Raw genomic sequence first — 57,671 nt, forward strand, 5'->3', positions numbered from 1 at the left:
CGACCTCGTCTGGGCGCTGCTCCGTGACAACCGCCGCTTCACCACCGAGGCACCGGCCCCCGCAGCCAACGCGGCTTGACACGGTCATTGAAACTCCTCGGGGACGCCTCGCACGCCGCTGCGGGCCTCGGGGACACCGGCTGTCGCGGCCTCCGACGCGGACGGCCCCGCCGGGTGTGCATCGGGGGTGCGGAACCGTCGAGGGTCGACCGCGGCACCGAGCTCGTCCAGCTCCCCCAGCTGCAGGGTCTCCCGAACCCGGGTCCGTTGGAGCTTCCCCGTCGTGGTGTAGGGCAACGCGGTCGCTCGGTACCACCGGGTGGGCACCTTGAACCCGGCGAGTTCGGCCGCGGCCGCCTCGGCGAGACGGTGGACCGCCTGGGCGCCGACCCCCTCGGCCAAGACGACCACGGCTCCCACGACCTCGCCGAACCGGGGGTCCGGGATCCCGACCACCGCGGCGTCGAGCACGCCGTCGAGACGCCGGAGGACGGCTTCGACCTCCGTGGGCGAGACGTTCTCTCCGCCGCGAATGATGATTTCCTTGAGGCGCCCGGTGATCGTCACCGTGCCGTCCGGGGCCATCGACGCGAGGTCCCCCGTGCGGACCCACCCCTCAGGCGATCTGGTCGTCGCCGTGGACGAGGGATCGTCATGGTACTCGAGGAACGACTGGTAGCCGCGGACGAGCAGCTCGCCCGGCCGACCGAGGGGCGCGATCTCCCGAGTGGTGGGATCGACGATCTTGACCTCGAGGTGCGGCAACGGCCTGCCCACCGTGTGGGCCTTGTCGTGGTCGGACTGACCGGGGCGGACGATCGTGGCGACCGAGGCGAGTTCGGTCTGGCCGTACAGGTTGAGCATCTGGCCTCCGAACGCCTTCTCCGCCTCACGGACCAGCCCGGATGGCACGGACGCCGCGCCGCCCATCAGGGCGGTCAGGCGCGGCAGCGGGCGGCGGGTGTCGCGGGCGAAGTCGAGGAGCGAGCGGACGATCGCCGGGGTCTGGAACAGGACGGTCGCGGACTCCTGCTCGATGGCGTCGAGCACCAGTTCCGGATGGAAGCGCCGGATCAGCACCTGGGTGCCGGCGATGCTGAGCGGGCCGAGCGTGCAGGTCACCAGACCGGCGACGTGGAACATCGGCATGGGCGACGCACAGACGGCCCCGGTGGGGACGCCTGCGGCCCGCATCGTGAACCGCGCGTTGTTCACCAGCGAGTACTGGGAGAGGAGCACGCCCTTGGGGCGCCCGGTGGTACCGGACGTGTACTGCAGGAGCGCGGGCCGGTGCGGGTCGGTCTCGGGGAGCGGCGGTCGCGGGTCGTGCGAGCGCAGCAGGCCCGCCCACTCGTCGAGCCCGACGACGTGGCGCAGGGCGGGACAGTGCTCCGCCACGTTCTCGACCACCGGGGTGGGGCCACGGTCGGCCTCAACCCGCTCGTGGATCACCACCGAGGCCCCGGAGTGGGCCACGACGTGCTGCAGTTCCGCATCCCGGGACGCCGGGTTGACCGCGACGAGGACGAGGCCCGCGAGCATGGCCCCGTAGGCCACGATCGGCCACTCCGCCCAGTTCGAGGCGACGATCGCCACCGACTCGCCGGGTCTCGCCAGCGTGCGCAGGGCGTGTGCGGCGCGTCGCGCCTCCGTCTCGAGCTCGGAATAGGTCAGGCGTCGCCGATCGCCCGACCGCGACGTCGCCACGATGGCGGGCGCGTCGGGGTGTGCGGCGGCCGTCCTGGCGAGCAGCGCGCCGACGGTCAGCTCGCAGAGCTCGGGGGACGTGTCGGCCGGGCAGTACGAGTCCGTGCCGCTGATCCGGGTGCTACTCACGGTGCCGCCTCCGCTCGCGGTGCGCTGCGCCCCGCCGCGTCAGCTCCACGGAGCCTCACCTCCGCCGAGGAGGAGTCGTCCGACGCTCGCCGCGAGGTCGGCCTCGTCGCCATACTCCCCCTGCATCGACAGCGCGGAGAGGAACCAGCGGTGGACGTCGTGCTCGCGGGTGAACGCGATCCCGCCGTGCACCTGCAGGGCGCCCTCGCCGACGGACCGTGCGGTCCGGGCCGCGGCGGCCTTGGCGACGGCCGCCTCGAGCGGCAGACGCTCGGGCCTCGCGGTCACGGCCTCCACGGTGTCCGCACAGAGCGCTTCGAGGGCGAGGACGTCCGCGGCCATGTCGGCGAGGAGGTGTTGCACCGCCTGGAAGGAACCGATCGGCTTGCCGAACTGGCGGCGTTCCTTCGCGTACGCGACCGCCGCGTCGAGCAGGTGTCGGGACGCGCCGGCGAGGCGGCAGGCCAGCATCAGCCGCCACGTGTCGCGGATGCGGTTCACGAGGCCGGTCGCGGCCGGCACGAGGACCGAGAGCTCGGACACGTCGTCGAAATGTAGTGTGGCGTAGCGCGCCGCGACGTCGAGTCCCTCCTGCCGGTCCACCGTGACGCCGGGTGCGGTGGCCGGGACCAGGACCAGGGCGAGCTCGCTGCCGCGCTGCGCGACGACAACGAACCGGTCTGCATCGCCGCCGTCCCGGACCAGCCGGACCGTCCCGCGCAGCGAACCCTCGTCGAGGACGGGGGCCCGGTCGTCGGCGTGGTTCGCCGCGGCGACGTCGGCGAAGGCGATCCGCGCCCTGACGTTCGACGGGTCGGTCACGATCTTGCGTGCGGTGTCCTCGGCGGCGTTCGCGATCAACGGCAGGACGACGGTGTGCGGCAGCACCGGACCGGGCACGAGGAACCGACCGGCGACGGTGAGCACCGCGCCGAGCACGTCGACGTCGAGCCCCAGCCCGCCGTGCGGTTCGGCCAGCAGGACCTCGCCCCACCCCGCGGCGACCACGGTGGTCCACACCTGGTCGCTCGATCCATGATGGACGACCGCGTCACGGACGTCCGGCTTGCGCAGCAGCGCACCGAGGGTCTCGGCCGTGGACTCGGCCATCGCCTCGGCGGAGATCGTGTCGGGCATGGCGTCCCTACCCCCTCGGCAGGCCGAGCAGGCGCTCGGCGATGATCGTTCGTTGGATCTGGGCGGAACCGCCGTATACCGAGCCGGCCCGTCCGTAGAGATAGGCCTTGGCGGCGTCGAGCGGGTCCGTCCCGTCCGCCGACGTCCGGGCCAGCCGGTACGCCCCCTGGACGTCGAGTGCCGTCCCGGTGAGGTGCTGCTCGGTGCGCGCGAGCAGCAGCTTGTCGACGGAGTCCAGGGGCGAGGGCACGTCGCCGGTGGTGAGTCGGTGCGCGGTCGTGCTGGACAGCGCCCGGAACCCCCGCAGCTCCACGAACAGCCTGCCGAGGACCTCGTTCGTCCGCTCGGACCGGTCGGGGCGGGCCCGTACCGCGTCAAGCAGGCCGGTGAAGGTCACCTCGTTCTCGAGCCTCCGGCGGATCGCGTATCCCGCCCGCTCCCAGCCCAGGGTGTCCATCGCCATCTTCCACCCGGCGTTCAGCCCGCCGAGCACGTTCGCGAGCGGGACGCGGACCTCGTCGAAGAACAGCTCGTTGAACTCGGCGTCCCCGTTGATGAGGGTGATCGGGCGGACGGTCACTCCGGGAGAACGCATGTCGACCAGCACGTAGCTGATGCCGCGGTGGCGGGGGGCGTCCGGGTCGGTGCGGACCAGCAGCGCGCACCAGTCGGCGTTCGTCGCCCAGCTCGTCCAGACCTTCTGGCCCGTGACGACGAGCGTGTCGCCGTCGACGACGCCCGCGGTGCGCAGCGACGCGAGGTCGGAACCCGCGTCCGGCTCGGAGAATCCCTGGCACCAGACCTCGTCGCCCGCCAGCAGCGGGGGCACGAAGCGCTTCCGCTGGGTCGCGGTCCCGTACTTGAGGATCGTGGGGCCGACGACCTCCAGGCCGATCGAACCGACGGGCTGCGGCGCGCGTGCGCGGACCAGCTCCGCGGCGAAGGCCAGCTGGTGGGCCGCGGTCAGACCTCGGCCGCCGACCTCGACCGGCCACTGAATGCCGACGTACCCGGCCCGGTAGAGCGTCCGGTGCCAGTCGCGCAGCACCGGGCTCCGGAGCTCGTACTCCTCGGGGACCTCGGGGATGGCGGCGGAGGCGAACCACGACCTGGCCTCCTCCTGGAAGGTCTCGACGTCGACGTCCGCTCCCTCCGCGGCCGGGCCTCGGGTCGTCACGTCGAGACCTCCGAGGGGTAGCGGGGGGCGCGCTGCTCGTAGGTGGCGCGGACCGCCTCCTTCGAGTCGGGATGCCCGCAGATCTCTCCCGTCAGACCTTGCTCGAAGGCGTAGCCGGGTTGCAGGTCCATCGTCTCGATGCTGTTCAGCGACCGCTTTGCCATGCGCAGGATCGGGCCGCTGTGCCTGCTGATCGAGCGGGCCTGCTCCTGGGCGAGGTCGCCGACCTTCTCGGCGGGCGCCGTGGCGACGACGGCGCCGAGCTCGGCCATCCTCGCCCCGCTGAGCGGTTCCGCCGTGAGATACATCCACCGCACCCAGGGCTCCGGGACGAGCCGCGAGAGGTGCTTGGCACCCCCCATGATGCCAACGCCGACCTCGGGGGTGCCGAAGCGGGCGTCGTCGGCCGCGACGACGAAGTCGCAGGACGCCGCGATGGCGAGGCCGGTGCCGAAGGCGGCGCCGGTGACCGCGGCGACGACCGGGACGGGGCAGTCCTGGATGGCGAAGAACGCCGCCCGCACCTCGGCCATCCGCTCCGCCGAGTTGTCGGGGGTGAGGGTAGCGAACTCGGTCAGGTCGTTGCCGGCGCAGAAGTGCCTGCCTGAGCCGGCCAGGATCACCACCTTCACCTGCTCGCCCGCCGCCTCCTCCAGGAGGTCGAGGTGGCTGAACAGGTACTCGAGTTCCCGGTACATCTTCTGGTTGACGGCGTTGACGGGAGGGCGGGCGAGCAGGACGGTGGCGATGGTGTCCGTCACCTGCCAGCGCAGATGGGTCAGGTCGCGCAAGGTGGGCTCCATGGTGCGGTGGGTGTGGTCGCCGAACGGGGTGCGGGTCAGGACTCGAGCAGGTGGTGATCCCGTGCCCACGCCGCGAACAGCGCCGAGCTCGTGCTCAGGTGCTCCCGGCTCCCGTCCCCGGTGAAGTAGTGGTTCGCGCCCGTGATCGTGTGCAGCTGCTTGCGGTCGTGCCGTACGGCACGGAAGAAGTCGTGCGGGTGGCTGTTCGGGCACGCGTCGTCGGCGCTGTTGACCACCACGAGAACGGGGACGCTGATCCGGTCGGCGCTGTCGACCGCGTCGACCTGGGCCCGCGACAGGGACCACTGCGAGAGCCAGCCACGCAGGGTCGTGAAGCGGGCGAGCCCGGCGGGTCCGTTGTTCGCCAGCCGCGGGTCCCCGAGGTAGGACCAGCCGGGCTTGCGGTCGTTGGGGTCGACGGCCGGATCGAGCCAGCGCGGGTCGGCCATCGTGCCGTGCACCACGAAGCACTCCTCCTCGTCGCCCCGGCCGAGCCGCTCCAGCTCCGCGAGGCGGTCGACGACGCGGGCGGTGATGCGCTCGTTCCGCTCCCGCTGGGCCTGGCGGTACCGGGCCAGGAACTCCGCCGAGTACGGCGGCCGGTGCCGGGCGTCCGTGGAGTAGAGGTCGAGCTCGGGGTCACGTCGCGTCGGGTTGTCCTCGTCGACGATCGAGGCGTCGAGGAAGTCGGTCAGCAGGCGGTGTCTGCTGCGATGTGCTGCCATCAACACGAGGCCGTCCCCCGGGACGAGCTCGGTGTCCGCCAGCGCGCTGTACTCGCCCGCCGCCGTCGCGGTGATGGTCCGCTTCTCCGCCTCGGCCTGGTACCCCGCCAACAGGGCGCCGCCGCCGCTCCACCCGGCTAGGACGACGCGCCGGTAGCCCAGGCGCTCCTTCGCGTCCCGGACGCAGGCGGCCAGGTCGAGCAGCACGTTCTCCATCTGTAGGGCCGCGTCGCCCATGGAGTACCGGCTGGCGCAGGCGATCACGTGGTGGCCGGCGCGCGCGAGGGAGGAGAAGGCCGGCAGGTAGCCCGGCGAGCCGACGGGGTGCATCCCCACGATCACCGTCGAGGAGTCCTCCTCGGGGCGGAGGAGCTGCGCGTGCCGGACGACGTGGTCGTCGATGGATCCGTAGACGTCCTTGCGCGCGGAGCGCTCCCGGTTGACGACGAGGTAGGGGATGCGGCGGTAGGGCTGGCTGTTCTCGGGGTTCCGTGGCGGGCTGGCGCTCATGTGGCTTCGTCCTTCGACGGCGTGATCCGGAGGGGGAGGGAGCTGAGGTCAGTGGCCGGTGACGCCCGCCGCCTGCGCGACGGCCGGGTCGAGCTTCAGCGGGCGACGCGCTTCGATCATGATCACCTGCCAGTTCAGCCGGTCGTGCTGGTCCCACTCGCGGCGTGCCTTGTCCCGGGCCCGCTGCGGGAAGCCGTGGTGGATCCCCTGCGGGTCGTGGGTGATCTCGCCCCGCCGCAGCGGGCGCCCCAGCGAGTCGCCGCCGTGGATGAACGCGATCTCGTCGTAGTCCGCGTTCCGGTGGTACCACGGGATGCGTTCGGTGCCCTGGACCGACTCGAAGGGACGGGGCAGCAGGTTGATGATGTTGATGCCGTCGGCGACGAGGAACACGTGCATCGACGGCGGCAGGTGCAGGCTGTCCGACATGATGACGTTCCAGTCACGGATGTTGAACGCGAACGGGAAGTAGTCGCCCTTCCAGCCGTCGACGTCGAACGGATGGTTCTCCAGCAGCAGCGTGGAGTACTCGCCGTCGTACTTCACCCGGAGCTCGACCGGGTCTCCGTCGGACTCCACCGGCTGCGGGTCCGGGACGCGGACGACGTCCGGGTCGAACGGGGCGTGCCTGCCCAGTCCGACATAGACCGGGGCGCGCTGCTCGCCGACGGTCTCGATGCCCAGCAGGACGCTCGTGTCCGAGGTCAGGACCCAGCGGTGGGTGACCGCCTTCGGGATCACCACGTAGTCGCCGGGCTCGAAGTCGAGCGGGCCGAACTCGGTCTCCACCCGCCCGGTGCCCTCGTGCACGAACCAGCACTCGTCGCCGTCCACGTTCCTGCGCAGGAAGGGCATCGTCATGGATCGGCGGGAGAGCCAGATGGTCACGTCGTCGTTGTAGTAGAGGCGCTGCGCCTCGCCGCGCGCGTCCGCGAGGTCCGTCGGCTCCAGCTCGAAGGCGTTCACCCTCGTCGAGCGGAACCGGCCGGTCGCGCGGAAGACGGTCGGGTCGCTGCGGCGGTAGAGCACCGCCTCGCGCCCGTCGAACCCCTCCCGCGTCAGCTCGTCGTCCCGCAGCTCACCGATGTCGCGGTGCGCCTGCCGGCTGGTCCGGCCCTTGCTGTGCTGGATGAGACTCCGCATCGTTCTCCTCGATGATGATGGTCACCGCTCTCGGCGGCTCAATCGGCGTCGGTCGGGACGAAGCTGCTCCACGGTCGCCCGGCGGACTCCCCGCCGTCGGCCACGAAGTCGGCCCCGGTGCAGAAGCCGGAGTCGTCACCGGCCAGGAACGCGACGAGTCCGGACAGCTCGGTCGGCGCGGCGGCCCGGCCGAGGGGTATGTGGTCGACCCGGTAGGTGCGACCGCGCGTCATCGGCGTGCGGATCAGGCCGGGGTGCACGGCGTTGACCCGGATCCCGAAGCCGCCCAGCTCGAGAGCCAGCGAACGGGTGAGGCCGGTCAGCCCGTGCTTGCTGGCGGTGTAGGCCACGGACCGGTACCAGCCGTGCAGCCCGGCGATGGACCCCACGTTGATGATCGAGCCACGCCGGCGGGCCTTCATCGACGGCACGACTGCCTGGACGCCGCTGAGGGCTCCGAGAACGTTGACCTCGAGTACCCGACGGAAGTCGTCGAGCGCGACGTCCTCGACGTCGCCGCCGGAACCGATCGCGATGCCGGCGTTGTTGACAAGCACGTCCACCGGGCCGAACGCGGACTCGGCCGTCCGCACCGCGAAGGCCCATCCCGAGGCGTCCGACACGTCGAGCCGGACCGCCCGCACCCGCTCCCCGTGGCGAGCCGTCTCGCGGGCGAGGGCGTCCTCGTCGACGTCGGCGGCGACGACCCCGGCCCCGTCCGCGACCAACCTGTCGACGTGGGCCTTGCCCATGCCGCTCGCGGCGCCGGTGACGAGCGCGACCCTGCCCTCGAGCCGGCGCGATCCCTCATGCATCGATGAACTCCTCGGTCGTGGAAGGGGCGCGGAACCCGCGGGCGTCGCCCAGGGCACGTCCGGCGTCCGTGCCCTCCACGAAGGCGGTCATGGCCGCTCGCGGAGCCGATGCGTCGCCGACCACGCTGACCTCGACGCTGTGTCGCCTACGGGCCGGCTCGGCGAGACCGTCCTCGGCGACGCGGTCAGCGACCACGACGACGAGGTCGCACGGCACGCGGTCCGAGCGTCCGGTCACGGCGTCCGTGACCGTGGCGACACCGTCCCGGACGCTCTGGACCGAGGTGCGCTCCCGCACCGCCGCACCCCCCGCCAGCAGGCGCGTCAGATGGTCGGCCGCGTGCGTCACGCCCAGGTAGGCGCCAACGACGGGCTGGGGGGTCGCCACGAGCACCTCGTGACCGGCACCGATGAGCTGCTCGGCCACCACCGCGCCCTCGTCGTTGCCCAGCAGGTCCACGACGACGACCCGGGCGACGCCGAACGCCGCGGCGGCGTCCACCGCGTCCTCGCTCGCAACGCAGGACACCGTGTCGTCCGTCGGGAAGGGGGGTGGGGCCGGCCGGGACCCGGTCGCGAGCACGATCGCGTCGAACCCCCCATCCGCAAGGAGGCCGGCATCGGCGGTGGTGCCGAGTCGCAACCTGACGCCGAGCCGTCGTGCCTCGCGCGACAGATGGTCCACGGCCTCCACGAGTTCCACGGCCGGGCTGACGCCGGTGATCGCCGCGAGCCTCCCGCCGGTGCGCTCCGCCCGCTCCACGATGTCGACGGCGTGGCCACACCGTCGAGCCTCGACCGCCGCCGCGAGGCCCGCGGGTCCGGCGCCGATCACGAGGACGCGCTTCCGCGGTGCGGGTCCGGGCCCGCGGAGCCGGTACTCACGACCGACGTCCGGATTGTGGAAGCACATGGCGTAGGTGTTCGCCGAGATCCGGTCGATGCAGTGGTTCGCGCCGACACAGTGGCGAACCTCGTCACCCCGGCCGGTGCGGACCTTCGGCAGCACGTCCGGGTCGGCGATGTGGGCGCGCGTCATACCGACGAGATCGCACCGACCCCTCCGCAGGTGGTCCTCGGCCTCCGCCGTAGTGACGATCCGCCCCACCCCGAGCACCGGGACCGCGCCGGCCAGGCGCTCACGGAGCGCGGCGACGCCGTCCATGAAGTCGCCGTGCGGCCGGCGGTAGCTCCCGACCGAGCGCGGATAGTGGAGGAAGCTCGATCCTTCGCTGGGATTGACGAGGTCGATGTTCCCGGTGTCGATCAGGCTGGCCGCCAACTCCCGCAGGTGTTCGTCGGACAGTCCGCCCGCCTCGGGCGGACGGAGCTCCCGCGTGGGGAACCGGGCACTGAGGATCGCCCGCAGACCGAGCACGGCGCGCAGCCGGCCCGTGAGGGCTCGCCAGAACGCGAGCGGCTCGCCCCAGTCGTCCGTGCGCTGGTTCGTCCGCGGCGAGATCGACTGGTGGAGGAGGTACCCGTGGCCGCCGTGCAGCTCCAGTCCGTCGAAGCCGCACTCCAAGACCAGTTCGGCGGTCAGCGCCCAGCCCTCGAGGAGGCGTTCGATCTCGACGGCGGTCATCGCGTGGCCCACCTCGGGCCCGGTGTCGGAGCGGACCGCGCTGAAGCCCCACATCGGGCCGCCGTCCCACGGAACCGTCGCATCGCCGCCGGCGCTACCGGTGATGCCCTTGTGAATCGTCTGGACCAGCGCCACTGCGCCGGTGGCGTGGATGATGTCAGCTGCGCGACAGAGCCGGTCCCGCAGATAGCGGAGCGGGAACTCTCCTCGGGGACCGACCGGCGGGACCGGGATCGCCTGGGTCATGGCAAGTCCGACCCGGCCGGAGACCAGTCGCGACAGGTACCCGAGGTACTGCCCTCCGTCCTGGGCGGGCGAGTACGCGTTCACGTCGAACCTGTGCGCCGTCAGCACGACGCGGTTCTGCAGGATGTGCCCTGCGACCGGGAGGGGTTCGAACAGCAGGGAGTCCGGCGACCCGTCGCCGGCTGCGTCCCGCGCGGTCACGTCGACACCTCGACCGGGTCGGCGCCCGCCGTCTCCGGTCGTCGGTCGCCGGTCGCAACCCGGGCGCGCGCGGCGGCGTCGCCCGCGGCGAGGTAGCCGAAGCACGTCGCCAGGGCGAGCGAGGTTCCCGCGCTCCAGTAGGCCTCGCCGGTCGGTGATGCCGCACAGTTCCCGGCGGCGTACAGGCCGGGGATTGGGGCGCCGTCCCGGTCGAGGACGCGGGCCCGCTGGTCGGTCAGCAGGCCCCCCTTGGTGTCAAAGGCGGCAGGGGTCAGTAGCGTCGCGTGGAGCGGACCCTCGACCTCGAGCGGGCGCATGGTGGGGTTGGGCCCCGAGCCGGGGCCCATACGCTGCGCCATGAAGCGCTGGTAGGACGTCTCCCCGCGGTGGAAGTCCTCGTCCACACCCGCGTCGGCGAAGCCGTTGTAGCGCGCGACGGTGCTCGCGAGGTTCTCGGCCCAGTCCGCGTCGAGGCGGGCTCCGGGGAGGTGCTCCCGCAGGTCGTCGAGTCGACGGGCCACGGCGCGGGCCAGCTCGTGCACGTCGGCGCCGTCCACCACCCAGTAGGGCTCGACCTCGGGTGGCGGGAACGGGTTGCCCAGCCGGGAACCGCCGTGTTCTCGGGCCTGGCGATCGTCCCAGACCAGGATCATGGGCAACGCGGTGTAGCGGGCCGACCGCCAGTCGTAGGTGAAGAAGGAGCGGGTGAAGTCGTTGTACGGTGCCTTCTCGTCGAGTACGCGGTGCCCGCGGAGATCGGTGACCAGGAAGCCGTCGCCGGGAAGATAGAAGCTCGCGCACACCGACTCCGGTTCCGTCAGCGTCCGCTCGAAGACGATCGGGGCGGCCCAGACCATGTCCATTGCCTCGAAGGCCGCGCCCAGCCGGCGGCCGTGCCGCACGAAGTCACCGGTGTTCGTCTCGACGGCGCAGCCGGGACCGTAGGGTCTACCGACCATCTCCCGCAGTAGGTCGGGATTGCGCGAGAAGCCGCCGGTGGCGAAGACGACGCCGCCTCGCACGCGGACGGTGTGCGCTCCCGCGGGCCCGGTGAGGACCGCACCCGTAACCGCACCCTCCTCGATGACCAGATCGTCGACCGCGTGCTCGAGCAGGACCTCCACCCCGAGGGTCCGGGCGGTTCGCTCGAGATCGCCGGTGGTCGCGGCACCGCCGGTGGGCAGGCCGTGGCCCGGCCGGGGGAACACGGTGCGGCCCCGCGGGGCGGCGTCCTCGGGCAGGTCCGCGAAGTAGTCGAGGAAGTCGATCTCGGGAACGATGTCGATCGCACCGATGTCGACCAGCCGGTCGATCGCGGCGGCGGCGTTGTCGTAGAAGGCCTCGGCCTGACGGTGCTCCCAGGCGGCGAGCCCGAGTGTCGGATGAGCGGCGTCGTAGTTCCGCGGTCGCGCGAGCCGCGCCATGTACTGGAGGGCACGGTCTCGGGGGTCGGCGATGCCCGCTGCGCGCATGAACCGGTTGGCCGGGACCCACATCGCCCCCGAACTCTTCGCCGCGGTCCCGCCGAGTCGGTCCCGCGCCTCGACCACCACGGTCCGCGCGCCCTCGGCCGCAGCGATCACCGCAGCCACGAGACCCGCCTGCCCTCCCCCTACCACCATCACGTCCACGTCGCTGGACTGCGTTCGCACGCGCGCCTCCTTTGGCCGGGCGAGCCCAGAGGGCCTCGCAGAGCTGGGACGGGCGCCGTCGGGCCCACGCCGCAGGCGGGGTGGACCGACCGGTCCGCGATCGCGATCGCGATCGTGCCGCGCGGATCGTGCCGCACCGTCCGACCGGATGTGGTCGGCACTCCGTCTCTGCCGAGGATGCTAGGGAGGCCCGGCGAAGTTCGTCAAGGACTTGAAAAACTCACCTGCATCATCGTCAAGCTCTTGACGCTGTCGATCGGTGGGACTTACCGTCGGGTCCCACCGGCAGGATGCACCGGGCCGACGACGCCCGACCGACTGGCGGTCACAGCCGTCGCTGCAACCCGGCTCACCTCACCGGGCGCGACTCGTCCGTCTGCGGTGGAGAGCACGGGACCGATCGTCCCGAGGGACGGATGAGACGTCTGCACCCACCGCCGGCGCGGACCGCCCGCCGCCGTCCTCGTGAGGGTGGTGAGGCAGTTGGTGCGGGGCGGTTCCGAGGCCCGGCGGGGCCGACCAAGGACCACGCGGCCGTCCGGCCGCAGGTGAAGAAGGGAGCGACTCATGGGAGAGCACTCCGACAGGGAGCCCGACGAGGTCAGGGGGCCGGACAGCGCCCTGAATCCCGGTCGGCCCCGGCTCGCGGGAAAGGTCGTCGTGGTCACCGGAGCGGGCTCGGGTCAGGGGGCGGCGGAGGCACGCGCGCTCGCCGCGGAGGGCGCGCAGGTGATCGGCACCGACATCAAGCCGGTCGAGGGCTCGGACGGCGTGGAAGGGCTCGAGGCGGACGTCTCGTCCGCCGACGACTGGCGGCGGGTCGCCGCCCACGTCGAGAAGAGGTTCGGTCGCCTCGACGGTCTGATCAACAACGGCGCCGTCGGCAGCCGGAGCCTCTTGGCGGACGTCGGGCCTGCCGAGTGGAACCAGGTCCTCGCGGTGAACTTGACCGGACCGATGCTCGCCATCACCACCCTCCTCCCGCTCATGCCGGCCGGAGCCTCGATCGTCAACGTGTGCTCGACCGCGTCCTTGGTGCCTCATTTCAAGGCCGCCTACACAGTGAGCAAATGGGGCCTACGCGGGCTCTCGCACCTCGCCGCGATGGAGCTCGGGGCACGCGGCATCCGCGTCAACGCCGTGCATCCCGGCTTCGTCGAGACGCCGATCATCGACAAACTCGGCCGGGACTTCGCCGACGGACACCGCTCCATCACTCCACTGAACCGACTCGGCAAGCCACTGGACCTCGCCGGGTTGATGATCTTCCTGATGTCCGACGAGTCGGCCTACGTCAACGGTGCCGACCTCGTCGTCGACGGAGGCTTCTCGCGCACCGCCGCCGGCTTCCACCAGGCCATGATCGCCGCCGGGGGGAACCGGTGAACCGCATGGCCGGGCACGTCGCGGTGATCACCGGCGCGGCCAACGGGATGGGAGCGGCCGAGGCGCGGCTGTTCGTCGAGGAGGGCGCAGCGGTCGTGCTGGGCGACGTCGACGAGGCGCGCGGGCAGGCGCTCGCCGAGGAGCTCGGAGCCTCGGCGGTCTTCGTCCGGCTGGACGTGACGTCTCCCGCGGACTGGGCGGCGGCGCTACGTGCGGGAGGCGAGCGGTTCGGCAAGATCGACGTACTGGTCAACAACGCCGGGGCCTTCGACGCGAGTCCGTTGGAGGAGAGCACCGCGGAGGTGTTCGACCGGCTCGTCGCGGTGAACCAGTACGGCGTGTACGTCGGCATGCAGGCCGTCGTGCCCGCGATGAAGGAGGCGGGCGGCGGGTCGATCGTCAACATCTCGTCGTCGGCGGGACTGCGGGGCGGACCCGCCCAGTTCCACTACCGCGGCACGAAGTGGGCGGTTCGCGGCATGACCAAGGGGGCGGCGTACGACCTCGCGCACTACGGCATCCGCGTGAACTCGATCCACCCTGGGCCGATCGCCACGGAGATGCTGCTGTCGGGGAACACTCCCGAGGTGAACGAGACCCTGGTCAGACGGACGCCACTACGGCGGCTCGGCCGCCCCGAGGAGGTGGCGCAGGCTGTGCTCTTCCTCGCCTCGGACGAGGCCGGCTACGTGACAGGCGCCGAACTCGCGGTCGACGGCGGCATCTCGGCCTGAGGCCGGGCTCGTAGAGTTCGCGGGGGAACCGGCGCGGACAGCGCCTCCTGCCATATGAGGGACGAGGACCATGACAGATCGCGAGAGCCGGCGGTGGACCTCGGTCCGGGAGTACCGGTCCCTCCTGCGCGAGCAGCACGAGAAGCAGCGTCTCCTGGACTCGGACTCGATCGACCGGTCCGAGCTGATCTTCAACCTGACCAGGCTCATCAACCGGCTCGGGCAGGACTTCGAGGCCCTCCATCGTTCGAGCAAGTGGACCTGGGCCGGCTTCCGGATCATGAACGTGCTCTGGGTGGCCGGCCCGGTGGAGCTGCGAGACATCGCCCGCCTCTCCGGTGCCTCGCGCGCCACGATTTGGAGTGGACTCCAGACCCTCGAACGCGACGGTCTCGTGACGCGTAGTCGTGATACCCACGACCGCCGCCTGGTGATCGTGTCCCTGACCGAGGCCGGCCGGTCCGCACTCGCCGAGGGCATCCAGCTCCAGGCGGCCCGCGAGGAGCAATGGCTCTCCCTCCTGTCCGCGGAGGAGCTGGACACACTGCGCGCGCTGCTCGAGCAGATCGCCGACCGCGAGATGGACGAACCCTCGTCCGGCCGCTGAGCCCGTGGGCCCGGCCGTGCGCGACGACCGGGCCCCGCCCGGCCCGCTCGACAGACTCCCGACCTTCCACGACGGAGACGGATCTCATGCCTCACACGGAACTGAAACGCGTCGTCGAACGACTGTACGCCACGCTCGACAGCGCGGACCGGCCGTCGGTCGGGAGGTTCTTCCATCCCGACGTCGAGGTTCGGTTCGGGAACTCGGCGGCCGCTCACGGCCCTCAGGCGCTCCTGAGGATCGGAGGTCGGCTGCGCCGTTTCGCCACCGAGCTCGTGCACGATCTCCGCCAGGTGTTCGTGGACGTCGAGGCCCGGACGGCGATCGCCGAGATCGACATGACCTACCGGCAAGCGTCCGGAGATCTCCGCGTACCGGCGACCTCGGTGTTCCGGTTCGATGACGATCTCCTGATCACGCACTACCACGTCTACATCGACGTATCGGCGCTCGGAGTCGACACCGCCACCTGGTGAGGGCGACCTCAGCTTCTCGCGAGCATCAGCACGGCAGCCCCGGTCCCGTCTCGACACAGTGGAGTGTTCATGTCCGAGGAGAATCTCGACGCGAGGAAGGAACTGGCGGTCGAGGACCTGCTTCCCGGCCGCCTGGACCGGTTGCCCATCCTGACCAGGGAACAACGGAACTGGGTGGCGATCCTCGGTGCGTTCTACGTCTTCGACACCGTTGACCTCTCTCTGGCGGCCTACACCTCCGCCGCGTGGCGGCTGCATTGGGGTACCACCGTCGGACAGATCGGCCTCATCACCTCCGCCACCTTCGTGGGAATGATCGTCGGCGGAATGGTGGGCGGCCGACTCTCCGACCGATACGGCCGCAGACCACTCATTCTCGGCGGAGTTGTGGTGATGTCCGCGGCGAGCCTGGCGACTGCGTTCGCGCAGAACTTCGAGACTGTGGCGCTCCTCCGCATCGTGACCGGGATCGGACTCCAGGCCATGGCGGGGAACGTACTGGTCTATGCCAGTGAGACACTGCCGGCGGCCTTCCGCGGCCGATACTCGGCGATCATCGTCGCCCTCGGCTTCCTCGCCGTTCCGGTCGCGGCAGTTCTGTCCACCGTCATCGTGCCGCTGTCCGACGATTCGTGGCGCTGGATGTATGCGATCGGCGCGCTCGGCGCTGTGGTCGCACTGACCGTCGGCCGACGGCTGCCGGAGTCCGTCAGATGGCTCGTCGCGAACGGGCGCATCGAGGAGGCGGACCGGATCGTCACGCGACTGGAGGCGGAGTGTGTTCGCCGTACCGGTGGCGCGCTGCAGGCACCGATCCCCTCGACAGCGGTTCGGCCGATGTCCCTGCGTGAGGTCCTGACCCGACGCTTCCTGGGGCGACTGCTCATCGCCGCCGCCGGGGCGATCGGCGTGATCCTCATCCAGTACGGCTTCTCCTCGTGGATCCCCGTGCTGCTGGTCGAGCGCGGCTACACCCAGACGCAGGCGCTGACCTACTCGACGGCTCTGGCCGTCGCGGGTGCGATCGGCGCCTTCTCGACGTATCTCTACATCGACCGCTGGCAGCGGAAGTACGTCATCGCCGTGATCGCGTTGCTCACCGCATGCTCGGTGCTCGTCTTCGGTTTTACCGGGTCGATGCCGTTGTTCTTCGCCATCGGACTGCTCGGGATGGCGTGCGTCAATGCCGTCATGTCCGTTATGTACGCCTACCTGCCCGAGCTGTTCCCGACCGGCGTGCGGGGCGTCGGAGTGGGATCCGCCCATGGTGCCGGACGAATCGCCGGCATCGTCGGCTCGTTGATCGTCCCGGCGATCTACGCGGGTTACGGCTTCTCGGCCGTCTACGTCTACGTCGCCGTCATCAGTGTGCTCCTTGCGGGCGTCATCGGTGTCTTCGGGGCTCGAACGACGAAGGAGGGCATCGACTGACCACGAGACGGCGGAGGCGCCCGCGGTCCGACCACGGCGGGCGCCGGCCGTGACCGACCGCGAGGTGGCGGCCGGCAGCGCCCACCTCCCGAGGCGGTCGTAGCTCGCCAGAGGCGACCATTGACGAGCGGCCTGCACCGGCTTAAGTTGGCGCCAACATATTCTCCAGACGGGTCCATCGGTGCGGTCCGCCTACGGCTGCGCGGGCGCGCCCCGGACCCGACGACCCGGAGGCGCCCGTGCTTCGTCCTGCACGACCCGTCCCCCTGCCCCTCGACCGGCTCGCCGAGCGAGTCCACGATGACCCTGACTCGGTGGTGCTCCAGGACCTGCCGACAGCCGACGGCGGCGCGTCCCGATCGTGGACCGCGGCCGAGACGCAGGCCGAGACCCGCCGTCGGGCGGGCGCGTTCGCGAGCATCGGCGTCGGACCCGGCACACCGGTCGCAACGATGCCGTCGACCTCTGCGGACAGCGTCCTCACCTGGTTCGGTCTGGCCTCCCTCGGCGCTTACGAGATCCCGGTCAGCCCCGAGCTCACCCGGGACCTGTTGGTCACGGCCCTGTCGAACGCGGGCGCCGAGGCGTTGGTGGTGGAACAGGCCGGCCTGTCGCGGGCCCTCGACCTGGCCGCCGCGCTCCCCCTCCTACGCACTGTCATCGTGTCCGGCGACGGTCCGCTGCCGCCCGACTCCCGGGTGCGCAGGCTCTCCGACCTCGCCGGCCCGGAACTCGACCGGCCGCTCCCGAACGCCGGGGACGTCGCGTGCGGAATGCTCACCTCCGGCACCACCGGACCGCCGAAGTGTCTGCTGGTGCCGTGGGGCCAGCTCCGACAGATGTTCGCCGCCGGCCTCGGCATCGAACGGGACTCGCCGGACGAGGTCATGTTCGTCTTCACCCCGTTCAACCACCTCATCGCTCGCGGACTCGTCTACCGGGCCCTGCTGTTCGACGGCGGGCGTGCAGTACTACGTCCTCGGTTCTCCCGGTCCATGTGGTGGTCCGACATCAAGGCGGCGGGCTGCACCGAGGCCATCATGCCCGCCGCAGCGGCCTACTGGTTGCTCGCCGCCGACCCCGGTCCCGCCGACGCCGACAACCCGCTCCGCCGGGTCGTGATCACCCCGTTGATCGACGAGGCCCGCGAGTTCGCCGACCGTTTCGGCGTCCAGGTCTCCGTGGCCTTCTCGGCCACCGAGTGCGGCATGGCGGTGGCCTCCGACGGGCTGCCCCCCGACCTGCGCTCGTGCGGCCGGGCCGTGCCCGGCACCGAGCTCCGGATCCTGGACGTGGTCACGGGCGCCCCGGTGCCCGACGGGGCGATCGGCCAGCTGCACGTCCGCAACGCTCCGACGGCGATGTGCGTCGGCAGGCTCGGGGGGCCGCCGGTGCCTCGCGACCCGGACGGCTGGGTCGCGACCGGTGACCTGTTCCACAGAGACACCGAGGGCTGGTACTTCTTCGACGGTCGCATGCACGACGTGATCCGCAGGCGCGGGGAGAACATCTCGCCGCACCCGATCGAGAACGCCGCGACCGCGCAGCCGGACATATTGCTCGCGGCCGCGGTGGCGGTGCCGTCCGCCTTCGGCGAGGACGACATCAAGCTCTATGTGCAGCCCACCCCGTCGGCCCAGCTGGACCTCGACGACTTGGCGGGTCGGCTCGAGGACGCCCTCCCCCGCTTCATGGTTCCGCGCTACCTGGAGGCCCGGGCCGAGCTGCCGATGACCCCGACCGGCAAAATCCGCCGGGCCGAGCTGCGGGCCGAACCCACCGTCACGGACTCGACGGTGGACCGAGACCGCAGGCTCAGCCCTCCGCGAGGTGCCGGCTGAGGAACGCGCCGATCCGGCCGACGGCGTCGCGGGCCTCGGGCAGGAACGGCCAGAACAGCGGCCAGACATGGATCATCCCGGGATACGTGGCGAGCTCGGCCCGCCCGCCTGCCGCCGCGACCCGCTCGGTCAGGTCCACGGCCTCGTCGTGCATCGCCTCGATGTCTCCGGTGAGCACGAGCAGCGGCGGCAGGTCGTGCGGCGAGCCCCAGTGCGGGGAGGCGTACGGGGTCTCCCGGGGGTCCCGCCCGTTCAGGTAGAGCCCGCCGTTGCCGAGGATGCCCTCCCGGCGGACCACCGGATCGCGCTCCCGGTTGCGCTCCACCGAGTCGGTGGAGGCCGTGAGGTCCAGTTCGGGCGAGACCAGGACCGCACATGCCGGCTGCGGGCGCTCCTCGTCCCGCAGGGCGAGCAGGAGACCCGCGGCCAGCCCGCCGCCCGCCGAGTCGCCCACCAGGCCCGTGCGGGACGCCCCCCGCTCCGCGACGACCGCCTCGTGGACGGCCCTGGCGTCGTCGAGGGCGGCGGGATAGGGGTGCTCGGGTGCGAGGCGGTAGTCGGGGACCACCACCTCGACCCCCGCCGCGGCGGACACCGCTGCGGCGAACCCGCGATAGCCCGCAGCCGAGCCCATCACGTACCCGCCGCCGTGCAGCAGCACGGCGGCGGCACTCGGGGCGACTCCGGCGGCGGTGACGCGCAGGCAGTGCACTCCGCCGAGCCTCGTGGACTCGACGGCGGTCCCCTCCGGCGCCGGCAGAGCCGCCAGCATCCGGTCGTAGCCCCGTCGCTTGTCCTCGATGGCGGGATCGACGACCTGCACCATTCCGGCGAACATCGCCACCGCGCGGTCGAGCGCCGCCGGGTCCGCCGTCACGACGGGTCGAAGGTGTTGAAGTAGCCCGCCGTCAGCCCGCCGTCGACCGGCAGGACGGCACCGGAGACGTAGGCCGCGGCGTCCGAGATCAGGAAGAGCGCGGCGCCACCCTGGTCCTCGCCCCGCGCCAGCCGCCGCAGGGGGATCTTGTTGCGGTAGTTGCGATCCAGCGACGCCTCGTCGTGGACCGACCGCAGCAACGGCGTGTCGACCACACCCGGGGCGACGACGTTGGCCCGGACGCCGCGGGGCCCCCACTCGATCGCCAGGGACTTCACCAGGCCGGCGACGCCGTGCTTGGACGCGGCGTAGTGGCTGCGGTCCACGTGTCCTCCAAGGGAGTCCGTGGAGCCGATGGCGACGAAGCAGCCCGTCCCCCGCTCCAGCATCACGGCCCCGGTCGCCGCGGCGGTGTTGAACACGCCGATCAGGTTGACGTCGACGGTCTCGGCGAACTCCCGGCTGGTCAGCTCGGTCGCCGGCTTGGGCCGCGAGATGCCGGCCGCGGCGACCACGCCGTGGATCGAGCCGAGCTCCTGTTCCACCCGCGCGACGACGTCCGCGACGTCCTTGTCCTCGCGGACGTCGACCGAGTACCCGGCAACGGTGCCGCCGGCGGCCCGCACCTCCTCGACCGTCTCCGACACCGCGTCCGCGTTCAGGTCGAGCACGGCGACGTGTGCACCGGCCGCGGCGGCGAGGCCGACCGTCGCCCGGCCGATACCCGAGGCGCCGCCCGTCACGAGCACGGTCCGCCCGCTGAGCCCGAAATCCACCATCATCGTCCTTCCGTACTTCTTCGTCAGAGGCCGAGGTACGACGCCTCGAGCGCCTGCTGGTCCTCGTCCTTGGACATGTCGAGCGACCGGACGAACTCGCCGTCGTCCATGAGGATCACCTCGTCGCAGAGGCCGGTGAGGAGCTCGCCGTTCTGTTCCATGAGGATCAGGGTGACCTCGTAGTCCTGGACGATTCCGCGCAGCGACTCGGTCAGGTTGTCGACGGCGATCGGCGAGAGGCCGAGCGACGGCTCGTCGAGGATGATCAGCGCAGGTTCCTGGATGATCGCCCGGCCGATCGCGAGGAGCTGCTGCTCGCCGCCGCTCATCGAGGCCGCGGGACGGTCCCGCTTCTCGCGCAGGATCGGGAAACGCTCCTCGATCCGGGAGAGTCGCTCCCCCCGCTTGCCTGCGGCGAAGGCCGCGACCTCCAAGTTCTCCCGGACGCTGAGCTGGCCGAAGACCAGCCGCCCCTCCGGCACCAGGGAGATCCCCGACCGCACCCGCTCGCGCGAACCCTGCCCGGTGATGTCGACGCCGTCGAGCGTGACGGTGCCCGCTGTCGCTTTGATCGCGCCCGAGAGGGTCTGGGCGAGGCAGGTCTTCCCGGCGCCGTTGCGACCGATGAACCCGACGGCGCCGGTCGACGCGGTGAACTCCGCGCCGAGGACGACGTCCACTCCCTGACGGTAACCGCTGCGCAGGCCGCTGACCTCCAGCTTCACGGCGCCACCTCCACGTCGAACTTCGCGGCGGACCGGCCCAGGTAGGCCACCCGAACCTCCTCGTTGGCCAGGACCTGGGCGGAGGTGCCGCTGGTGAGGACCTTGCCGAAGTTGAGCGCCTGCATGCGCTCGCAGACGGCGGCGACGAGCCGGACGTCGTGCTCGACGAGGCAGACCGCGAGCTGCGGGTGCTCGCGTCGGACCGTGCCCAACGCCTCCACCAGCTCGGCCCGCTCCTCGCGGCTCAGCCCCGCGGCGGGTTCGTCGAGCAGCAGGACGAGCGGGTCCGCCAACACCGCGCGGGCCAGCTCGGCCATCTTGCGCACACCGTAGGGCACGGCGGCGGGCAACTGGCTCGCGAACTCCGCGCAGTGAAAGCGCTCCAGCATCGCGAGGGCGTCCTCGTCCACGGCGGCGTTGCCCGTCCGGACCCGGCGCCGACGCGCGAGGTCCGCTCCGAGCAGGACGTTCTCCTGGATGGTGAGGGTCTCGGCGAGCTGCGGGTGCTGGAAGGTCCGCACCAGACCGCGCTTGGCGACGGCCTGCGGACCGACCTTGGTGATGTCGACCCCGTCCAGCCGGACGGTCCCGGACGTGGCGAGGTAGATGCCGCTCAGGACGTTGAGCAGCGTCGTCTTCCCGGAGCCGTTCGGCCCGATCAGCCCGGTCCACTGTCCGGGGGCCATCGTGATGGACACCTGGTCGAGGGCCCGAACGCCGCCGAAGCGCATGTCCACCGCGGCGGCGTCGAGCACGGGTTCGGGGATCGGGTCGATCGTCGACTCGGTCATGTGGTCTTCCTCCGCAGCGCACCCCACAGGCGCAGTCCGGTCCGTTCGCCGAACTCGGCGATGCCCTTGCCCCCCGCGAGGAGCGCCAGCACGATGATCACGCCGAAGAGCACGGAGGAGGCGGTGGCGGGGACGATCTTCTGCAGCCACAGCGGGAGCCCGCCGACCACGATGCCCCCGATCCATGCCCCCGTGGCGCTCCGAGTGCCGCCGATCAGGCCACCGACGAACACCAGGATCGAGATCATGATCGGCCACTGTGTGGAGCTCACGTAACCGACCGACAGCGAGTAGAGCGCGCCCGCGAGCCCGCCGAGCCCAGCGGCCCAGGTCCAGACGGCGACCTTGACCAGGCGGATGTTCGTCCCGAACACCGAGGCGGCGAACTCCGCCTCGCCGACTGCGATCGCGATCCGGCCGGGCCGGCGGTGCAGCAGCCAGAGGTGCGCCAGCCCCACGACCACCATGACCAGCACGGTCAGGATGAGCATGCCGGGCCGTGAGCCGCTGATGCGCATGCCCACCAGGGTGGCGTCGAGCGAGACCTGCTTGCCCTGGTCGCCACCGGTGAGCGGGCCCAGGTAGTTGGCCAGGTCCAGGATGGAGAAGGCGAGGGTGAACGTCACCAACGCCGTCGCGAGCCCGGTCAGGCGGGTGGTGGGGAACGCGAAGACCATCCCGATGATCGCGGCGACCAGCATCGCGGCGAGCATTGCGAGCAGGACGTTCCAGCCGGCGTCCAGCGCCAGCACGGCCGTGTACGCGCCGATGGCGAGGAACGCGCCGCCGCTGAGGTTGATCTCCTGAAGTGTGGCCGCAATGGCGTTGTTGCCCAGGATGACGATGGCGTAGACCGTCGAGAAGACCAGGCCGTAGCGGGTGTTCGCCGAGCCGGTCAGCCCGACGACGAGGACGAGGACCGCGAACGACAGCAAGGTCGCGTGACGCAGGCCCAGCAGGTTGCCCCGGCCGGTCGACACCGACACCATCCGGCGCAGCGCCGCGTCGACCTGGCCGAGCGGGGTGGCCGCGCGGTCGGCGGTGGGAACGGACATCTCAGACCCTCTCGAGCCGGCGTCTGCCCAGCAGGCCGGCGGGACGGAAGAGCAGGACCACGAGCACGAGTGCGTACATCGCGAAGGTCACCAGCGAGGGCTCGGCGTACGCGGCGACCAGGTTGGTGGCCACACCGATCACGATCCCCGCGATCAGCGCGCCCAAAATGGACTCGAACCCGCCGAGCACGACCGTCGCGAAGCCGAAGACGAGGAAGGCGTTCACCGTCGTCGGGCTGAGGCCGTAGATCGGAGCCACGAACAGGCCCGTGGCCCCCGCGAGACCGCCGGCGATGACCCAGCTCAGGTACTTGAGACGCTTGCCGGACAGCCCGACGTGACCGGCGGCCTGCTCGTTGTCGTTCACCGCACGCATCGCGACGCCGGTGCGCGAGCGGGAGAAGAACAGCCCGATGGCGAGGAAGAGGAGGATCGACACGACCGCGGAGATCACGTCGGCCGTGGTCAGGGTCACCGGGCCGAGGGCCAGCGCCGGCCCCGTGCCCGCGGAGGGGAAGCCGCGCGCCTCCGTGTTGAGGGCGAGGGCCTCGATGCCCTGGATCGTCAGCCCCACCCCGACGGTCGCGAGGGCCGCCGGCAGCCGCCCGTACCGCTCGATGGGCACCACGATGAAGCGGCCGATCAGCCCGCCGAACACCGCGCCCAGGACGACGACGAGCAGCGCGGTGAGCCAGTACGGCAGGCCAGCGGTGTAGCAGAAGAGTCCGATGTAGAGCGAGGCGCTGGCGATGTCGCCCTGGGCGAAGCTCACGTAGCCGGAGGTGCGATAGATGACGACCAGGGCCGCGCCGACCAGGGCGTACACCAGTCCCAGCGTGATCCCCAGGATCACGCCCGTCAGGAGGATGTCCACTGCAAACCTCTCGTGGATCAGGGAGTGTGGTGGGTGGCCGGGCCCCTCTGCCCGGCCACCCACGGTCTCCGGATCAGACGCCCGCCACGAAGGGGTTCGGCTTGTAGCCGTCGACCTCGACGTACTGGCCCCCGGGGGCCAGCTTCGTGATGGCCGACCCGTTCGGACCCGTGCGGTCGGTAGCGGTCCAGTGGAGGTCCTTCAGGTACGGCGTGTTGATCAGGACGTCGTCGGCGGCCGCGTTGACCTGCTCCGCGGTCGGAACCTCACCGTTGTTGTCCTGTACGGCCTTCTGCAGGACCGCGGCGACGGCGTCGGCGTTGACCCAACCGATCATGACGTTGCTGTCGTGGATGTCGCCCTTCTGCGCCTCCACGTACTTGCGGAAGTCCGCGGCCTCGGGGCTGTCCGGCAGGATGAACGAGGTGGCGAAGAAGATCCGGTCGGCCAGCGTGTCCCCCATGATCTGCGGGAGCGACGGGGTGGCACCCGCGAACGTCGCGCCGTAGACGGGCTTGTAGCCGATCCGCTCGGCGGAGTTGAAGATCTTCGCCATGACCGACGGCACGTGGTTGATCATGACGAAGTCCGCATCGGACTCCTTGAGCTGCGCAGCCTGTGCATCGGCGTTCGTCGCCGACGCGCTGTACTCGACCTCTGCGACCGGCGCGAGGCCGAGTGCCTTGAGCTGTCGCTCGGCGCCCTCCTTGACCGGCAGACCGACGGCATCGGGGGTGTAGGCGATGGCAATCCTGGTCTTGCCGAGCGTCTTGACGGCGTAGTCGACCACACGGCCGGTCATCTCGTCGTAGCCCGGCTTGTCGAGCCGGAACGTCGTGGCGTCGCCCTGGATCAGGGCACTCGAGGCGCCGCCGGGGAGCGAGAGCACGTTGTTCTGCGCGAGGTAGGACTGGATCGCCGCACCGTCCGCCGACCCGTTGCCGATCGACGCGACCACTCCCTCGCCCTCCACGAGGGTTCGCATCGCCGCGGGGGCCTTGGCCGGATCGAGCGCGTCGTCCGCGGTCACCAGCTGGACCTGGTGGCCACCGATGCCACCCGCCTCGTTGATCTGCGCGAACCGCGCCTTCGCGCCGACCTCGAGGGCCGGCCCGCTGTTGCTGCCGTTCGCAGTGTAGGAGAGCATCGCGCCGACCTTGATCGGGTCACCCGAACCGCCCGTGCCGGACCCGGAGTCGCCGCCACCGCAGGCGGCGACGAGCAGCGATGCGGCGACGGCGACCGCCCCGAGGGCGGAAGCGCGACGAACGCGCGACCGAAGGTTCATGATCTCTCTTCTCTGAGTGTCGGACCAACGGCGCGACCGGAGAACGGATTATTCGACCGCCCGGTCGGTTGCCTCGCAACGCTAGGACCCGGATCACATGGAGTCAACAGCCATTCAGCCACGGACTGATCACGGACACCCCTCCGAGATGGCCGACTCCGCAGTGCAGCATGGTGAACACGGTGTGTATCCAACCGACTAGACGGTCGACAGACGACACAGACCCCGGTTCCCGCAGGCCGGCCGGGGACCCGGAGTCTCGTCGTCACTCGCCGGTATTCAGCCGACGGACGCGGCCTCCGGAAGGTCGTCGTCCAGCCCCGCGGACCGGGCGACCGCCTGCTGCGCACGCTTGGTGAAGACGGTCGCGAAGAGCGCGACGAGGCCGGCGCCACAGAGGATGCAGGCGAACGGCAACACGGTGCGGTAGCCCTCGCCCGCGATCGCCAGGGCGACGATCGGCAGGACGCCCCCGCCCACGAGCGCGGCGCCCGCGTAGGCGATGCCGATGCCGAGGTAGCGCAGCCGGACCGGCAGCGCCGAGGCCACGAAAGCCGCTGCCGGGCCGGAGACCAGGGCGTAACCGGGCGTGGCGAGCAGCATCCCCACGAACAACAGCACCGTGGAGCCCGACTGCAGCAACCAGATCACCGGGAAGGCCGCAACCGCTGTCCACACGGCCCCGATCCGGATGATCAGCTCGGGGCGGTACCGCGTGCCGAGCCAGCCGCCGTAGAGGCTGATGGGGATCGCGACGAGGCTGAGCATGACGAGCGCGATCTGGTAGGCGGTGACACTGATCCCAGGCAGGCCGCCCGCGTTGACCAACGGCAGCATCCCCGTCGACAGCGAGTAGGTGATGGATACGGTCGGTACGGTCATCACGATCCCGGCGAGCACCAGGACCGCGCGCTTCAGCACGGAGAGCCCGTCGACCGAGGAGTCCTTCGCCAGCTCCGGGGCGCTGTCCGCCGCGGCCTTCGCCTCGACGAACTCCGCCGACTCGTCGATCCGACGCGCGACGTAGGCGACCACGATCAACAGCACGCTGGCGATGAAGGGCACGCGCCAGCCCCACTCTCGGAACGTCTCCATCCCCATCGCCGAGGTGACCACCAGGACGACGATCGTCGCGAGCGCGACGCCCCCCATGGAGCCGACGCTCGCGAAGGTCCCGTAGAAGAAGCGCCGCTTGGGCGGCGCGTTCTCCATGGCCACCAGGGTGGCGCCGCCGAACTCACCACCCAGCGAGATCCCCTGGATCAGGCGCAGCACGACGAGCAGGACCGGAGCCCACACACCGATGGTCGCCGCCGTCGGGATGACCCCGATCGCGACCGTCGCGACGCCCGTGCCCAGGATGGACACCCGCAGTGCGAGGAGCCGGCTGTACTTGTCGCCGAACCATCCGAAGATGATCGCGCCGAGCGGACGCCCCACATAGGCGATGGCGGCGGCACCGAGCGCCGCGAGCGTGCCGATCCAGGGCGCGATGTCGGGAAAGAAGGCGTGGTTGAACACCAGTGACGCCACGAGCGCGGTCAGGATGATGTCGTAGGTCTCGACGACCGTCCCCGCGGCCGAGGCGGTCAGCAGCCGTGCCAGCGACGGCTGCCTGCGCCCGTGCGCAGCTGGCGGTTCGGTGGGTGTCGCATGCGTCATTGCACTGTCTCCTGGTCTGTCGGAAGGGTCGGCTTGGGGCGGACCCGTGTCAGAGGCCGAGCCGGGCCGCGAGGGTGTCCCGGTGGTGAGCAGGCCCACCGAACAGGTGCTTCGAGGACTGGGCGCGCTTGAAGTACAGCTGCACGTCGCACTCCCACGTGTAGCCGATGCCGCCGTGGATCTGCATCGCGTCCCCTGCGCACTGCAGGAACGCGTCCGAGCACCACGCCTTGGTCAGGCTTGCTGCGGCGCCCGCCTCCGCGGTCTCCTCGTCCAGCGCGCGAGAGGCGAACATGACCGCGGAGCGCGACGACTCGACCGCCAGGTACATGTCCGCGCAGAGGTGCTTGATCGCCTGAAAGCGACCGATGGGCTCACCGAACTGGTGCCTGACCTTCGCGTACTCCACGGCGAGCTCGAGACAGCGCGCCGCCCCGCCGAGCTGCTCCGCCCCGAGGGCGACGGCGGCGCGGTCCAGCACCGCGGCCAGGACCCGGTCGCCGTCCCCCGGGGTGCCCGCACACTCGGCGGCCGCACCCCGCAGCTCCACCCGCGAGAATCTCCGCGTCTGGTCGAGTGCGGAGAGATCCGCCACGGACAGTCCGGGCGATCCGGCGGGTAGCACGAAGAGGCCACGACCCTGCTCGGTGTCCGCGAGGACGAGGAGCACGTCCGCGACGGTCGCGTCCGGAACGTGGGTGCAGGAACCGTCGAGCACCCACCCCCCCTCCCGTTCGCGGGCGACGACGCCGGTCGGTCCACCGACCCGCCACTCGCCGTCGACGCCGGCCGCCGCCAGTGTGGCGACGGTCTCCCCGGCGGCGATGCCCGGCAGCAGCTTCTCCTGGGCCGCCCGGTCGCCTGCGGCGAGCAGTGCGGCCGCGCCGAGCACGACGCTGGCGAGGTAGGGGCCGCCGTACAGCTCGCGTCCCAGCTCCTCGAGCACCACCGCCTGCTCGGTCAGCCCGAACCCCACCCCGCCGAACTCCTCGGGGATGCCCAAGCCCGTCACGCCGAGCTCGTCGGCGAGCCGGAGCCAGACGGCCCTGTCGAACTCCTCGCCCTCGGCATGGGCCCGGGCACGCGTCACGCTCGCCGCAGAGGTGAGGAAGCGTCGCAACGCACGGCGCAGATCCTCGTGCTCGGGGGCGGCGAGCAGGGGTGCTCTCGTGTCGATCGGCACGTCGCTCCTCTACCGGGGCAGACCGAGCACGCGCTCGGCGATGATGTTGCGCTGGATCTGGGACGTGCCCGCGTAGATCGTGGCCGCGCGGGCGGCGAGGAAGGAGTCCTGGATCGGGGTGGTCGGGTAGCCGTCGCCCGCCGGCCGCAGCATGCCCGCGGCCCCGTCGAGGTCGAGGTCCTCGGTGCTGACCCACCGGTGGTACTCGCTCCAGAACAGCTTGGTCGACGAGACCATGTCAGCGGTGCCCTCCTCGTCCGCCAGCAGCCGCTTGGCGAACATCCGCATGATCGCGACGTGGGACCAGGCCCGTGCCAGCGTCTGCCGGACCACCGGGTCGGAGTTCCGTCCCGACTCCCGGACGCGGTCGGCCATCCGCCCGAACTCGTGCAGGAAGTCCAGGGACAGGGTGGGCAGGTTGAAGTCGCGCTCCAGACCGAGCGTGGTCATGGCGACGCTCCAGCCCTCCCCCAGACCACCGATCACGTTGCTCAACGGGGTGCGGGCGCCGCTGATGAACTCCTCGGCGAAGTCGTAGGCACCGCTCATCTGACGGATCGGGCGGACGTCGAAGCCGTTGTGCGGCCCGAACTCCGCCACCGCGAAGGTGAGACCGCGGTGCTTCGCCGCGGCCGGGTCGGTCCGGCAGAGCAGGAAGATCATGTTCGCGTCGACCGCGCCGGAGGTCCAGATCTTCTGCCCGGTGACCACCAGCTCGTCACCGTCGACGGCCCCTCGGGTCTGCAGCCCCGCGAGGTCGGAGCCGTACTCCGGCTCCGAGAATCCCTGGCAGTAGCGGTGTTGCCCACTGATGATCGGCGGCAGCAGGCGCGCCTGCTGCTCCGCCGTGCCACGGGCGACGATCGTCGGGCCGACCAGGAACTCCCCCATCCCGCGGTCGATGCGGGGCACCCCGGCGGCGTGCAGCTCCTCTTCGAAGATCGCCTTCTGGACGCGGTTCCATCCCCGACCGCCTGCCGCGACGGGCCAGAGCGGGCACACGAACCCGCCCTCCACACACCGGCGCTCCCACTCGACGTGCGCCGGATGCCGCTTCGCCTCGACGATCTGTTCGACCCGGTACCCGGGGATCTCTCGGGTCCGCCAGTCGAAGACGCCCGTGAGCTCGGGCGGGGCGTTCTCGGTGATCCATTCGCGGACGCTGCCGCGGAACTCCTCCGCCGCGTCGTCGCCGTACTGCATCGTGTCGGTCACCCCGTCCTCCGGATCTCGGACCAGTACGGATCGCGCAGCTTGCGCTTGAACAGCTTCCCGGTCTCCTCACGGGGGAGCCGGTCGTGGAAGGTCACGTGCCGCGGTACCTTGTAGTCCGAGATGCGGCCGCGCAGGTACTCGCGAACCGCGTCGGCCGTGAGTCCGGACCCCGGCACAGCCTGGACGGCCACCATCACGGACTCGCCGAAGACGTCGTCCGGGACGCCGAAGACGGCGCAGTCGACCACCTGGTCGAATCCCAGCAACGCCGCCTCGATCTCGGCCGGGTAGATGTTCACCCCACCGGAGACGACCATGTCCCGGCTGCGGTCGGTCAGGTAGAGGAAGCCGTCGTCGTCCACATACCCCATGTCGCCCAGGGTGATCAGGTCACCGCGCGCGATCGCCTGTCGTTGGTCGTCCAGGCCCAGGTAGGTGAACTCCCCGTAGGCGGGGTTGCGGGCGTAGATCTCGCCCACCTGACCCGCCGGGACGGCCTCGCCGTCGGCACCGACGATCTCGAAGCGCAGCCCGGGCAGGGCGCGTCCCACCGTTCCCGGGTGCGCCAGCCACTCCGCGGAGTCGCAGAAGAACGCACAGCCCATCTCCGTGCCGCCGTAGAGCTCGTTGATGATCGGGCCCCACCAGTCGATCATGGCTCGCTTGACGTCCGGCGGGCACGGCCCGCCGGTGTGGGTGACCCACCGCAGCGAGCTGACGTCGTAGCGGTTGCGGACCTCCTCGGGCAGCCGCAGCATCCGGACGAACATGGTGGGCACTATCACGATATCGGTGATCCGGTGGCGCTCGATCGCCGCGAGCACGGCCTCGGGGTCGAATCTGCTCTGCAGGACGAGGAGCTCGGCCTCGGCGAGCGCGGCGCGGGCCTGCGCCTCCGGCGAGGCGTGGTAGATCGGACCGAGGACCAGCCCGCGGGCGCCGGTCGACATCCCCCAGACCCGCCGCTGCGTCTCGACGAACCGGGCGGCCACCTCGTCCGTCATCGGGAACTTGACGACGCCCTTGGGCCGGCCGGTGGTCCCGGAGGTGTAGATGATCGCGCCTCCGCTGGGCCGGGGCGGCTGCGCCCACGGTGCGTTCCCGGCCACGAACTCGTCCCAGGTTCGGGCGCCGGGCATCGCAGCGAGGGCCTCAGCGGTGGTCGCACAGTCGGTTGCCGCCGAACCCTCCAGCGGAACGACGAGCACCACCACCCCGGCGGGCAGCACCTCACGTGCCGCCAGCAGCAGGTCCGCGTGCCCGACCAGGACGGACGGGACGCTGTCGTTCAGGACATAGGCGAGCTCGTCCGGCTTGTTGTGCCAGTTCAACGGCACGTTGTACGCGCCGACGGTGCTCGCCGCGACGGACATCTCCAGTGCCGCGAAGTCGTTGCGCAGCAGGAGGGCGACGATGCTCTTCGGCCCCAGGCCGAGTCCGTCCAGGCCGGTGGCCGCCCTCGCGGCTCGATCCAGCACCTCCGCCCGGTCGCGGGTTCGGTCGTCCACGATGACGACCCCGGCGTCGCTCATCCGGCCGCCCCCGCCAGGTCGAGGACGAACTGAGGCGCCCCGCCGAGCTCGTCCTCGCGGAAGACCACCGACACCCTCGCCCCGATCCGCACCGCGTCCGGGTCCTCGGCAGCGATCCGGGTCAGGAGGGCCACACCCTCGTCGACCTCGACGAACGCCAGAACCGGTGGAGCAGCCTCGTCGGAGTTGCGCGTCACCGTGTAGCTGACGACCGTGCCTCCGCCGGTGGACTCGACGAGGTCGGTGGCCATGCTGCCGCACAGGGGACACACGGGCCTCGGGTAGTGGTGGACACCGTCGCAGGCGCGGCAGTGCCCGAGCAGCAGCCGACCGGCGGGTGAGCGCCAGAGGGCGTCCGTCGAAGCGGACTCGGGGTACGGCAACGCCATCTCAGATCCTCTCGAGCAGTACTGTGCCGCTCCCGTGCCGGGTGCTCAGGTAGCCGCCGGTGCCGTGGGCGAGCGCGATCGAACAGTTGGGGACCTGGACCGCGGGATGTGCCTCGCCACGAAGCTGGCGGACGGCCTCGATGACCTTGGTCATCCCACCTCGGTTGGCAGGATGGTTGTTGCAGAGCCCACCGCCGTCCGTGTTGACCGGCAGGCTCCCCACCCCCGAGATGAGGTTGCCGTCCGCGACGAACGCGCCACCCTTGCCCTTCTCACAGAACCCGAGGTCCTCGAGCTGCATCACGACCGTGATGGTGAAGCTGTCGTACAGGGAGGCGTACTGCACGTCGGCCGGCGTCAGTTTCGCCTCCTCGAACGCACGGGCGGACGACCGCCGACCGGCGGTGGACACCAGGTCGATCCGCCCACCGCCGCCGTTCTGCAACGCCTCGCCCGCTCCCCGCACCGCCACCACGGGCCGGTCCAGCTCACGAGCGATCTCGGGACGAGCCAGCACGACCGCGCCCCCGCCGTCGGAGATCACGCAGCAGTCGAGCCGGTGCAGCGGGTCCGAGATCATCGGCGAGGCCAGCACGTCGTCGACGGTGACCAGCTTCCGCAACATGGCGTTCTCGTTGTGCTGAGCGTGGTGGGACGCCGCGACCTTGACCCAGGCGAGCTGCTCGGCCGTGGTGCCGAACTCGTACATGTGCCGCATCGCGGACAGTGCGTAGAGATTGACGATGTTCCACCCGTAGGGCAGCTCGTACGGGGTGACCGGGTGCTCTGGGTCCTCGAGGAACGCCCCCTCCCCGGCGACGAAGGCCCCGGTCCGTGGCCGGCCCGCCAGGGTTATGAGTGCGACGTCACAACGCCCGGCAGCGATGGCCTGAGCGGCGTGGCTGACGGCGATCACGTACGACGAGCCACCGGTGTCCACCGCGGCCACGTGCCGCGGCCGGATGCCCAGGTACTCGGCCATGCCCATCGGTCCGTGGCCGGGGGTGTCCCCGGAGGTGAAGTAGCCGTCGACGTCGGCGAAGCCGAGCCCGGCGTCGGCGAGTGCGCCCGCGGCGACCTCGGCGTGCAGCCGCGCGAGGGTCTTGTCGGGCGCCTTGCGGGTCGGGTGCTCGTAGGCCCCGACGATGCATGCCCCGTCGTGCGCGCCCATCTCAGTCGTCCCAGCGCCCGATGGCGCGCAAGCGCTGCTCGGTGCGCCCGGCGATGCCCGGGGTGGTGGGCGTCGCGGTCTTGAGGTCGGCGATCTCCTCGTAGCGGTCCGCCACCATCTCCGGCGTCAGCGGCTCGGCCGGGTCGAACTGGACGCCCTCGGTCTCGAACATGTGCAGCCGTGCGTAGCCGCCCGCCACGGCCTGCAGGATCTGCCCGGTCGCCGTGCACTCCTCGCTGGCCAGGTACGCCACTCCGGCGGAAACCAGCTCGGCGTGCAGGTACTTGTCGAGAGCGGGCGGGTTGAGCCCGTCGGTCATCCGGGTCGCCGCGCCTGGGGAGATGGCGTTCACCAGGACGTTGTTGCGCGCGCCCTCGATCGCCAGCGAGTTCATCAGCCCGACCATGCCGAGCTTCGCGGTGCCGTAGGCGCTCTGCCCGAAGTTGCCCGAGGTCCCCGCGATGGACGTGGTGACGACGATCCGGCCGTACTTGGCGGCGTTCATCACCGGCCACGCCGCGTGGGTGCAGTACACGGTGCCCAGCAGGTGCACCTCGAGCACGGCGCGGAAGTCCGCCAGGTCGGTCTTGCCGAACGACTTGTCACGCAGGATGCCCGCGTTGTTGATCAGGATGTCCAGCGTGCCGAACGAGTCGACGGCGGTCTGCACGATCCGCGCGGCACCCGCCGGGTCGGAGACACTGTCGTAGTTCGCCACCGCCTCGCCGCCTGCGGCCCGGATCTCCTCGACAACCCGGTCGGCCGGGGTGGCGTCGGTGCCTGTCCCGCCCACGGCACCGCCGATGTCGTTCACCACGACCTTCGCGCCGCGTGCCGCGAGCAGCAGCGCGTGGGAACGACCGAGGCCGCCCCCCGCTCCGGTCACCACGGCCACCCGACCGGTGAAATCGATGCTCAACGTCTTGCACGTCCTCTCCGGAAGCACGAACCGGGCGCTTTTCGACCGCCCAGTCGGTTGGGACGACAGTAAGAGGCTCCTTCGTTCACCGTCAAGACCGTGGACCGACGTCCCACCACGCGCCGGGGTGCCCGAGCCGCTTGACGGCTCTCGCGCAGACGACAAGTATTCCGACCGACCAGCCGGTCGACACGATGACGTTCGGAGAGCAGATGAGCATCGCCACCACCTCACCCATCACGCTGATCACGGGAGCGGCGAGCGGCATCGGCGCGGCCGTGACCCGCTTGCTGGCCGGTCGCGGCCACCGTCTCGTGCTGGTCGACCTGGCCAAGGACCGCCTCGAGGCCGCCCATGGCGACCTGCCGGACGAGCAGGTCCTGCTGCTCGCCGCCGACGTGGCGGACGAGGACGCCGTGGCCGGCCTCTTCGACGCGGCGACCGCCCGATTCGGGCGCGTCGACAACCTGCACAACAACGCCGGCGTCCTCGACGGGATCGGGCCGTTCGAGACGACCGAGATCGCGGCGTTCGACCGGTCGATGAGGGTCAACACGCGCGGGGCCTTCCTGGTCCTGCGGGAGTTCGTGCGGCACGCCCTGCGGGCGGGTCTGCCGGCCGCCGCCGTGAACACCGCGTCCGGGGCCGGCCTCCAGGGCTCCGCCGGGTTGGTCTCCTACACGATGAGCAAGCACGCGGTGGTGGGACTCACCCGTGCCGTCGCCAAGGAGGTCGCCGGTCGTGGCATCCGGGTCAACGCCATCTGCCCGGGACGGATCGACACACCGATGGTCGGCCCGCTCGCCGCCCTGGGCTCGCAGGAGGAGGAGATCAGCTCGCGGCCGATCGATCGGATGGGCACTCCCGAGGAGGTGGCCAACCTCGTCGGGTGGCTTCTCAGCCCGGAGGCCTCGTTCGTGACCGGCAGCTGCTACACGATCGACGGCGGCCTGACCGCGTGAGTCGAGGCCGCCCGCCGCTCAGCGGCGGCGAGCGGTCACGCCGTTGAGGAACAGGTCGAAGAACTCCTCCGCGAACTGCTCGGCGCGCTTGGTGCCGCCAGGGCGATACCAGTGCGCCGCCCAGTTGGCCATGCCGAAGAAGGCGAACGCGGCCGACCGCGAGTTCACTGCTCGGAAGTACCCGTCTTCGATTGCCTGCTCGATGGTCTCCAGGACCAGCTGGTCGTACTCCCGCTCGCGCTTGCGGACGGGCTCGAGGAGGTCCGGGGGTAGCCGTCGGGCACTCTCGAAGAACACTCGGATGTGCCCCGGATGGGTCTCCATCAGCGAGAAGATGTCACCGAGGACCCCGCGGAGCACGACGTCCGGGCTCGCGTCGGTCGCGCGACGCCGGCGAATCCCGTCCAGCAAGAACTCGATGGTGTTGACATGGATGGAGTTCAGGATCTCGTCCTTGGACGAGAAGTAGTGGTAGAGGCTCGGCTTCGCGAGTCCCACGTCCTCCGCGATGTCGGACATGCTGACCTGGTCCGCGCCCTTGCGGTCGAACAGCAGCGCGGAGCGGTTGACGATGTTCAGGCGCCGCTCGTCCGCCTTCGACACCGCCGCCCCCTGCCTTCCGTTGGTCACGTCTCCACCCGTCGTCCTCGCCGACATCCCGCCGGTCGACACCGGGGACCGCAAGTCAACCTCACCGACCGTGATCTGTCCATCTCCCATGCCGAAACAGCAACCGACGAGGGAAGATTGACCGCTGCCGCGTCCCCGCCTAGGGTCAATTCGACCGACCGGCCGGACGGGGAATGGAAGAGGGCGATGGGGTCCGAAGAGTCCGACGAGCACACCAGCCGGGCGCGCGAGCTTCTCGAGATGGTCGAGGACGGCGCCCTCGTGGTCGCCGCCGCCCTCGGCACGCAGCCACGACACCTGCTGCGCGCGCTCGGCGTCCGCGCCCGCTCCCTGTCCCGGGTGGACCTCGCCGCCGGGATGTTCTTCTCCGACTACGCGGTGCTCGACGCGCCGTCGGTACGGTTCCGCACCTGGTTCCCCCCGGGCACGGCGCCCGGGCAGGAGGTGCCCGCGGACCGCGTCGAGTACCTGCCGATGAGCTGGGCACAAGTCGTCGACTGGCTGGCCCACCGGGCTGAGCCGGACGTCCTGCTCGTCCAGCTCTCCCCCGCCGATACGGACGGCTGGCACAGCTTCGGGGTGAGCTCGAGCTACAGCGCCGCGGCAGCCCGAGCGGCCCGGCTGGTGATTGCCGAGGTCAACGCCCAGATGCCGTGCACCCGCGGTGAGCGGATCCACGCGAGCGAGCTGGCGGGGGTTCTGCACGTCGACCATCCGGTGCCGGGCTACCCGCGCCGGCCGCCGGCCGAGGTCGACGCGGTCATCGCCGAGCATGTGGCGAGCCTGGTCACCGACGCCCGGACGCTGCAGGCGGGGGTCGGCTCGATCCCGGACGCCGTGTACGCACAGCTCGCCAAGGAGGGTCGCCGGGACCTGCGGGTCCACGGCTCGGCGACTTCCGGCCTGGTCGACCTGCACGCCGCGGGTTGCCTGGCCAACGGGCCGTCGCTCGTCGGCGAGGTGCTGGGCGACCAGCAGCTCTACGACTTCGTGGCGGACAACCCGAACGTCGAGATGGTCGGCGGCGAGAGCACCCACGCGGCGGCCGCCCTGCTCGGGGTCCCGAACCTGACCTGCATCAACTCGGCCCTCTCCGTGGACGTCTTCGGTCAGGTGAACACGGAGTACATCGGCGGGCGCCACGTCGGAGCCGTCGGTGGCGCGATCGACTACTCCCGAGCCGCGGTGTGGCCCGGGAACCAGGGGATCGTGGCGCTGCGGGCGACCGCCGCCCGGGGCACCGTGTCGCGCATCGTGCCGAACCTGGACGCGGCGACCGTCTCGTTGCCCCGGGACTCCACGCAGTTCGTCGTCACCGAGTTCGGCGTCGCGGACCTGCGGGACAAGACGGTCCCGGAGCGACGCCGCGAGCTGGCCCGCGTCGCCCACCCCTCCTTCCGCTCGTCCCTGGAGGACTGATGACAGTGCTTCCGCCCGACCCCACCCTGATCGACGCCGCGGAGGTCACCCTCTGTGAGGTCTGGCCCCGGGACGGGATCCAGGGTTGGTCGTCGACCGTATCCACCGACGACAAGCTCGCAGTAATCGCGGCTGCGCTGGCCTCGGGCGTGTCCGAGGTCGACGCGACCTCCTTCGTGTCCCCGAAGGCGACGACCCAGTTCGGCGACGCCGAGGAACTGCTCGTGCGCATGCACGAGGCGGGCCTCAAGGCCACCGTCCGGGTACTCACCGTGAACACGCGGAGCTTCGACCGGATTGCGGCGAACCCGCTGCTGCGCGAGACGATCGACATCTGCGGGTTCCCGATCTCGGCCAGCGAGGCGCACAACCTCGCCAACCTGCGCCGTTCCCACGCGGATCACCTCGAGGCTCTCGCGCGGATGATCGACCGGTGTGCCGACCTGGCGCTGACCCCGCTGTTCTGCGTGGCGACCGCCTACGGCTGTCCGCTGGAAGGGGTCGTCGCGCGGGAGCGGGTTCTGGAGCTCGCCCGCTGGGCCTACGACCGCGGGGTCCGCACGATCATGCTCGGTGACACCACCGGGATGGCCGACCCGCGACACGCCTGGGAGCTGTTCACGCTGCTGGGCCGCGAGCTGCCCGAAGCGCGTCTGGTGGGGCACTTCCACGACACCCGGGGCAGTGGTATCGCCAACACCCTCGCCGCGATCGCCGCGGGCGTGCGGGTCGTCGACGCCTCGCTCGGCGGACTCGGGGGCGAGCCGCCGTCGGTCGAGCAGAACCACTCCGGCGAGTCCGGCAACGTGTGCACCGAGGACCTCGTCGCCGTCCTCCAGCGCATGGGCTACCGCACCGGCATCGACCTGGACCTGCTGCTCGACGCGGGTCGGCTGGTCGAGCGGGTCTGCGGCACCACTCTGCGCAGCCAGGTGCTGCGCACCGGCCCGGCGGTGCCCGCCCGATGAACGTCTGGGTTCCCCCCGCGGACCGCGTCATGGGCTCTGAGATGTACCGGTTCGCCGAAGCCGTCGGGATGGCGGACCCCACCGAGTACGCCGCGCTGCACCGCTGGTCGGTGGCCGACCGACCAGCGTTCTGGTCGGCGTTGTGGGACTTCGCCGCGCTGCCCGCTCGACCCGCGGGTCCCGCGGTGGCCGACGACCGCATGCCCGGCGCCCGCTGGTTCCCGGGGGCAGAGCTGAGCTACGCCTCAGTGGCCCTCGCCCACGACGACGGCGCGCTCGCGCTGCTGTGCTGCGACGAGACCGGCACGACCGGCAGTACCACCTTCGGCGAGCTGAGGGCGGAGGTCGCGCGAGTGGCCGGCGGCCTCGCTGCCCTGGGCGTCGGCCGCGGCGACCGGGTCGCGGCGGTGCTGCCCACCCGCCGGGAGGCCGTCGTCGCGTTCCTCGCCACCGTCTCCCTCGGGGCGGTCTGGGTGCTCTGCTCGCCCGAGTTCGGCGCCGCGTCGATCGTCTCCCGGCTGGCCCAGACCGAGCCGACGGTGCTGCTCACCACGGACGCCTACCGCTACAACGGCCGGGTCCACGACGTCCGGGAAAAGCTCGTCGAGGCTGCAGCCCAACTGCCCACCCTCGCGGCGGTCGTCGAGGTGTCCTCGGGGCTGGTCGAGCCGCGCGGCGGGCAGCGCCCCTGGGCCGAGCTGCTCGACGGGTCCCCGGTCGACCCGGTCGACGTGCCCTTCGATCATCCGCTGTGGATCCTGTTCTCCAGCGGCACCACCGGCATCCCCAAGGCGATGGTCCAGGGCCACGGCGGGATCGTCCTGGAGCACCTCAAGTCATTGGTGCTGCACAACGACCTGCGGGCGGGCCAGCGGCTGTTCTGGTACACCTCGACGGCCTGGATGATGTGGAACTACCAGGTCGGCGCCCTGCTCGCGGGCGCCACCGCGGTGCTCTACGACGGGGTCGCCGACCCCGCCCGGCTCTGGTCCCTCGTCGACGACCACGGGGTGCACGTCTTCGGCGCCAGTCCCGGCTTCTACCAGAACGCCCTCGACGGCGGGCACGTGCGGGCCGGACGGAACCTGCACACCGTCGGGAGTACCGGGTCCCCGCTGCTAGAGCCCACCCAACGGGACCTCGGTGACGCGCTCGGGCACGCTGTGAAGATCGCCTCGGTCAGCGGCGGCACGGACGTCTGCTCCGCGTTCGTCGGGCCGAACCCGCTTCAGCCGGTCCGGATCGGGGAGATGCAGGGCCGGATGCTCGGGGTCGCCGCCGAGGCGTTCGACGCCGCGGGCAGGCCCCTGGTCGACGAGATCGGCGAGCTCGTGGTCACCGCCGCGATGCCGTCCATGCCGTTGGGCTTCTGGGGTGACGACAACGGCAGCCGGATGCACGAGACCTACTTCGCCACGTACCCCGGGGTGTGGCGGCACGGGGACTGGGTCCGGTTCACCGCCGAGGGCGGCGCCGTGATCACCGGCCGCTCGGACGCCACCCTGAACCGCGGGGGTGTGCGGATGGGCACCTCGGAGTTCTACCGCGTCCTCGCCGACGTCCCCGAGATCGAGGACGCGCTCGTCGTCGACACCGACGAGCTCACCCTGTTCGTCGTGCTCGCCGACGGCTCCGAGCTCGACGACGACCTCCGCACGAGGATCCGGACCCTGGTCCGCTCGGACATCTCCCCCCGCCACGTCCCGGACACCGTCGTCGCGGTCCCCGCGATCCCCTACACCCTGACCGGCAAGAAGTGCGAGATCCCGGTCAAGCGGCTCCTGCTCGGCGCCACGGCGGCCGAGGTCGCCGACCCCCAGTCCCTGCGCAACCCCGAGGCCCTGTTTGCGGTCGTCGAGGCGGCCGCGGCCGCCGTTGAACGGAGTGCCCCATGAGCGAGACCTTCACCTACGTCCTGCTGGAGCGCCGCGACGGTGCCTCCTTCGTCACCATCAACCGCCCCGAGCAGCGCAACGCGCTCAACAACGTCGTGCTCGCCGAGCTCGGTCGCGCGGTGGACATCGCGGCCGCGGACCCGGAGACCGCCTGCATCGTGATCACCGGCGCGGGTGACAAGGCGTTCTGCGCCGGCGGCGACCTCAAGGAGATGGGCGCGCCGAACGACCTGCTGGCGGAGCACCAGGGGCGCGGCGCCCTCGCCGCGTTCTTCGGCAAGCTGTGGGCGGCGGGCAAGCCGACGATCGCCCGGGTCGACGGCTACTGCTTGGCCGGGGGTTTCGGCGTCGCCCTGGCCTGCGACCTCGTCGTCGCCTCGGACCGCTCGACCTTCGGCGCCCCCGAGGTCAAGGTCGGGCTGTGGCCCTACATGATCAGCCTGCCGCTGATCCGGTCCATGCCGCCCAAGCAGGCCCTCAAGCTGATGATGACCGGCGAGCGGGTCGACGCCCGCCGGGGCGCCGAGATCGGCTTCCTCACCGATGTCGTGCCCGCCGACCAACTGGACAAGCAGGTCGCCGAGTACGTGCGCGCGTTCCGGTCGGTCTCCCCGCAGGCCATCGCCCTGGGCCGGTCGAGCTTCTACCAGATCGTCGACCACGAGCCGCAGGCCCGCCTGGCCCTGCTGCACGCGAACCTGGGCGTCGCGCTCACCATGCCCGACGCCGCGGAGGGCCTCGCCGCCTTCGCCGAGAAGCGCTCCCCGCGCTGGGCCGCCGAGAAGTGAGCAGCTCAGGAGTGAGCGGCGGAGCAGTGCGCACCCGCCCGCTCGACGACGTCACCGTCGTCGACTTCAGCCGCTACGCACCGGGTCTGTTCGGCACCCGCGTCCTCGCCGACCTCGGCGCCCGGGTGATCAGCGTCGAGCCGCCCGGCGGCGGCGGCGAGTCGCCGCTCTACCGGGCGGCGAGCGCACGGGCCAACGGCGACCACCCCTTCTGGCGGGGTCGTCGGTCCGTAGCGCTGGACCTGCGCACCGACGCGGGGCGCCGAGCAGCACAGGCCCTGATCGCCGGCGCGGACGTCGTGGTCGAGGGGTTCCGGCCGGGCGTGGCGGATCGCCTCGGCATCGGCTTCGAGACGGCCCGCGGGCTGCGGCCGAACGTCGTCTACTGCGCGGTCACCGGGTACGGCCAGGAGGGCCCGGACGCCCAGCGCCCCGGCCACGACAACAACTACCTCTCCGAGGCCGGGGTCCTCTCGCTGACCTCGTCCGGCGAGGACGAGCCCGGCATCCCGCTGAACCTGGTCGCCGACCTGGCGGGCGGCGGGCTCATCACCGCGATCGCGATCCTCGGCGCCCTGCACGGCGCCCGCCGGGGCTCCGAGGCCCAGTACCTCGACGTCGCGATGGTCCGCAGTGTGCTGGCCATGCTCGCCCCGGTCGAGGCGATGACGCGGGCGGGCACCCCCGACCCGTCGTGGCGCCACGGGATGCTCAACGGTGCCGCGCCCTACTACCGCAGCTACCGCACCCGAGACGGCGGCTGGGTCACGGTCGGCGCGATCGAGCCGAAGTTCTACGCCGAGCTGTGCCGCGGCACCGGGCTCACCGAGTACGCGGACACCCAGGCCGACCAGGAGACGTGGCCCGCGCTCGAGAAGGCACTCGCCGAGGTGTTCGCGACCCGCGAACGCGACGAATGGTGCACCCTCCTGGCCGGGGCGGCCGTCACCCCGGTCCTGACGGTGCCGGAGGCCTGGCAGCGGGCGCAGGCGTGGACCTCCGCCGGGCCGGCGTCGTTCGCCCTGGTCCCGGGCCTGGTCGAGCCTCACCCGGACGACGGCTACGCCGACCGCCCGGGCGCGGACACCGCCGCGGTGCTCGCCGAGTTCGGGCTCTCCGAGGTGGAGATCGCCGCGGCGACGAGTTGACCCGACCCGCGTCAGGCGCCGGCGGCGGGACACTCCGACTCGGCCCGGACGACGACGGCCTCCCACTCCCTCACGAGATGCTCCGGGACGTCCCCGAAGGCACAGTTGCTGTGCAGGACGGCCGACGTCGCCTCGTAGACGCTCGCGGCCTGCCTGGCGACGGCGTGCACCCCGGGCCACCGCTCGGCGGGTACCCCCGCCGAGAGCAGCAGAAGGCGCCGGCGCACCACCCGATGCTGCGCCGGACGCCGCCCGGTCGCCCGTTCGACGAGGGTGGCGGCGACCTCCTCCAGGCGTCGGCGCACGATGAGGACGCGTATGCGGCGGTCGACGGCCGGACGCACCGGCTCAGCCCTGCGCCCAGTCGTGATCGGCGAGCTCGCGGCACGCGGCCTCGGTGACATCGAGAACCGCGTCGAGGTCGACGGTCTCGTCGAGCTGACCGTGCGCTCCTTCGTTCCAGAACCGCAGGTGCCCCGCCCGCGCACGCTCGAGGGCGGGCAACTCGGTCTTGCCGCCCGCCGAGGCCGTCACGAGCTTGATCCTCGCTCCGGTCGTGAGCGCATCCGCCAGGTCCGTCAGAGCCTGCTCGACGTCCTCGGAACGCTGTACCGCGCGGGTGATCGTGGCCTGCCGGATGGCGCCGTCCACCGCTGTGCGACACAGACCGGCCACGACGGACATCAGGGGTTCCGTGTAGGCCCAGCCGTCCGTCGTGGCGCTCTTCCTGATTTCTCGGGCGTCGTCGAGAAGTGACTGCCAGGGCTCGGTGTGGCGGGTCCAGGACACCGTCCGGGCGACGGGATCGCGGTACAGCTCCACCACGGTGAGGTCGGCGTGGCGGGCGCGCAGGTGCTCCTCGAGCCTGGGATCGTGGGTCAACACGATCACCTGCCGTTCGCCGGCGAGCCGGCTGAACTCCTGGGCGAGGAGGTCCACGCGGGTGTCGTCCAGCGCGTGCACCGGGTCGTCGACGACGAGGAAGCCGAAGGGCGCGGCGCCGTCCAGGACGGTCAGCGGAGTCAGCAGGAGCGCGTTGCGCTGGCCGCTGCTCAACATCCCGAGCGTCGCCTCCTGCCCGCCGATGGTGAGAGTGACGTCGACACCCCGCTGTTGCTTGATGGTGCCCTGGTGCCGGATGGCGCTGAGCTCGACGGCGGCGTCCGGCAGCATCCTGGTCAACGCCGCGTGCATCTGCCGGGTGACCGCGTCCTGACGCCTCTGCCGAAGAGTGAGCTGGAGATCGTCGAGCGTGTCCTGCGCCTTCTTCCACACTCCGGCGTCGGCGGCGGCAGCCATGTTCTCCCGCATCACGTCCGCGCACGTTCGGGTGATCGTCACGAGCTCGTCTCGCCAAGCGACCGCGGCCTGCGACCACGACCGCATCGTCTCCAGCCAGTCGCGGTACGGCTGCGACGTCACCGCCGCGAGCAGTGGTCCGGCACACGCGTGAGCGGCTGAGCGGGCGTGACATCCCTGCGCCGTGGCCTCGCGGAACGCCGTGAGCTCGGCCTCGGGGCCACCCGTGATCTCGCTCGCCAGGAGCGGCTCCAGCTCCGCGGTGGCCCAGTCCCGCAGGTCCGTCAGAGCCCCCATGACGAGGCCTGCCGCCTCGGAGCGGTCGCGCAGGCCTGCGACGACCTCGCGGGCATGGTCACGCCACGCGGACGCGGCACCGCAGAGCGGGCAGACCGCGTCGTCGATAGCGTCGATGGCGAGGATCTGCTCGATGTGGTGGGCCGCACCGGCGATGCCAGGAGCATCGAGCGCCTGCTCGGCGAGGTCGAGCCGCGCCTCGGCGTCGATGAGCGCGCACCTGATGTCCGCGATCCGCTGTTCGTGGTCACCCGACACCCGTACCGATCCGTTGGACTCGGCGCCCAGGTCGAGGCTTCGCAGCCACGCATCGGCGTCGAGGCCCGCTTGAACCCGCGGCCAGAGGATCGACGGTGGCGGGTCCACAACTCCATGGGCGCTGATCCGCTCCCGAATCTCCCGCTCTCGCCGCTTCCCGGCTGTCAGGGCGTTCTCGACCGTGCGCTTCGCCTCGGTCGCCCGCTCGGCACGATCGCTCACGGCGGCCCTGACCTGTTCCCACGCGGGTCCGAGGAGCAGGAGCTCCTCGAGGAAGCCCTGGAGCGCACGGGACTCCACCAACCTGCTCTGCAGCGCGCCGTAGCTGTAGCTCGCCCGTGCCGCGGCGAGGGCGCGCTGCCAACCACTGCCGAGCACGACCGGTTCCGCTCCCGAGCCCTCGTCGAGGGCGGCGCGAATGCCCGCCTCACCGTCGCGCGGGAAGTCGACCGTCACGTCCAGCCGCGCCGATCCGCTGACCAGCCCGACAGAGACCGTCCCGACGGCACTGCCCTGGGTGAGCAGCGCGGCGTTCCACAGCTCTCCGGAGACCTCGTCGGCGAGGTCTCGGCGACCGCTCAGCGCGCACTCCAGGGCCCGAGCGAGACTGGTCTTTCCCTGCCCGTTCAGACCGCGGATGACGGTGATCCCTCGGACGGGCAGGAACGTCACGGGGGACGGGACGAGTCGGCTGATGCCACCGATCCCCGAGACCTCGATCTGGGCGACCCGCCAGGTTCGGCCCTGAACCGCGCGGGCATCCACGTCATCGCCCTCGTCGGCTGCCAAGCCATCGACGACACCGAGGAGGCGCCGACGGCCCTCCTGCTTCTCGGACTCGTACCCCCGCTCGACCTCCCGACGAACGAGATCGGCGATCTCCGCGAACGTGACTTCCGACAACACCCCACCGGCCCCCACTCCGTCGCGCCGCAGACACGAACAGCACACGCAGAGTGATATCAGACGACGCAGGCGATCTCCGCAGCGTGAGTGGACGGCGCAGCAGGACGACATGTCGATGCGCCAAGCGGACGCAGCGTCACCAGGTCGAGGTGTCCAGTCCGAGCGGAGAGATGTCGAGGTAGACGTGGTAGTGGGTGATCAGCCCGGCCTGGTCGAAGCGGAAGACCGCGGTCGCGGGGGCCTCAAGGACACGGTCGGGACCGCGGTAGGTCATGTCGATCTCCGCAACCGCGACGTCCGCCTCGGCGTCGACGAACACGGTGCGCAGGTCGTGGAGAACCTCCGGGGCCACGGCGCGCAGCCTGCGCCCGACGGCGAACAGCGCCTCGTCCCCGCGGCCCGGCTGTGAGTTGCCGAACCGGAACTCGACCTCACCGGTGAACAGGCGACCGACGGACGCTCGGTCCGAGGCGTCCAGCATCCGGTAGAGTTCGGTGATCGTTGCACGGTGATCGGCCATGGTTCCTCCTGGTGTGGACGGGTGGATCAGACGGCCCGGGAACGGCCCGCCCAGTAGGGGTCGCGCAGCTTCCGCTTGAAGATCTTCCCGGTCTCCTCGCGGGGCAGGCGGTCGTGGAACTCCACCCGGCGCGGGACCTTGTAGGCACTGAGCACGCGGCGGAGACGCTCTTGCACCTCACCCTCGGTCAGGACGACACCGGGCACGAGCTGGACGGCGGCCACGATGGACTCGCCGAACTCCTCGTCCGGAACGCCGAACACGGCACAGTCGGCGACGCCGTCGAGCAGGATCAGCGCGGCCTCGATCTCCGCGGGGTAGATGTTCACACCGCCCGAGATGATCATGTCCCGCTTGCGGTCGGTCAGGAACAGGTATCCGTCGGCGTCGACGTAGCCCATGTCGCCCAGGGTGATCAGCTCGCCGCGGGCCACCTCCGCCCGCTGGTCGTCGCGTCCCAGGTAGGTGAAGTCCCCGTAGAACCGGTTGCGCGCGTAGATCTCGCCGACCTCGCCCGGCGGCACAGGGGACCCGTCCGCTCCGACGAGCTCGAAGGTCAGCCCCTCCAGCGGGCGGCCCGCGGTTCCCGGCTTACGCAGCCACTCGTCGGACCGGCAGAAGAAGGCGCAGCCCATCTCCGTCCCGCCGTAGGTCTCGTTGATCACCGGGCCCCACCAGGTGATCATGCGGCGTTTGATCTCGACCGGGCACGGCCCGCCGGTGTGGGTCACCGATCGCAGCGTCGACACGTCGTAGCGGTCGCGGACCTCCTCGGGCAGCGCGAGCAGCCGCACGAACATCGTCGGCACCATGACGATGTCGGTGATCCCGTACTCCTCGATCGCCGCGAGGACCCCCTCGGGATCGAAGCGCGACTGCATCACCAGCAGGTCGGCGCGCGCGAGGGCACGACGTGCACTGGAGTCCGGCGAGGAGTGGTACAGGGGTCCGAGGACGAGGCCGCGGGCGCCCGGACCCATGCCGAAGATCATCTCCTGCGCGGCCGTGAACCCGTCGAGGATCGCCCCGTCCATGGGGTAGCGGTAGACGCCCTTGGGTCTCCCCGTGGTGCCCGAGGTGTAGATGATCGCGCCCAGGTTGCCGTCGAACGTGCCGTCGGCGGGCTCGTGGGCGTCGACCGTCGCCGCCCACGGCCGCGCGCCGGGGATCTCGGCGAGGGCCCGCCGCTCGTCGGGACACTCCCCCGGTGCCCGGCCCTCGACCGGGACCACGAGGACGGGCACCGGTGGCAGCACGGACGAGGCCGCGAGCAGCAGATCGGCGTGGCCGATGACCACCGCAGGCGCGCTGTCCCGCAGCAGGTGGTCGAGCTCTTGGGGGGTGTTGTGCCAGTTCATCGGCACGCTGAACCGCCCACTCAGGCCGGCTCCGATGGTGGCCTCGAGGAAGGCGAAGTCGTTGCGCAGCAGGAGTCCGACGGTCTGCTCGGGGCCGACACCGAGAGCGTCGAAGGTGGTCGCGGCGCGTGCGCCCCGCTCGCGGACCGAGTCGCGGGAACGCCGCCGCCCGTCGATCACGACGGCGTCGGTCAGGGTCCGGGACGGCTCCATCGCCGCGCTCCTTCGGTCGGCGGGGCGCTCAGGCGCCCCGGAACACCGGCGGGCGGCGCTCGCGGAAGGCCGCCACGCCCTCGGCATGGTCGGCCGTGCCGGTGAGCACGCCGACCGAGTCGATCTCACGTTCCATGGCCTCGGCGAGCAGTCCGCGGATGGCGTCGTCGACGGCCCGTTTGGTGAACCCGTGGGCCATGGTCGGCCCCTCGGCGACGCGCCGCGCGACGGTGTAGAGCACCTCGTCGAAGCGGCCGGCCTCGGCCACGCGGGTGACCATCCCCCACTCCTGTGCCGTCGCGGCGGGGACCCGTTCCCCGAGCAGGGACATCTCCAACGCCCGGGTGCGCCCGACGACCGCGGGCAGCAGGGCGGTGAGCCCGCCGTCGGGCATCAGGCCGACGTCCCGGAAGGCCAGCAGGAAGTAGGCCGACTCGTCCGCCACGACCAGATCGCACGCCAGCGTGAGCGCCACCCCGACACCGACGGCGGGCCCGTTCACCCCCGCGACGACGGGCTTGCGCAGCCTGCGCAGCGCCACCACCGCCCGGTGTGCCGCCTGGAGTGTGGCCTCACGGCCGGCGACGGGGCCCGCGGCGCGCCCGTCGGCGGTGTTGCCCGAGTCCGCCTGGAGGTCCGCTCCCGCGCAGAACGCACGGCCCGCACCGGTGAGGACGACGGCGCGCACGGCCGCGTCGGCCTCGGCCTCCTCCACCCGGTCGCACAACGCGTCGAGCATCGGGGCGGTCAGGGCGTTGAGCCGCTGCGGCCGGTCCAGGACCAGACGCAGCACCCCCTCGGTGAGCTCGGCCCGCAGCTCGGTCACGCGACATCGTCCCGGTAGAGGAAGACGATCTCCGCGACCATGGCCGGCTTCGGCGCTCCCTCGATCTCGATCGTGACGGACGACGTGACCCGAAGGCCCGCAGCCGTCTCCTGCCCGTCGACCACGCCCTCCCGCAGGCGGATCCGCGAGTCGACCGGTACCGGGCTGAGGAAGCGGAGCCGGTTGGCGCCGACATTCAGAATTGACTGGGCCGCGACCTGGTAGACGGAGGGTTGCAGGGTGCCCAGCAGGGAGAAGGTCAGCATCCCGTGGGCGATCGTGGTGCCGCCCGGCGCCTCCCGCGCCGCCCGCTCGGGATCGACGTGGATCCACTGGTGGTCACCCGTCGCATCCGCGAAGCGGTCGATCACGTCCTGCGTGACGGTGAACCAGTCTCCGGGGCCGAGTTCCTCTCCCGCGGTGGCGACGAGATCCGTCGCCGAAGCGAACATCCGCGGCCCGCCACCGTCACCCACGTGCACTCCTTCGTCGTCCGACGGCGCTGCTCCGCGCCGGCCCGCTTACGATAAGTACGGATCCATCTGAGATCAACCGACCAGTCGGACGGATCACCTGGCGGCCGGTGCCAGACGGACGAGTGCAGACGCCGACACGCCGGCGAGCAACAGCAGCACGCACACGCAGACCCCCAGCACCGCCTCGCCGACCGCCTCGTAGACCAGCGCGGCCAGGAACGGAGCGAAGCCTCCGACCAGGTTGCCGAGCTGGAAGCCGAGCGAGATCCCGGAGTAGCCGACCCGGCTGTCAAAGGCCTCGGCGAACATCGCAGGCGTGGGCCCTTGGGTGAGCGCGTACCCGATGCCGTACGGGACCAGGTACGCCACCAGTACAACCGGGAGCAGGCCGGTCGACACGGCCGGAAGGAAGCCGAGCGAGAGCAGCGCCCACACCGCGATCCCGGTCAGGAAGACCGCGCGCCGGCCGTACCGGTCGGACAGGGCCCCCGCGAGCGGCACCATGACCAGCTGCAGCACGTTGCTGACCAAGATCGCCAGGAGCACCTTCCAATGCTCCACACCCAGCCCGCCCGCGAAGCTGATGCTGTAGGTGATGGTCACGTAGGTGCCGACGGAGATGCCCGCCATGACCCCGGCCGCCAGCAGGATCTGCCGCGGATGGCTGCGGATCACGGCGCGCAGCGGTGCAGCCGGGACGTCGTCCGCCTCGACCGTCCGCCGGAACTCCGGGCTTTCCTCGACCCGACGCCGCACGACCAGCCCGATCACCACCAGGACGGCCCCGAGCCAGAACGGGATCCGCCAGCCCCACGACTGCAGCTGCGGATCGGGCAGTAGCGCCACCAGCAGGAACGCCAGGTTGCCGAGGATCGAGCCTGCGGAGAGCCCCGTCTGCGGCAGGCTGGCGAAGAACCCGCGCCGCTGCGGCGGCACGTGCTCGAACGACATCAGCACGGCACCGCCCCACTCGCCGCCGTAGGCGAGGCCCTGCGCCAGGCGCAGCAGGACGAGCAAGGTGGGCGCCCAGAAGCCGATCGTGCCGAAGGAGGGCAGGCACCCGATCAGCACCGTCGCCCCACCCATCATCAGCAGGGTCGCGACCAGAACCTTCTTGCGGCCGATCCGGTCCCCGAGGTGGCCGAACAGGATCCCGCCCAGCGGGCGCGCGAGGAAGCCGACGCCGAACGTGGCGAACGAGGAGAGCACCCCGACGCTCGGACTCACCGCAGGGAAGAACACGTCCCCGAAGACCAGCGCGGACGCCAGGCCGTAGATGGTGAAGTCGTAGAACTCCATCGTCGTCCCGACGATGCTCGCCACCGCGACCCGCCGGGCGGCACGCCGCACCGCGGGCACGGCTGCGCCTTCCGTATCGACCTCGGCCATTGCCAACCTCCTTGTGGACAACCGACCAGTCGGACGATAAGCAGTGGCGCCCGGATTGGCTACATTTCGCGAGGAAAACGCGACCTCCCGCACCGGTCCGCGATCGGACGGACGGCAGGGGAATCAGGTCGTCGCTCCTGCCGGCAGACCCAGCTGGGACGCAGCGCCGGCGATGACCGACGCGATCCTCTAGGAGGCCGAGCGCAGCGAGGTGCGTCCGCAGTCCCTCCTCGCCGCGCTCTCGGCGGCGGCGGCCCCTCGATGTCGTGGGTCCGGGACAAGGCGAGGACGCTACTGGGAGCACGGAGATTCTCACCGGCTACGGCATGACCGAGTCCGGCGCCGGTCTCACGATGAGCCGCCCGGAGGACGCGACCGAGCTGATGTCGACCACCGTCATGCAGCCGAAGATGGCTGGCCGGTCCGGGGTGGCGGACCTGTCAGTGCTCGCCGTGTTCACGACGATCGACCTGGCCACAGCCGAGGACCTCCCCGGGGGGGCGAGGGCGAGCCCGTCGTGTGTCGCCCCACGCTGCTGCCCGGTTTCCGGGAGAAGCCCGACGCGACCGCCGCGGTGTTCGACGGGGCGTGGCTGCGCAGGTGCCCCTCCGCGCCCGCCCTACCCCGCCCGGGTCAGGCGGGCGCTCTGCGTACCGTCGCGGCGGGCACCCCGTTCGACGCAGCGCGTCGCGCAGGGGCCGATGGCCCAGACCCTCGCCCTCGGGCTCAGCACCCGCACGCCGATCATGGACCCGACGCGAACGGTAGCGTGGCCGGGGGCCCGCGGCGTGCGGACCCTCGCCCCGGTCCGTCCGGGCGACACCATCCACGTCGCCGGCATCCGCACCCTCCGCGCCCCTTCGCCCTGCCGGGCGAGCTTGTGGTCGAGCTGGACTACGCCGTGTGCAACCAGCGGGGACGAGCTTGTGACGACAATCGTGAACGTGCTGTGGGAGAAGGAGGAGCCGTGACCGTCGTGCTCGTTCACGGAGTACCGGAGACCACCGAGATCTGGGACGGCGTCCGGGAGCGGCTGGACCGCGACTCGGCCGTGGTCGCCCTGCCGGGCTTCGGGACCGAGCGGCCGTCGGGCTTCGACGGGTCGAAGGACGCGCACATCGCCTGGATCGGCGATCGCCTGGCCGAGTTCGACGAGCCGGTCGACCTCGTGGGCCACGACTGGGGCTCGATACTGGTCCTGCGGGCGGCGACGGCCTTCCCGCAGCGGGTCCGCAGCTGGGCGGTCGACATCGCGGCGGCTTCCCACCCGACGTACGAGTGGCACCGCTTCGCCCGGCTCTGGCAGACGCCGGGAACGGGCGAGGACTGGGTGCGGGACACCCTCGCCGAGTCGACTGCGGGCCGGGTGCCGGCGTTCGTCGACTCGTTGACGCAGCTCGGCGCCACCGCCTCGGACGCGCGTCTGATGGCCGAGCACTTCGATGCCCGGATGGGTGCGGCGATCCTGGACCTGTACCGCTCGGCCGTGCCGAACGTCCACGCCCACTGGGGTATCGCGGACCCGGGCGGGACGGCCAGGCCGGGTCTCGTGCTGGCGGCGACCGCGGATCCCTTCGACGATCGGGCCCGCGCCGACGAGGTCGCCGCCGCGCTGGGCGCGGAGCTGCGCGAGCTGCCCGGGCTGAGCCATTTCTGGATGTCCGAGGACCCGGCGGCGTCGGCTGCGATGATCGACGACTGGGTACGGACGAGGGAGCTGTCCTGACCGGACCGGGCGGGAAGGTCGCGCCGGTCACCGGCGATGAGGGCGCAGCACGCCTCGGGCCGGCCGGCCCGAGGTGATCGCCCTCGTCGTATCCTCCGGCCTCCCCCGCCCGTGGCCGGCTCGGACCAACTCGTGGACGGTGGCTTCGCCGCGCGACAGCCCTATCGCCAGTTTTGTATCCATGTTAAATTCGGGCCCCCGCGCAGTACTCACCCGGAGGTCCCGACGATGTCGTCGCCGCACGCCCCCACGTCCGCAGGCCCCGCCCTCGCGGAGCTGCCCGCCGACACGTCGGTTCCGCTGGTCGACCTGACCGTCGGCAGCCTGCTCGGTCTGCGCGCCGAAGCCCACCCCGACCGGATCGCACTGATCGGCACCCGGCACGGGTCGGGCGAACCGCGTCGGCTGACCTACGCCGAGCTCCACGCGGAGGCCTGCCGGGTCGCCACCGCGCTGTCCCGTCTCGCCGCACCCGGAGACTTCGTCGCGATGTGGGCGCCGAACGTGGTCGAGTGGCCGCTCGTGCAGTACGGGGCAGCGCTGGCGGGGGTCACGCTCGTGGCACTGAACCCCGTGCTGCGCGGTGCGGAGCTGGAGTACTGCTTGCGGCACTCCGGCGCGACGGTGCTGCTGCACGCCGACCTCAGCCGGGACTACGACATGGCGTCGGTCGCCAAGCAGATGGGCGCCACCGTCCCGGGCCTCACGGTCGTCAGCCTCGGCGAGACGCCGCGGTGGCGCGCGGATGACGCCGATCCCGCGGTGCTGGCGGCCGCCCCGACCGATCCGGACCGGCCGGTGATGTTGCAGTACACGTCCGGGACCACCGGTCGTCCGAAGGGTGTGCTGCTGCGCCACCGTTCGCTGGTGAACGTCGCCCGGCTCACCCTCGAGAACGTCGGCGTCGAGCCGGGCGCGGTCTGTGTCAACCCGTTGCCGATGTTCCACACCGCCGCCTGTGTGATCGGAACGTTGGGTCCGCTGTGGGTGGGCGGCACCGAGATCCTGATCGAGCAGTTCGCCCCGGGCCCCGTGCTGGAGGCGATGCGGCGCGAGTCCGCCACCGTGCTGTTCTACGTTCCCGCGGTGCTGGGCGCCCTGCTGGAGGTCCAGCGCACGTCGGGCGTACCCGCGCCGCGACTGACCACGGTGCTGGGGGGCGCCTCCAACGTCCCGCCCTCGATGATCGAGGCTGCGGAGCAGGTGTTCGGCGCTTCCGTGATCAACCTGTTCGGTCAGACGGAGTTGGCTCCGGTGCTGACCGCGACCCGCCCCGGGGACTCCCGGGCAGACCAGCTGCAAACCGTCGGCCACCCGCTTCCGCAGGTCGCCGTGAAGATCACCGACCCGACGACCGGCGAGATCGTCCCGCTGGGGGTGTCGGGCGAGATCTGCGCCCGCGGCTACCAGCAGATGATCGAGTACCTGCACGATCCGGCCGCCACCGCCGCGACAGTCGACGCGCAGGGGTTCGTCCACACCGGTGACCTCGGTGCGATGGACGAGCGCGGTTACATCCGGCTGACGGGCAGGCTCAAGGAGCTGATCATCCGCAAGGGCGAGAACATCGCGCCCGCGGAGATCGAGTCCTGTCTCGTCGAGCACGAGGCGGTGCTCGAGGCGGCGGTGTTCGGCATTCCGGACGAGCGCAGCGGCGAGATCGTCGGCGCCGCTGTCCGGGTGCGGGGCGAGCGCCCCGGCGACCTGAGGGCCGCGCTGGTGGCACACTGCCGCGAGCGGCTGTCGCCCTTCAAGGTGCCCGAGCGGTGGTTCGTCACCGAGGAGTTCCCGCTGACCCCCACCCAGAAGGTACAGAAGTTCCGGATCGTCGAGCAGGCGACCGGGGGCCGACTGGAGGAGCTGGCATGACCCTGCATCCGAGCGCGTCGGATTTCGCGACGGCGTACTCCAAAGCCTGGTTCGGGACGCCGGGATAGCTGCTCGCGTTCTTCGCGGCGGACGGTGTCTGCACGGACGTGGCGATAGGCACGGTCTACACCGGGCACCAGGAGATCGCGCGGTTCCACCGCTTCATGTCGCGCATCGCCCCCGACTCGGTGATCGAGTTCGGCCACGCACGCCGCGGCCGGAAGGCTCTACTCCGAGTGGGTGTGGTCCGGCACGGTCGGCGGCCCGTTGCGGCTGCGCTCCGGTGCCCTGGTGGATGTCGGCTCGGCCTCCTTCTCGGTGCCCGGTGTGGTGGTGTGCCGCTACCGCGGAGACGGTCTGTTGACCGCTCACCAGGACTTCTGGGACCTTGCAACCGTCCTGGACCAGGCGGGTGTACCGGTGGGCTGACCTCGCGCTTCCTATGATGTCGGCGTGGGGAGGGAGACAGCGGGCTCGGCGAGACCGCACCGGGAACGAACCAAGTCCGTCGTGACCCGCGCCCGCATCCTCGACGCCGCGGCCACGATCCTGACTGAACGGGGTTACGCGGAGACCAGGATCGGGGACGTCGCCGATCTCGCGCAGATGCAGGGCCCCGCGCTCTACTACCACTTCGCGTCCCGGGACGACATGATCGAGGAGGTCATCGCCACCGGACAGCGTGCCGTGCTGGCGCACGTCCAGGAGGCGCTCGCGCGGGTGGGCCCGGACCCCGAGCAGCGGCTGCGAGCGGCGGTGGCCGCCCACCTCGACTACGTGCTCACGACGTCGTCCTACGCGGCCGCCTCCATCCGCAACTTCGCCCAGCTGCCGCCGGACGTGCAGGAACGGCAGGTGGCCCTGCGCCGGGAGTACGGCGCGGTGTGGCGGGAGCTCTTCGCCACCGCCGCGACCGCGGGATTCCTCAACCCGGCGCTGGACGTGCACGCCGCACGGATGTTGGTCATCGGCGCACTCAACTGGACGTGTGAATGGTGGGATCCGTCGCGCGGCAACCCCCGGGACCTGGTGGCCGCGGCGCAGGCGTTCGTTCACGACGCACTGACCGGCCGTACCGACGTGGCGCCGGGCGAGTTCCCACCGATCGCGCCTCCCGCGGCGGCGACTGCGGTCGGCGAACGGAAGTCGGTGCGCAGCAGACGGCGGGTGCTCGAGGCCGCCGCGGCGGTCCTCCGACGGCGGGGATACGCAGGCACGCGATTGACGGACGTCGCGCGGGAGGCCGGCATGCGTGCCGCGTCGTTGTACTACCACTTCCCGTCACGCGAGGACCTGATCGAGGAGGTCGTGCGGACCGGGGTCGTGATCACCCAAGCCCACGTGCTGACCGCGCTCGAGACGTTGCCGGCGACGGCGTCGCCGCTGGACCGGATCGACCGCGCCGTCGAGGCCCATCTTTCCTTCTGCCTGTCGTCGCCGGACTTCACCGTGGCCACGATCCGCAACACGGGTCAGCTCCCGGTCGAGATGCGCACACGACAGCGTGCCGCCGAGGCCGAGTACGGCGCGGTCTGGCGAGACCTGCTCGACGCCGCGACCCCGTCCGGCAGCCTGGGTGGCTCCCCCGACCTGCACATGGTGCGGATGTTCGTGCTCGGCGCGCTGAACCAGACCGCGGAGTGGTCCGACGCGCGCCGCGACCCGGGAGTGGTGGTGCGGACGGCGCGTGCCATGGTGCGCAACGCCCTCGCGCCGCGCTCCCGGGCGCTGCAGGACGGAGTCGAGATGCGCCCGACGTTCCTCCCACCGAGCGCCTGACGGGCGGGGCCGACACGGTCGACCATGCCTCCGCCGTGCAGGCCGCCAAGCCTTCCTTCGTCGACCTCCCGGCAGCGGGCGGCACGGCGGGTGTTCGCTGAGGACCTCGGTGCCGAGACTCGCCGCGGTCACGTGTTCGCCCCGTCACATGGCTTTTGACCCTCCCGCACACTGCCGGTTAGAGTCCCCGGAGTCGACCGACTGGGCGGTCGAAAATCGCAGGCGATGGCCTTAGGAGCCCGTGCTCCGGACCGGACACCGGCCTCGACCGGTTCAGCCGCGGTCGCCTCCGTGGGGTCGACTGCTCGGCGCCGTCGTGCTCGGCGCCGGGTTCCGCCGCGCCACCTGACACCCGGAGGACCTCGTGCCCGACGCCGTGATCGTCGCCGCCGCTCGCTCGCCCATCGGCCGCGCCCGCAAGGGTTCGCTGAAGGACATGCGCCCCGACGACCTCACCACCCAGATCGTCCGGGCCGCCCTCGACCAGGTCCCCGGCCTGGACCCCTCGGAGATCGACGACCTGCTGCTGGGCTGCGGGCTGCCCGGCGGCGAGCAGGGCCACAACCTCGCCCGGGTCGTCGCCGTCCAGCTCGGCCTGGACACCGTTCCCGGCGCCACCGTCACGCGCTACTGCTCCTCGTCAGTGCAGACGACCCGGATGGCGTTCCACGCCATCCGGGCGGGCGAGGGCGACGTGTTCGTCTCCGCGGGCGTGGAGACGGTGTCGCGCTTGGACAGGGGCAGCTCCGACGACCTGCCCGGCACCCACAACCCCCTCTTCGCCGAGGCGGAGGCCCGCACCTCCGCCATCGCCGAGTCCGGCGCCGAAACCTGGACCGACCCCCGTGCCGACGGGGAGCTCCCCGACGTCTACATCGCAATGGGCCAGACGGCGGAGAACGTCGCGCGCATCCTCGGCGTGACCCGCGAGGACATGGACCGCTACGCCGTCCGGTCCCAGAACCTCGCCGAGCATGCCATCGCCGACGGCTTCTACGCCCGCGAGATCACCCCCGTCATCCTGCCCGACGGCACCGTCGCGAGCACCGACGACGGCCCGCGCGCCGGCGTCACCTACGACGCGGTCTCCCAGCTCAAGCCGGTCTTCCGCCCCGACGGGTCCGTCACCGCCGGCAACTGCTGCCCACTCAACGACGGCGCCGCCGCCCTGATCGTCATGTCCGACACCAAGGCCCGGGACCTGGGCTTGACCCCGCTGGCCCGGGTGATCTCCACCGGCGTCACCGGCCTGTCCCCGGAGATCATGGGCTACGGCCCGGTCGAGGCGTCCAAGCAGGCCCTCGCCCGGGCCGGCATGACCATCGACGACGTCGACCTCGTCGAGATCAACGAGGCCTTCGCCGCGCAGGTCATCCCCTCCGCGCGGGACCTGGGCATCGACCCGTTCGGCGACAAGCTCAACGTCCACGGTGGAGCCATCGCCGTCGGCCACCCGTTCGGCATGACCGGCGTCCGCATCACCACCACGCTGCTCAACGGCCTGCGCGCGAAGGACAAGAGCATCGGTCTGGAGACCATGTGCGTCGGTGGTGGGCAGGGCATGGCGATCCTCTACGAGCGGCTCAGCTGACGCGATGCAGGGCGACGTGACGAAGGAAGGGGTGGGGTCATGACCGGCGGCGGAATGGACGACCAGCTGCAGGAGAGCTTCCTCGAGGTCATGGCCGGGGTCTGCACACCGGTCACGGTCATCACCGCGCTCGACGGGGAGCGTCCGCACGGCACGACGGTCAGCGCCTTCGCGTCCCTGTCGCTGCAGCCTGCGATGGTGATGATCGCGCTCGACGAGCGGTCCGACCTGCTGGCGATCGTCAGGCGCGAGGGCAGGTTCGGCGTGAACGTGCTCGCGAGCGAGCAGGCCGGGCTCGCCTCCCGCTTCGCGGCCAAAGGTGTCGAGAAGTTCGACGGCGTCGAGTGGACGGCCCGGGCCGGACTGCCGAGTCTCGAGGCGGCGTCGGGGTGGTTGGCGTGCGAGACCAGCGACTTCGTCGCCGGTGGTGACCACACGGTCGTTCTGGGGCGGGTCGTCAACGCCGCAGCCTCGATGGCCAGTCCCTTGATCTATCACCGGCGGGTCTTCGGCACTCACAGCGCCCTGGGCGCCTGACCGAGAGCCGCCGCCGGAAACCCGCCGGCATCGATCGAAGAGTGTCCATGGAAACCCAATCGAGCCCGGCGACGATCGGGAACGCCCTCCATCCGTGCGCCGACGTCGTGCTCGACGGTTCTTCGCCGGCGCTCTGGGTCTCAAACCGAAGTTCGTCGACGCGGAGCGCTACGCGCTCTGCATGCCGGCGGAGTGACTCTGGCGATCGCCGGCGCGGAGGAGCAGATCTGTGCCGGCCCGGTGGCGTCGTTCAAGGTCGCGGACGTCCGGCGGGCCTCGACGAGGCCGTCGCGCTCGGCGGCGAGGTTGTGCCGGAACCCGAGGAGGGCCCGCACGAGGTGCGGGCGGTGGCTCGAGACCCGTGGCAGACAGCTTCATCCTGTATGGTCCACGCTGACTCCCTCCGCCAGGCTCCGTCGGGATCTCCGCCGCGGCCGAGGGCGCCCCGAGGTCAGCTCGCGGTCGGGATCGGCGTGGCGATGTCGCGGAAAGTGTCCACCACCCGCAGCTTCGGCAGCACCTGCTCGGTGTACACGTCGAGGTTCCGACGCGCCACCTCCGGCGGCATCCCGCCGAAACCGAGCACGTTGACCACACCGCCGGCGTCGAGCATGCGCACCCGCTCGACGGTCTCTTCCACCAGGGACTCCGGCGTCCCGCTCATCTGCAGGTCGGCGAGGAACCGGTTGAACTGCGACAGGCCGTGCCTCTCGATGTTGCGGCGCAGCCCGGCGTAGTACTCGTAGCCGTTCACCTGCTCGAGCCGCGGGTTGGTGAACTCGTAGTGGTCGATCGTGGAGCGGGCGTAGGCCACGGCGTACTCGTCGTGTAGCTCGCGGGCCCGACCCGCGTCCGGGTCGACGGTGGTGAAGTTGACCAGCACCGGCTGCGGGGGTTCGTGCCCGTTGATCTCACGGAAGAGCTCACGGTACTCGGCGGTCTCGGTGACCGTGGTCTTCCAGGGCTTCTGCGCGATGAGCATGAGCCCGAAGCCGAGGCACGCCATGATCTTCGCGGACTCGGGCGAGACCGCCGACGCATAGGTGCGCCCGCGGAAGGTGGTGAACGCCGGGGGGTGCAGCTCAGCGCGAGGCTGCCGGTAGAACTCGCCGTCGTACTCGATCGCGCCGGTCTCCAGCGACTCGGAGACGGCGGTCGCGTACTCGACGAAGCGCTGCCGTGACTCCCCCATGTCCAGCCTGAAGTTGTCGAACTCGATCGAGCCGAGACCCCGGCCGAGCCCCATCACCACGCGGCCCCCGGACACCGAGTCCAGCCAGGCGATCTCCTCGGCGACCCGGACGGGATCGTGCCACGGCAGCACCATGACCATCGTCCCGAGCCGGGCGCGACGGGTGCGTCCCGCCATCCAGGTCAGGAACTGGGCCGGGTTCGGCATCATGTGGTAGCGGGTGAAGTGGTGCTCGGCGGTCCAGATGGACTCGAAGCCGCGATCCTCGGCCTCGTCCGCCATGGCCAGCTGGTCCCGCAGGACCGCATGGTCGTCCCGTTCCGGCTCGAGCCCCTGGAAGAACACACCCATTCCGACGTGCACGACTGACCTCCCCGATTTTCGATCCTTCGTTTCTATCATGGGATCGAAAAGACGGGAAGGTTGTCGACACCGCCGCGCAGGCCGGTCAGGGCACGAGGACCGCCCGGCCCGCGACCTCCCCCGCCTCTAGCCGCGCCAGGGCGGCGGGCCCCTCGGTCAACGGGTACCGCTCCACGTCGACCGAGATCCGGCCGCGCTGCGCCAGTGCCACCGTCGCGATGAGGTCCGATCGCGTGCCCCCGTAGGTGCGCCGCAGCGACGCGCCCCACGGCCAGCCCGTGCCCAGCGACGGCGCGGCGACGATGCGCGGCGCCCCACCGAGGATGCCGACCAGGCGATACGCCCCGTTCGGCGCCACCGCCTCGACGGCGAGGTCGACCGACGACTGGCTGCCCGCGAAGTCGAGGACGGTGTCGGCGCCGCGCCCGGCGGTCAGCCCGAGGACCGCCTCGAGGGCTTCGTCGGCGAGGAGCGCGATGTCCGCCCCGTGCCGCACG

51 protein-coding genes (1 of these 51 running past the window's edge) are annotated in these 57,671 nt (G+C 71.3%); 18 read left to right on the forward strand and 33 right to left on the reverse strand.

Going from position 1 to position 57,671, the window contains the following annotated elements:
- Positions 1–84: 84 nt before the first annotated feature.
- Genes PKE99_RS04420 through PKE99_RS04460 form a run of 9 tightly spaced genes read right to left on the reverse strand, consistent with a single transcriptional unit; the run spans position 85 to position 11,830 of the window.
- Complete coding sequence (locus tag PKE99_RS04420) at positions 85–1,836, reverse strand: class I adenylate-forming enzyme family protein (protein ID WP_051737191.1); 1,752 nt, start codon at positions 1,834–1,836, stop codon at positions 85–87.
- A gap of 39 nt (positions 1,837–1,875) precedes the next feature.
- Positions 1,876–2,973, reverse strand: coding sequence for an acyl-CoA dehydrogenase family protein (locus tag PKE99_RS04425; protein ID WP_037043821.1), 1,098 nt, complete (start codon positions 2,971–2,973; stop codon positions 1,876–1,878).
- Positions 2,974–2,980: 7 nt separating this feature from the next.
- Positions 2,981–4,150, reverse strand: coding sequence for an acyl-CoA dehydrogenase family protein (locus PKE99_RS04430; protein ID WP_051737190.1), 1,170 nt, complete (start codon positions 4,148–4,150; stop codon positions 2,981–2,983).
- Positions 4,147–4,953, reverse strand: coding sequence for an enoyl-CoA hydratase-related protein (locus PKE99_RS04435; protein WP_197040560.1), 807 nt, complete (start codon positions 4,951–4,953; stop codon positions 4,147–4,149). The genes PKE99_RS04430 and PKE99_RS04435 overlap by 4 nt, the downstream gene beginning before the upstream one ends.
- A 35-nt stretch (positions 4,954–4,988) precedes the next feature.
- A complete protein-coding gene (locus tag PKE99_RS04440) occupies positions 4,989–6,188 on the reverse strand; it encodes a serine aminopeptidase domain-containing protein (protein ID WP_037043819.1) in 1,200 nt (399 codons plus the stop codon).
- Between the two features lie 48 nt (positions 6,189–6,236).
- Entirely contained in the window at positions 6,237–7,331 is a 1,095-nt protein-coding gene (locus PKE99_RS04445) for a homogentisate 1,2-dioxygenase (protein WP_037043816.1), read from the reverse strand.
- A gap of 38 nt (positions 7,332–7,369) precedes the next feature.
- Positions 7,370–8,146 carry an SDR family NAD(P)-dependent oxidoreductase gene (locus PKE99_RS04450; protein ID WP_051737189.1) on the reverse strand — a complete coding sequence of 259 codons (777 nt, stop codon included), beginning with the start codon at positions 8,144–8,146 and terminating at the stop codon, positions 7,370–7,372.
- Positions 8,139–10,178, reverse strand: coding sequence for an oxidoreductase (locus tag PKE99_RS04455; RefSeq protein WP_037043813.1), 2,040 nt, complete (start codon positions 10,176–10,178; stop codon positions 8,139–8,141). Before PKE99_RS04455 ends, PKE99_RS04450 begins: the two co-directional genes overlap by 8 nt.
- Entirely contained in the window at positions 10,175–11,830 is a 1,656-nt protein-coding gene (locus tag PKE99_RS04460) for an FAD-dependent oxidoreductase (protein WP_156067424.1), read from the reverse strand. Before PKE99_RS04460 ends, PKE99_RS04455 begins: the two co-directional genes overlap by 4 nt.
- A 567-nt stretch (positions 11,831–12,397) precedes the next feature.
- Between PKE99_RS04460 and PKE99_RS04465 the strand changes: the two genes are divergently transcribed.
- The 6 genes from PKE99_RS04465 to PKE99_RS04490 all read left to right on the forward strand — a co-directional run bounded on the left by PKE99_RS04465 (position 12,398) and on the right by PKE99_RS04490 (position 18,305).
- Entirely contained in the window at positions 12,398–13,216 is an 819-nt protein-coding gene (locus tag PKE99_RS04465) for an SDR family NAD(P)-dependent oxidoreductase (protein WP_081923997.1), read from the forward strand.
- Between the two features lie 5 nt (positions 13,217–13,221).
- Entirely contained in the window at positions 13,222–13,950 is a 729-nt protein-coding gene (locus PKE99_RS04470) for an SDR family NAD(P)-dependent oxidoreductase (RefSeq protein ID WP_197040559.1), read from the forward strand.
- Positions 13,951–14,020: 70 nt separating this feature from the next.
- Entirely contained in the window at positions 14,021–14,557 is a 537-nt protein-coding gene (locus PKE99_RS04475; protein WP_037043805.1) for a MarR family winged helix-turn-helix transcriptional regulator, read from the forward strand.
- An 86-nt stretch (positions 14,558–14,643) separates the two neighbouring features.
- The gene (locus PKE99_RS04480) at positions 14,644–15,033 is read left to right on the forward strand and encodes a nuclear transport factor 2 family protein (protein ID WP_037043802.1); all 390 of its coding nucleotides are present in this window, start codon (positions 14,644–14,646) and stop codon (positions 15,031–15,033) included.
- A 69-nt stretch (positions 15,034–15,102) separates the two neighbouring features.
- Positions 15,103–16,464: an MFS transporter gene (locus tag PKE99_RS04485; protein ID WP_156067422.1), complete on the forward strand. Its 1,362-nt coding sequence runs from the start codon at positions 15,103–15,105 to the stop codon at positions 16,462–16,464.
- 239 nt (positions 16,465–16,703) lie between these two features.
- Positions 16,704–18,305 (forward strand): AMP-binding protein, encoded by a 1,602-nt coding sequence (locus tag PKE99_RS04490; RefSeq protein ID WP_081923995.1) that lies wholly within the window; start codon positions 16,704–16,706, stop codon positions 18,303–18,305.
- On the opposite strand, the gene PKE99_RS04495 is transcribed toward PKE99_RS04490, so the two are convergent.
- The 14 genes from PKE99_RS04495 to PKE99_RS04560 form a co-directional block, all read right to left on the reverse strand.
- Positions 18,280–19,182 (reverse strand): alpha/beta hydrolase fold domain-containing protein, encoded by a 903-nt coding sequence (locus PKE99_RS04495; protein ID WP_051737187.1) that lies wholly within the window; start codon positions 19,180–19,182, stop codon positions 18,280–18,282. The two genes, PKE99_RS04490 and PKE99_RS04495, sit on opposite strands and share 26 nt — an antisense overlap.
- Positions 19,179–19,964, reverse strand: a complete 786-nt coding sequence (locus tag PKE99_RS04500; RefSeq protein ID WP_231498146.1) for an SDR family NAD(P)-dependent oxidoreductase — start codon at positions 19,962–19,964, stop codon at positions 19,179–19,181. The genes PKE99_RS04495 and PKE99_RS04500 overlap by 4 nt, the downstream gene beginning before the upstream one ends.
- 20 nt (positions 19,965–19,984) lie before the next feature.
- Positions 19,985–20,686, reverse strand: coding sequence for an ABC transporter ATP-binding protein (locus PKE99_RS04505; protein WP_037043795.1), 702 nt, complete (start codon positions 20,684–20,686; stop codon positions 19,985–19,987).
- Positions 20,683–21,477, reverse strand: coding sequence for an ABC transporter ATP-binding protein (locus tag PKE99_RS04510; protein WP_051737186.1), 795 nt, complete (start codon positions 21,475–21,477; stop codon positions 20,683–20,685). The genes PKE99_RS04505 and PKE99_RS04510 overlap by 4 nt, the downstream gene beginning before the upstream one ends.
- Positions 21,474–22,532: a branched-chain amino acid ABC transporter permease gene (locus PKE99_RS04515; RefSeq protein ID WP_037043791.1), complete on the reverse strand. Its 1,059-nt coding sequence runs from the start codon at positions 22,530–22,532 to the stop codon at positions 21,474–21,476. The genes PKE99_RS04510 and PKE99_RS04515 overlap by 4 nt, the downstream gene beginning before the upstream one ends.
- Position 22,533: 1 nt before the next feature.
- A complete protein-coding gene (locus PKE99_RS04520; RefSeq protein ID WP_037043789.1) occupies positions 22,534–23,406 on the reverse strand; it encodes a branched-chain amino acid ABC transporter permease in 873 nt (290 codons plus the stop codon).
- Positions 23,407–23,479: 73 nt separating this feature from the next.
- Entirely contained in the window at positions 23,480–24,694 is a 1,215-nt protein-coding gene (locus tag PKE99_RS04525; protein ID WP_037043787.1) for an ABC transporter substrate-binding protein, read from the reverse strand.
- 279 nt (positions 24,695–24,973) lie between these two features.
- Positions 24,974–26,356: an MFS transporter gene (locus tag PKE99_RS04530; protein WP_051737185.1), complete on the reverse strand. Its 1,383-nt coding sequence runs from the start codon at positions 26,354–26,356 to the stop codon at positions 24,974–24,976.
- A gap of 49 nt (positions 26,357–26,405) precedes the next feature.
- Positions 26,406–27,539 carry an acyl-CoA dehydrogenase family protein gene (locus PKE99_RS04535; RefSeq protein WP_231498145.1) on the reverse strand — a complete coding sequence of 378 codons (1,134 nt, stop codon included), beginning with the start codon at positions 27,537–27,539 and terminating at the stop codon, positions 26,406–26,408.
- A 9-nt stretch (positions 27,540–27,548) separates the two neighbouring features.
- The gene (locus tag PKE99_RS04540) at positions 27,549–28,754 is read right to left on the reverse strand and encodes an acyl-CoA dehydrogenase family protein (protein WP_197040558.1); all 1,206 of its coding nucleotides are present in this window, start codon (positions 28,752–28,754) and stop codon (positions 27,549–27,551) included.
- Positions 28,751–30,286 (reverse strand): AMP-binding protein, encoded by a 1,536-nt coding sequence (locus PKE99_RS04545; protein ID WP_037043783.1) that lies wholly within the window; start codon positions 30,284–30,286, stop codon positions 28,751–28,753. Before PKE99_RS04545 ends, PKE99_RS04540 begins: the two co-directional genes overlap by 4 nt.
- Positions 30,283–30,675, reverse strand: a complete 393-nt coding sequence (locus PKE99_RS04550; protein WP_051737184.1) for a Zn-ribbon domain-containing OB-fold protein — start codon at positions 30,673–30,675, stop codon at positions 30,283–30,285. Before PKE99_RS04550 ends, PKE99_RS04545 begins: the two co-directional genes overlap by 4 nt.
- Position 30,676: 1 nt before the next feature.
- Positions 30,677–31,846, reverse strand: coding sequence for a thiolase family protein (locus PKE99_RS04555; protein WP_037043782.1), 1,170 nt, complete (start codon positions 31,844–31,846; stop codon positions 30,677–30,679).
- Between the two features lies 1 nt (position 31,847).
- Positions 31,848–32,765, reverse strand: coding sequence for an SDR family NAD(P)-dependent oxidoreductase (locus PKE99_RS04560; RefSeq protein ID WP_037043780.1), 918 nt, complete (start codon positions 32,763–32,765; stop codon positions 31,848–31,850).
- Positions 32,766–32,905: 140 nt separating this feature from the next.
- On the opposite strand from PKE99_RS04560, the gene PKE99_RS04565 reads away from it, so the two are divergent.
- Positions 32,906–33,727 carry an SDR family NAD(P)-dependent oxidoreductase gene (locus PKE99_RS04565; RefSeq protein WP_156067420.1) on the forward strand — a complete coding sequence of 274 codons (822 nt, stop codon included), beginning with the start codon at positions 32,906–32,908 and terminating at the stop codon, positions 33,725–33,727.
- Positions 33,728–33,745: 18 nt separating this feature from the next.
- Here PKE99_RS04565 and PKE99_RS04570 read toward each other — a convergent pair whose 3' ends face one another.
- Positions 33,746–34,357 (reverse strand): TetR/AcrR family transcriptional regulator, encoded by a 612-nt coding sequence (locus tag PKE99_RS04570; protein WP_051737182.1) that lies wholly within the window; start codon positions 34,355–34,357, stop codon positions 33,746–33,748.
- Positions 34,358–34,543: 186 nt separating this feature from the next.
- Here PKE99_RS04570 and PKE99_RS04575 point away from each other — a divergent pair, with 186 nt between their 5' ends.
- From PKE99_RS04575 to PKE99_RS04595, 5 genes are read left to right on the forward strand one after another with little or no spacing between them, the layout of a single operon-like run.
- On the forward strand, positions 34,544–35,776 hold the full coding sequence (locus tag PKE99_RS04575) for an acetyl-CoA hydrolase/transferase family protein (protein ID WP_051737181.1): 1,233 nt from the start codon (positions 34,544–34,546) through the stop codon (positions 35,774–35,776).
- Positions 35,776–36,744 (forward strand): hydroxymethylglutaryl-CoA lyase, encoded by a 969-nt coding sequence (locus tag PKE99_RS04580; protein WP_063739717.1) that lies wholly within the window; start codon positions 35,776–35,778, stop codon positions 36,742–36,744. Before PKE99_RS04575 ends, PKE99_RS04580 begins: the two co-directional genes overlap by 1 nt.
- Positions 36,741–38,639: an acetoacetate--CoA ligase gene (locus PKE99_RS04585; protein ID WP_037043778.1), complete on the forward strand. Its 1,899-nt coding sequence runs from the start codon at positions 36,741–36,743 to the stop codon at positions 38,637–38,639. Before PKE99_RS04580 ends, PKE99_RS04585 begins: the two co-directional genes overlap by 4 nt.
- A complete protein-coding gene (locus tag PKE99_RS04590; RefSeq protein ID WP_037043774.1) occupies positions 38,636–39,427 on the forward strand; it encodes an enoyl-CoA hydratase/isomerase family protein in 792 nt (263 codons plus the stop codon). Before PKE99_RS04585 ends, PKE99_RS04590 begins: the two co-directional genes overlap by 4 nt.
- An 11-nt stretch (positions 39,428–39,438) precedes the next feature.
- Positions 39,439–40,575, forward strand: a complete 1,137-nt coding sequence (locus PKE99_RS04595) for a CaiB/BaiF CoA transferase family protein (RefSeq protein ID WP_037043772.1) — start codon at positions 39,439–39,441, stop codon at positions 40,573–40,575.
- A gap of 11 nt (positions 40,576–40,586) precedes the next feature.
- Here the strand turns inward: PKE99_RS04595 and PKE99_RS04600 are convergent, their stop codons facing one another.
- The 7 genes from PKE99_RS04600 to PKE99_RS04630 all read right to left on the reverse strand — a co-directional run bounded on the left by PKE99_RS04600 (position 40,587) and on the right by PKE99_RS04630 (position 48,117).
- Entirely contained in the window at positions 40,587–40,880 is a 294-nt protein-coding gene (locus tag PKE99_RS04600; RefSeq protein WP_156067416.1) for a hypothetical protein, read from the reverse strand.
- 43 nt (positions 40,881–40,923) lie between these two features.
- Positions 40,924–43,446: an AAA family ATPase gene (locus PKE99_RS04605; protein ID WP_271214841.1), complete on the reverse strand. Its 2,523-nt coding sequence runs from the start codon at positions 43,444–43,446 to the stop codon at positions 40,924–40,926.
- Positions 43,447–43,471: 25 nt separating this feature from the next.
- A complete protein-coding gene (locus tag PKE99_RS04610; protein ID WP_037043768.1) occupies positions 43,472–43,855 on the reverse strand; it encodes a nuclear transport factor 2 family protein in 384 nt (127 codons plus the stop codon).
- Between the two features lie 26 nt (positions 43,856–43,881).
- A complete protein-coding gene (locus PKE99_RS04615) occupies positions 43,882–45,426 on the reverse strand; it encodes an AMP-binding protein (protein ID WP_037043765.1) in 1,545 nt (514 codons plus the stop codon).
- A 28-nt stretch (positions 45,427–45,454) separates the two neighbouring features.
- Positions 45,455–46,252, reverse strand: coding sequence for an enoyl-CoA hydratase (locus PKE99_RS04620; RefSeq protein WP_037043763.1), 798 nt, complete (start codon positions 46,250–46,252; stop codon positions 45,455–45,457).
- Positions 46,249–46,728, reverse strand: coding sequence for a MaoC family dehydratase (locus tag PKE99_RS04625; protein ID WP_269322973.1), 480 nt, complete (start codon positions 46,726–46,728; stop codon positions 46,249–46,251). The genes PKE99_RS04620 and PKE99_RS04625 overlap by 4 nt, the downstream gene beginning before the upstream one ends.
- A 93-nt stretch (positions 46,729–46,821) precedes the next feature.
- Entirely contained in the window at positions 46,822–48,117 is a 1,296-nt protein-coding gene (locus PKE99_RS04630; protein WP_051737178.1) for an MFS transporter, read from the reverse strand.
- A 967-nt stretch (positions 48,118–49,084) separates the two neighbouring features.
- Here PKE99_RS04630 and PKE99_RS04635 point away from each other — a divergent pair.
- The 6 genes from PKE99_RS04635 (at position 49,085) to PKE99_RS04660 (ending at position 55,619) form a co-directional block, all read left to right on the forward strand.
- Positions 49,085–49,843, forward strand: a complete 759-nt coding sequence (locus tag PKE99_RS04635; RefSeq protein ID WP_037043760.1) for an alpha/beta fold hydrolase — start codon at positions 49,085–49,087, stop codon at positions 49,841–49,843.
- Between the two features lie 132 nt (positions 49,844–49,975).
- The gene (locus PKE99_RS04640) at positions 49,976–51,712 is read left to right on the forward strand and encodes a class I adenylate-forming enzyme family protein (RefSeq protein WP_231498144.1); all 1,737 of its coding nucleotides are present in this window, start codon (positions 49,976–49,978) and stop codon (positions 51,710–51,712) included.
- A gap of 240 nt (positions 51,713–51,952) precedes the next feature.
- The gene (locus PKE99_RS04645) at positions 51,953–52,141 is read left to right on the forward strand and encodes a hypothetical protein (RefSeq protein ID WP_037043757.1); all 189 of its coding nucleotides are present in this window, start codon (positions 51,953–51,955) and stop codon (positions 52,139–52,141) included.
- A gap of 81 nt (positions 52,142–52,222) precedes the next feature.
- Positions 52,223–53,491 carry a TetR/AcrR family transcriptional regulator gene (locus PKE99_RS04650; protein WP_051737175.1) on the forward strand — a complete coding sequence of 423 codons (1,269 nt, stop codon included), beginning with the start codon at positions 52,223–52,225 and terminating at the stop codon, positions 53,489–53,491.
- 364 nt (positions 53,492–53,855) lie between these two features.
- Entirely contained in the window at positions 53,856–55,082 is a 1,227-nt protein-coding gene (locus tag PKE99_RS04655; RefSeq protein ID WP_037043756.1) for an acetyl-CoA C-acetyltransferase, read from the forward strand.
- A 39-nt stretch (positions 55,083–55,121) separates the two neighbouring features.
- Positions 55,122–55,619, forward strand: coding sequence for a flavin reductase family protein (locus PKE99_RS04660; protein WP_051737174.1), 498 nt, complete (start codon positions 55,122–55,124; stop codon positions 55,617–55,619).
- Positions 55,620–56,070: 451 nt separating this feature from the next.
- Here the strand turns inward: PKE99_RS04660 and PKE99_RS04665 are convergent, their stop codons facing one another.
- Both PKE99_RS04665 and PKE99_RS04670 read right to left on the reverse strand, forming a co-directional pair.
- Positions 56,071–57,174: an LLM class flavin-dependent oxidoreductase gene (locus PKE99_RS04665; protein ID WP_037043754.1), complete on the reverse strand. Its 1,104-nt coding sequence runs from the start codon at positions 57,172–57,174 to the stop codon at positions 56,071–56,073.
- Between the two features lie 85 nt (positions 57,175–57,259).
- On the reverse strand, positions 57,260–57,671 hold the end of the coding sequence (locus PKE99_RS04670; protein ID WP_037043752.1) for an NAD(P)-dependent alcohol dehydrogenase. The gene runs 635 nt beyond the window's last position; only the last 412 of its 1,047 coding nucleotides appear in the window; the start codon falls outside the window, past its right edge; the stop codon is at positions 57,260–57,262.

This window comes from Pseudonocardia halophobica, assembly GCF_027922425.1.
Taxonomy (GTDB): Bacteria; Actinomycetota; Actinomycetes; order Mycobacteriales; family Pseudonocardiaceae; genus Pseudonocardia; species Pseudonocardia halophobica.

What these genes read in the sequence shown, in the direction of transcription:
- PKE99_RS04425 (WP_037043821.1), bottom strand. Translation starts at nt 2,973, where the DNA reads ATGCCCGACACGATCTCCGCCGAGGCGATGGCCGAGTCCACGGCCGAG.
- PKE99_RS04575 (WP_051737181.1), top strand. Translation starts at nt 34,544, where the DNA reads ATGGGGTCCGAAGAGTCCGACGAGCACACCAGCCGGGCGCGCGAGCTT.
- PKE99_RS04590 (WP_037043774.1), top strand. Translation starts at nt 38,636, where the DNA reads ATGAGCGAGACCTTCACCTACGTCCTGCTGGAGCGCCGCGACGGTGCC.
- PKE99_RS04580 (WP_063739717.1), top strand. Translation starts at nt 35,776, where the DNA reads ATGACAGTGCTTCCGCCCGACCCCACCCTGATCGACGCCGCGGAGGTC.
- PKE99_RS04485 (WP_156067422.1), top strand. Translation starts at nt 15,103, where the DNA reads ATGTCCGAGGAGAATCTCGACGCGAGGAAGGAACTGGCGGTCGAGGAC.
- PKE99_RS04445 (WP_037043816.1), bottom strand. Translation starts at nt 7,331, where the DNA reads ATGCGGAGTCTCATCCAGCACAGCAAGGGCCGGACCAGCCGGCAGGCG.
- PKE99_RS04500 (WP_231498146.1), bottom strand. Translation starts at nt 19,964, where the DNA reads ATGATGGTGGATTTCGGGCTCAGCGGGCGGACCGTGCTCGTGACGGGC.
- PKE99_RS04530 (WP_051737185.1), bottom strand. Translation starts at nt 26,356, where the DNA reads ATGACGCATGCGACACCCACCGAACCGCCAGCTGCGCACGGGCGCAGG.
- PKE99_RS04470 (WP_197040559.1), top strand. Translation starts at nt 13,222, where the DNA reads ATGGCCGGGCACGTCGCGGTGATCACCGGCGCGGCCAACGGGATGGGA.
- PKE99_RS04610 (WP_037043768.1), bottom strand. Translation starts at nt 43,855, where the DNA reads ATGGCCGATCACCGTGCAACGATCACCGAACTCTACCGGATGCTGGAC.
- PKE99_RS04440 (WP_037043819.1), bottom strand. Translation starts at nt 6,188, where the DNA reads ATGAGCGCCAGCCCGCCACGGAACCCCGAGAACAGCCAGCCCTACCGC.
- PKE99_RS04585 (WP_037043778.1), top strand. Translation starts at nt 36,741, where the DNA reads ATGAACGTCTGGGTTCCCCCCGCGGACCGCGTCATGGGCTCTGAGATG.
- PKE99_RS04465 (WP_081923997.1), top strand. Translation starts at nt 12,398, where the DNA reads ATGGGAGAGCACTCCGACAGGGAGCCCGACGAGGTCAGGGGGCCGGAC.
- PKE99_RS04515 (WP_037043791.1), bottom strand. Translation starts at nt 22,532, where the DNA reads ATGTCCGTTCCCACCGCCGACCGCGCGGCCACCCCGCTCGGCCAGGTC.
- PKE99_RS04550 (WP_051737184.1), bottom strand. Translation starts at nt 30,675, where the DNA reads ATGGCGTTGCCGTACCCCGAGTCCGCTTCGACGGACGCCCTCTGGCGC.
- PKE99_RS04525 (WP_037043787.1), bottom strand. Translation starts at nt 24,694, where the DNA reads ATGAACCTTCGGTCGCGCGTTCGTCGCGCTTCCGCCCTCGGGGCGGTC.
- PKE99_RS04660 (WP_051737174.1), top strand. Translation starts at nt 55,122, where the DNA reads ATGACCGGCGGCGGAATGGACGACCAGCTGCAGGAGAGCTTCCTCGAG.
- PKE99_RS04435 (WP_197040560.1), bottom strand. Translation starts at nt 4,953, where the DNA reads ATGGAGCCCACCTTGCGCGACCTGACCCATCTGCGCTGGCAGGTGACG.
- PKE99_RS04630 (WP_051737178.1), bottom strand. Translation starts at nt 48,117, where the DNA reads ATGGCCGAGGTCGATACGGAAGGCGCAGCCGTGCCCGCGGTGCGGCGT.
- PKE99_RS04605 (WP_271214841.1), bottom strand. Translation starts at nt 43,446, where the DNA reads ATGTCGTCCTGCTGCGCCGTCCACTCACGCTGCGGAGATCGCCTGCGT.
- PKE99_RS04615 (WP_037043765.1), bottom strand. Translation starts at nt 45,426, where the DNA reads ATGGAGCCGTCCCGGACCCTGACCGACGCCGTCGTGATCGACGGGCGG.
- PKE99_RS04450 (WP_051737189.1), bottom strand. Translation starts at nt 8,146, where the DNA reads ATGCATGAGGGATCGCGCCGGCTCGAGGGCAGGGTCGCGCTCGTCACC.
- PKE99_RS04545 (WP_037043783.1), bottom strand. Translation starts at nt 30,286, where the DNA reads ATGAGCGACGCCGGGGTCGTCATCGTGGACGACCGAACCCGCGACCGG.
- PKE99_RS04480 (WP_037043802.1), top strand. Translation starts at nt 14,644, where the DNA reads ATGCCTCACACGGAACTGAAACGCGTCGTCGAACGACTGTACGCCACG.
- PKE99_RS04510 (WP_051737186.1), bottom strand. Translation starts at nt 21,477, where the DNA reads ATGACCGAGTCGACGATCGACCCGATCCCCGAACCCGTGCTCGACGCC.
- PKE99_RS04475 (WP_037043805.1), top strand. Translation starts at nt 14,021, where the DNA reads ATGACAGATCGCGAGAGCCGGCGGTGGACCTCGGTCCGGGAGTACCGG.
- PKE99_RS04555 (WP_037043782.1), bottom strand. Translation starts at nt 31,846, where the DNA reads ATGGGCGCGCACGACGGGGCATGCATCGTCGGGGCCTACGAGCACCCG.